The sequence below is a fragment of the Thermococcus sp. 101 C5 genome, assembly GCF_009372125.1.
Lineage (GTDB): Archaea > Methanobacteriota_B > Thermococci > Thermococcales > Thermococcaceae > Thermococcus_A > Thermococcus_A bergensis.
In genome coordinates this window covers 1-55912 of record NZ_WHIZ01000001.1, presented here as the reverse complement: position 1 = coordinate 55912, position 55912 = coordinate 1, and the positions used below count along the sequence as shown (strand labels likewise).

The 55912-nt window shown below is 43.6% G+C and carries 59 protein-coding genes, 4 tRNA genes and 1 pseudogene (1 of these 64 cut by a window edge); 23 read left to right on the top strand and 41 right to left on the bottom strand.

Annotated elements, in window-relative coordinates; translation table 11 throughout:
* Positions 1–1054, bottom strand: partial view of a 23S rRNA (uracil(1939)-C(5))-methyltransferase RlmD gene (gene rlmD / locus GBV73_RS00320; RefSeq protein ID WP_152878674.1) — the 5' portion only. Its footprint begins 206 nt before the window's first position; 1054 of the gene's 1260 nt are visible here — the first part of the coding sequence; it begins with the start codon at positions 1052–1054; the stop codon falls past the left edge of the window.
* Between the two features lie 138 nt (positions 1055–1192).
* On the opposite strand from rlmD, the gene GBV73_RS00315 reads away from it, so the two are divergent.
* A complete protein-coding gene (locus tag GBV73_RS00315; protein WP_042697217.1) occupies positions 1193–1405 on the top strand; it encodes an Rrf2 family transcriptional regulator in 213 nt (70 codons plus the stop codon).
* On the opposite strand, the gene pyrE is transcribed toward GBV73_RS00315, so the two are convergent.
* The gene (gene pyrE, locus GBV73_RS00310) at positions 1402–1968 is read right to left on the bottom strand and encodes an orotate phosphoribosyltransferase (protein ID WP_052315863.1); all 567 of its coding nucleotides are present in this window, start codon (positions 1966–1968) and stop codon (positions 1402–1404) included. The two genes, GBV73_RS00315 and pyrE, sit on opposite strands and share 4 nt — an antisense overlap.
* A 78-nt stretch (positions 1969–2046) precedes the next feature.
* Between pyrE and pyrB the strand changes: the two genes are divergently transcribed.
* From pyrB to pyrF, 6 genes are read left to right on the top strand one after another with little or no spacing between them, the layout of a single operon-like run.
* Entirely contained in the window at positions 2047–2967 is a 921-nt protein-coding gene (gene pyrB / locus GBV73_RS00305; RefSeq protein ID WP_042697218.1) for an aspartate carbamoyltransferase, read from the top strand.
* Positions 2964–3416, top strand: a complete 453-nt coding sequence (pyrI, locus tag GBV73_RS00300; RefSeq protein WP_042697220.1) for an aspartate carbamoyltransferase regulatory subunit — start codon at positions 2964–2966, stop codon at positions 3414–3416. The genes pyrB and pyrI overlap by 4 nt, the downstream gene beginning before the upstream one ends.
* A gap of 8 nt (positions 3417–3424) precedes the next feature.
* Positions 3425–4681 carry a dihydroorotase gene (locus tag GBV73_RS00295; protein WP_152878673.1) on the top strand — a complete coding sequence of 419 codons (1257 nt, stop codon included), beginning with the start codon at positions 3425–3427 and terminating at the stop codon, positions 4679–4681.
* Entirely contained in the window at positions 4678–5379 is a 702-nt protein-coding gene (locus GBV73_RS00290; RefSeq protein ID WP_152878672.1) for a dihydroorotate dehydrogenase, read from the top strand. Before GBV73_RS00295 ends, GBV73_RS00290 begins: the two co-directional genes overlap by 4 nt.
* A complete protein-coding gene (locus GBV73_RS00285) occupies positions 5364–6284 on the top strand; it encodes a dihydroorotate dehydrogenase (protein WP_042697228.1) in 921 nt (306 codons plus the stop codon). The genes GBV73_RS00290 and GBV73_RS00285 overlap by 16 nt, the downstream gene beginning before the upstream one ends.
* Complete coding sequence (pyrF, locus tag GBV73_RS00280; protein WP_152878671.1) at positions 6284–7033, top strand: orotidine-5'-phosphate decarboxylase; 750 nt, start codon at positions 6284–6286, stop codon at positions 7031–7033. Before GBV73_RS00285 ends, pyrF begins: the two co-directional genes overlap by 1 nt.
* Here the strand turns inward: pyrF and GBV73_RS00275 are convergent.
* The 12 genes from GBV73_RS00275 to hxlAB form a co-directional block, all read right to left on the bottom strand.
* Positions 7030–7728: a phosphoglycolate phosphatase gene (locus GBV73_RS00275; RefSeq protein ID WP_042697234.1), complete on the bottom strand. Its 699-nt coding sequence runs from the start codon at positions 7726–7728 to the stop codon at positions 7030–7032. The genes pyrF and GBV73_RS00275 overlap by 4 nt on opposite strands.
* Positions 7729–7738: 10 nt before the next feature.
* Positions 7739–9007, bottom strand: coding sequence for a tRNA pseudouridine(13) synthase TruD (gene truD, locus GBV73_RS00270; RefSeq protein WP_042697236.1), 1269 nt, complete (start codon positions 9005–9007; stop codon positions 7739–7741).
* A 9-nt stretch (positions 9008–9016) separates the two neighbouring features.
* Positions 9017–9373 carry a peptidyl-tRNA hydrolase Pth2 gene (gene pth2 / locus GBV73_RS00265; RefSeq protein WP_042697238.1) on the bottom strand — a complete coding sequence of 119 codons (357 nt, stop codon included), beginning with the start codon at positions 9371–9373 and terminating at the stop codon, positions 9017–9019.
* A 60-nt stretch (positions 9374–9433) separates the two neighbouring features.
* The gene (locus GBV73_RS00260) at positions 9434–11485 is read right to left on the bottom strand and encodes a DNA cytosine methyltransferase (RefSeq protein ID WP_152878670.1); all 2052 of its coding nucleotides are present in this window, start codon (positions 11483–11485) and stop codon (positions 9434–9436) included.
* Positions 11486–11546: 61 nt separating this feature from the next.
* Positions 11547–12863: an aspartate--tRNA(Asn) ligase gene (gene aspS / locus GBV73_RS00255; protein WP_152878669.1), complete on the bottom strand. Its 1317-nt coding sequence runs from the start codon at positions 12861–12863 to the stop codon at positions 11547–11549.
* Between the two features lie 25 nt (positions 12864–12888).
* Entirely contained in the window at positions 12889–13398 is a 510-nt protein-coding gene (locus tag GBV73_RS00250) for a KH domain-containing protein (RefSeq protein ID WP_042697243.1), read from the bottom strand.
* 128 nt (positions 13399–13526) lie between these two features.
* Positions 13527–14141 carry an HD domain-containing protein gene (locus GBV73_RS00245; protein ID WP_152878668.1) on the bottom strand — a complete coding sequence of 205 codons (615 nt, stop codon included), beginning with the start codon at positions 14139–14141 and terminating at the stop codon, positions 13527–13529.
* Positions 14142–14146: 5 nt separating this feature from the next.
* Positions 14147–14962, bottom strand: a complete 816-nt coding sequence (locus GBV73_RS00240; RefSeq protein ID WP_042697249.1) for a DUF4392 domain-containing protein — start codon at positions 14960–14962, stop codon at positions 14147–14149.
* 3 nt (positions 14963–14965) lie between these two features.
* The gene (locus GBV73_RS00235; RefSeq protein ID WP_042697252.1) at positions 14966–15145 is read right to left on the bottom strand and encodes a hypothetical protein; all 180 of its coding nucleotides are present in this window, start codon (positions 15143–15145) and stop codon (positions 14966–14968) included.
* Positions 15142–15786 (bottom strand): TIGR02253 family HAD-type hydrolase, encoded by a 645-nt coding sequence (locus tag GBV73_RS00230; RefSeq protein WP_152878667.1) that lies wholly within the window; start codon positions 15784–15786, stop codon positions 15142–15144. The genes GBV73_RS00235 and GBV73_RS00230 overlap by 4 nt, the downstream gene beginning before the upstream one ends.
* A 1-nt stretch (position 15787) precedes the next feature.
* Positions 15788–16543: a hypothetical protein gene (locus tag GBV73_RS00225; RefSeq protein WP_152878666.1), complete on the bottom strand. Its 756-nt coding sequence runs from the start codon at positions 16541–16543 to the stop codon at positions 15788–15790.
* 5 nt (positions 16544–16548) lie between these two features.
* Positions 16549–17769, bottom strand: coding sequence for a bifunctional 3-hexulose-6-phosphate synthase/6-phospho-3-hexuloisomerase (gene hxlAB, locus GBV73_RS00220; RefSeq protein ID WP_042697259.1), 1221 nt, complete (start codon positions 17767–17769; stop codon positions 16549–16551).
* Between the two features lie 114 nt (positions 17770–17883).
* Here hxlAB and GBV73_RS00215 point away from each other — a divergent pair, with 114 nt between their 5' ends.
* From GBV73_RS00215 to GBV73_RS00205, 3 genes are read left to right on the top strand one after another with little or no spacing between them, the layout of a single operon-like run.
* Positions 17884–18612, top strand: coding sequence for an arginase family protein (locus GBV73_RS00215; protein WP_042697261.1), 729 nt, complete (start codon positions 17884–17886; stop codon positions 18610–18612).
* 1 nt (position 18613) lies between these two features.
* The gene (locus GBV73_RS00210) at positions 18614–18934 is read left to right on the top strand and encodes an Sjogren's syndrome/scleroderma autoantigen 1 family protein (protein ID WP_042697263.1); all 321 of its coding nucleotides are present in this window, start codon (positions 18614–18616) and stop codon (positions 18932–18934) included.
* Positions 18931–19140: a winged helix-turn-helix transcriptional regulator gene (locus GBV73_RS00205; RefSeq protein ID WP_152878665.1), complete on the top strand. Its 210-nt coding sequence runs from the start codon at positions 18931–18933 to the stop codon at positions 19138–19140. Before GBV73_RS00210 ends, GBV73_RS00205 begins: the two co-directional genes overlap by 4 nt.
* A gap of 7 nt (positions 19141–19147) precedes the next feature.
* Here the strand turns inward: GBV73_RS00205 and trmBL2 are convergent, their stop codons facing one another.
* On the bottom strand, positions 19148–19942 hold the full coding sequence (gene trmBL2 / locus GBV73_RS00200; RefSeq protein ID WP_152878664.1) for an HTH-type transcriptional regulator TrmBL2: 795 nt from the start codon (positions 19940–19942) through the stop codon (positions 19148–19150).
* 281 nt (positions 19943–20223) lie between these two features.
* On the opposite strand from trmBL2, the pseudogene GBV73_RS00195 reads away from it, so the two are divergent.
* Both GBV73_RS00195 and dnaG read left to right on the top strand, forming a co-directional pair.
* A pseudogene (locus GBV73_RS00195) lies at positions 20224–20620 on the top strand (toprim domain-containing protein); the annotation flags it as partial.
* Between the two features lie 6 nt (positions 20621–20626).
* Positions 20627–22039, top strand: coding sequence for a DNA primase DnaG (dnaG, locus tag GBV73_RS00190; RefSeq protein WP_152878662.1), 1413 nt, complete (start codon positions 20627–20629; stop codon positions 22037–22039).
* Between the two features lie 76 nt (positions 22040–22115).
* Here the strand turns inward: dnaG and GBV73_RS00185 are convergent, their stop codons facing one another.
* The 5 genes from GBV73_RS00185 to glmS all read right to left on the bottom strand — a co-directional run bounded on the left by GBV73_RS00185 (position 22116) and on the right by glmS (position 27825).
* Positions 22116–22316 carry a 50S ribosomal protein L24e gene (locus tag GBV73_RS00185; protein ID WP_042697281.1) on the bottom strand — a complete coding sequence of 67 codons (201 nt, stop codon included), beginning with the start codon at positions 22314–22316 and terminating at the stop codon, positions 22116–22118.
* A gap of 5 nt (positions 22317–22321) precedes the next feature.
* Entirely contained in the window at positions 22322–22534 is a 213-nt protein-coding gene (locus GBV73_RS00180) for a 30S ribosomal protein S28e (protein WP_042697284.1), read from the bottom strand.
* A gap of 69 nt (positions 22535–22603) precedes the next feature.
* Positions 22604–22975, bottom strand: a complete 372-nt coding sequence (rpl7ae, locus tag GBV73_RS00175) for a 50S ribosomal protein L7Ae (protein ID WP_042697287.1) — start codon at positions 22973–22975, stop codon at positions 22604–22606.
* A 109-nt stretch (positions 22976–23084) separates the two neighbouring features.
* Complete coding sequence (locus GBV73_RS00170) at positions 23085–26009, bottom strand: glycosyltransferase family 39 protein (protein ID WP_152878661.1); 2925 nt, start codon at positions 26007–26009, stop codon at positions 23085–23087.
* 10 nt (positions 26010–26019) lie between these two features.
* Positions 26020–27825: a glutamine--fructose-6-phosphate transaminase (isomerizing) gene (gene glmS / locus GBV73_RS00165; RefSeq protein WP_152878660.1), complete on the bottom strand. Its 1806-nt coding sequence runs from the start codon at positions 27823–27825 to the stop codon at positions 26020–26022.
* 254 nt (positions 27826–28079) lie between these two features.
* Here glmS and GBV73_RS00160 point away from each other — a divergent pair, with 254 nt between their 5' ends.
* Positions 28080–28283, top strand: coding sequence for a PCNA-inhibitor (locus GBV73_RS00160; protein ID WP_042701648.1), 204 nt, complete (start codon positions 28080–28082; stop codon positions 28281–28283).
* On the opposite strand, the gene GBV73_RS00155 is transcribed toward GBV73_RS00160, so the two are convergent.
* Positions 28280–29416: a methyltransferase domain-containing protein gene (locus GBV73_RS00155; RefSeq protein ID WP_152878680.1), complete on the bottom strand. Its 1137-nt coding sequence runs from the start codon at positions 29414–29416 to the stop codon at positions 28280–28282. The genes GBV73_RS00160 and GBV73_RS00155 overlap by 4 nt on opposite strands.
* 98 nt (positions 29417–29514) lie before the next feature.
* On the opposite strand from GBV73_RS00155, the gene GBV73_RS00150 reads away from it, so the two are divergent.
* On the top strand, positions 29515–31062 hold the full coding sequence (locus GBV73_RS00150; protein ID WP_152878659.1) for a dolichyl-phosphate-mannose--protein mannosyltransferase: 1548 nt from the start codon (positions 29515–29517) through the stop codon (positions 31060–31062).
* Here GBV73_RS00150 and rnhB read toward each other — a convergent pair.
* From rnhB to ftsY, 5 genes are read right to left on the bottom strand one after another with little or no spacing between them, the layout of a single operon-like run.
* Positions 31034–31708: a ribonuclease HII gene (gene rnhB, locus GBV73_RS00145; RefSeq protein ID WP_042701645.1), complete on the bottom strand. Its 675-nt coding sequence runs from the start codon at positions 31706–31708 to the stop codon at positions 31034–31036. The genes GBV73_RS00150 and rnhB overlap by 29 nt on opposite strands.
* 5 nt (positions 31709–31713) lie before the next feature.
* A complete protein-coding gene (locus GBV73_RS00140; RefSeq protein WP_152878658.1) occupies positions 31714–32535 on the bottom strand; it encodes a metal ABC transporter permease in 822 nt (273 codons plus the stop codon).
* Positions 32532–33314, bottom strand: a complete 783-nt coding sequence (locus GBV73_RS00135; protein WP_152878657.1) for a metal ABC transporter ATP-binding protein — start codon at positions 33312–33314, stop codon at positions 32532–32534. The genes GBV73_RS00140 and GBV73_RS00135 overlap by 4 nt, the downstream gene beginning before the upstream one ends.
* A gap of 48 nt (positions 33315–33362) precedes the next feature.
* A complete protein-coding gene (locus GBV73_RS00130; protein ID WP_152878656.1) occupies positions 33363–33995 on the bottom strand; it encodes a MarC family protein in 633 nt (210 codons plus the stop codon).
* Between the two features lie 2 nt (positions 33996–33997).
* Positions 33998–34900, bottom strand: coding sequence for a signal recognition particle-docking protein FtsY (gene ftsY, locus GBV73_RS00125; protein ID WP_152878655.1), 903 nt, complete (start codon positions 34898–34900; stop codon positions 33998–34000).
* A 187-nt stretch (positions 34901–35087) separates the two neighbouring features.
* Here ftsY and GBV73_RS00120 point away from each other — a divergent pair, with 187 nt between their 5' ends.
* Positions 35088–36614, top strand: coding sequence for an amidohydrolase (locus GBV73_RS00120; RefSeq protein WP_371716951.1), 1527 nt, complete (start codon positions 35088–35090; stop codon positions 36612–36614).
* On the opposite strand, the gene GBV73_RS00115 is transcribed toward GBV73_RS00120, so the two are convergent.
* On the bottom strand, positions 36600–37664 hold the full coding sequence (locus tag GBV73_RS00115) for a Xaa-Pro peptidase family protein (RefSeq protein ID WP_225806925.1): 1065 nt from the start codon (positions 37662–37664) through the stop codon (positions 36600–36602). The two genes, GBV73_RS00120 and GBV73_RS00115, sit on opposite strands and share 15 nt — an antisense overlap.
* Positions 37665–37738: 74 nt before the next feature.
* Here GBV73_RS00115 and GBV73_RS00110 point away from each other — a divergent pair.
* A tRNA-Arg gene (locus GBV73_RS00110) sits at positions 37739–37816 on the top strand.
* Positions 37817–38117: 301 nt separating this feature from the next.
* A complete protein-coding gene (locus GBV73_RS00105) occupies positions 38118–38873 on the top strand; it encodes a metallophosphatase family protein (protein ID WP_004068052.1) in 756 nt (251 codons plus the stop codon).
* On the opposite strand, the gene GBV73_RS00100 is transcribed toward GBV73_RS00105, so the two are convergent.
* Together GBV73_RS00100 and GBV73_RS00095 are read right to left on the bottom strand one after the other, a co-directional pair.
* Entirely contained in the window at positions 38845–40167 is a 1323-nt protein-coding gene (locus GBV73_RS00100) for a lipopolysaccharide biosynthesis protein (RefSeq protein WP_152878652.1), read from the bottom strand. The genes GBV73_RS00105 and GBV73_RS00100 overlap by 29 nt on opposite strands.
* A 24-nt stretch (positions 40168–40191) precedes the next feature.
* Entirely contained in the window at positions 40192–40491 is a 300-nt protein-coding gene (locus GBV73_RS00095; protein WP_004068054.1) for an FUN14 domain-containing protein, read from the bottom strand.
* A 152-nt stretch (positions 40492–40643) separates the two neighbouring features.
* On the opposite strand from GBV73_RS00095, the gene GBV73_RS00090 reads away from it, so the two are divergent.
* On the top strand, positions 40644–40967 hold the full coding sequence (locus tag GBV73_RS00090; RefSeq protein ID WP_042701619.1) for a PadR family transcriptional regulator: 324 nt from the start codon (positions 40644–40646) through the stop codon (positions 40965–40967).
* A 2-nt stretch (positions 40968–40969) separates the two neighbouring features.
* On the opposite strand, the gene GBV73_RS00085 is transcribed toward GBV73_RS00090, so the two are convergent.
* Positions 40970–41128, bottom strand: a complete 159-nt coding sequence (locus tag GBV73_RS00085) for a 50S ribosomal protein L40e (RefSeq protein ID WP_042701616.1) — start codon at positions 41126–41128, stop codon at positions 40970–40972.
* A 111-nt stretch (positions 41129–41239) separates the two neighbouring features.
* Here GBV73_RS00085 and GBV73_RS00080 point away from each other — a divergent pair.
* Positions 41240–41327: transfer RNA gene (locus tag GBV73_RS00080), tRNA-Leu, on the top strand.
* Positions 41328–41403: 76 nt separating this feature from the next.
* On the opposite strand, the gene udp is transcribed toward GBV73_RS00080, so the two are convergent.
* Positions 41404–42237 (bottom strand): uridine phosphorylase, encoded by an 834-nt coding sequence (gene udp, locus GBV73_RS00075; RefSeq protein WP_152878651.1) that lies wholly within the window; start codon positions 42235–42237, stop codon positions 41404–41406.
* A 69-nt stretch (positions 42238–42306) separates the two neighbouring features.
* On the opposite strand from udp, the gene GBV73_RS00070 reads away from it, so the two are divergent.
* The gene (locus GBV73_RS00070) at positions 42307–43353 is read left to right on the top strand and encodes a pyridoxal-phosphate dependent enzyme (protein ID WP_152878650.1); all 1047 of its coding nucleotides are present in this window, start codon (positions 42307–42309) and stop codon (positions 43351–43353) included.
* Here GBV73_RS00070 and GBV73_RS00065 read toward each other — a convergent pair.
* Both GBV73_RS00065 and GBV73_RS00060 read right to left on the bottom strand, forming a co-directional pair.
* Positions 43354–43428 (bottom strand) — tRNA-Cys (locus GBV73_RS00065). It abuts the gene before it with no gap.
* Between the two features lie 23 nt (positions 43429–43451).
* Positions 43452–43538 (bottom strand) — tRNA-Ser (locus GBV73_RS00060).
* Between the two features lie 104 nt (positions 43539–43642).
* On the opposite strand from GBV73_RS00060, the gene GBV73_RS00055 reads away from it, so the two are divergent.
* A complete protein-coding gene (locus GBV73_RS00055) occupies positions 43643–44881 on the top strand; it encodes an Nre family DNA repair protein (RefSeq protein ID WP_042702284.1) in 1239 nt (412 codons plus the stop codon).
* Between the two features lie 53 nt (positions 44882–44934).
* Positions 44935–46056, top strand: a complete 1122-nt coding sequence (locus tag GBV73_RS00050; RefSeq protein ID WP_042701609.1) for an alkaline phosphatase family protein — start codon at positions 44935–44937, stop codon at positions 46054–46056.
* A gap of 51 nt (positions 46057–46107) precedes the next feature.
* On the opposite strand, the gene rpsG is transcribed toward GBV73_RS00050, so the two are convergent.
* The 8 genes from rpsG to GBV73_RS00010 are packed head-to-tail and all read right to left on the bottom strand — an operon-like array spanning position 46108 to position 55510.
* Entirely contained in the window at positions 46108–46755 is a 648-nt protein-coding gene (rpsG, locus tag GBV73_RS00045) for a 30S ribosomal protein S7 (protein WP_152878649.1), read from the bottom strand.
* Positions 46756–46760: 5 nt separating this feature from the next.
* Complete coding sequence (locus GBV73_RS00040) at positions 46761–47204, bottom strand: 30S ribosomal protein S12 (RefSeq protein WP_042701606.1); 444 nt, start codon at positions 47202–47204, stop codon at positions 46761–46763.
* A 10-nt stretch (positions 47205–47214) separates the two neighbouring features.
* On the bottom strand, positions 47215–47652 hold the full coding sequence (locus tag GBV73_RS00035; RefSeq protein ID WP_152878648.1) for a NusA-like transcription termination signal-binding factor: 438 nt from the start codon (positions 47650–47652) through the stop codon (positions 47215–47217).
* A gap of 2 nt (positions 47653–47654) precedes the next feature.
* Positions 47655–47957 carry a 50S ribosomal protein L30e gene (locus GBV73_RS00030; RefSeq protein ID WP_042701600.1) on the bottom strand — a complete coding sequence of 101 codons (303 nt, stop codon included), beginning with the start codon at positions 47955–47957 and terminating at the stop codon, positions 47655–47657.
* 13 nt (positions 47958–47970) lie between these two features.
* Positions 47971–49158: a DNA-directed RNA polymerase subunit A'' gene (rpoA2, locus tag GBV73_RS00025; RefSeq protein ID WP_152878647.1), complete on the bottom strand. Its 1188-nt coding sequence runs from the start codon at positions 49156–49158 to the stop codon at positions 47971–47973.
* A gap of 6 nt (positions 49159–49164) precedes the next feature.
* Positions 49165–51882 carry a DNA-directed RNA polymerase subunit A' gene (locus GBV73_RS00020; protein WP_152878646.1) on the bottom strand — a complete coding sequence of 906 codons (2718 nt, stop codon included), beginning with the start codon at positions 51880–51882 and terminating at the stop codon, positions 49165–49167.
* Positions 51883–51886: 4 nt separating this feature from the next.
* On the bottom strand, positions 51887–55243 hold the full coding sequence (locus GBV73_RS00015; protein ID WP_152878645.1) for a DNA-directed RNA polymerase subunit B: 3357 nt from the start codon (positions 55241–55243) through the stop codon (positions 51887–51889).
* Between the two features lie 18 nt (positions 55244–55261).
* Positions 55262–55510, bottom strand: coding sequence for a DNA-directed RNA polymerase subunit H (locus GBV73_RS00010; protein WP_042701589.1), 249 nt, complete (start codon positions 55508–55510; stop codon positions 55262–55264).
* Between the two features lie 94 nt (positions 55511–55604).
* Here GBV73_RS00010 and GBV73_RS00005 point away from each other — a divergent pair.
* Positions 55605–55912 (top strand): hypothetical protein (locus GBV73_RS00005; RefSeq protein ID WP_152878644.1); only part of this gene is annotated, 308 nt, incomplete at its 3' end.

The following is a 55912-nucleotide window of genomic DNA, read 5'->3' as shown; positions in this document are numbered from 1 at the left end:
CTGCCCTCGGAGGATCTACTATAACGGTGTCGTAAATGCCAAGGTTTTCAACATCTTTATCTGCACCAACTCTAAATTCAGCCTCAACATTGTTTATTTCAGCATTTTTCTTTGCCATACCAACTGCGAAGGGGTTTATCTCAACGCCCTCTACTTTGAACCCTCTCTTGGCAAGGTATATTCCAAAGGTCCCCACACCAGAATATAGGTCGAGAACTTTTTCACCCTCAACGAATTCAGCTGCATTTTTTAGAAGGTTGACAGCTTGATATGAGTTTGTCTGGAAAAATGAGTTCGGGTGAATCAGGTAAACAACATCGTCAAGCTTTTCTCTGATGAACTCATTTCCCCAATTTTTCTTGGGCTCTCCGTAGGACACATCACTCTTACTATCGTTAATACTCCAGTAAAGGGAATCAGCAAAATCAAAATACTGACTTATTTCTTCGGGCAACTCTCCAGAAGAAGTTACTAAGTTCACCATTAGCTCTCCTGTAAATTTTCCCTCCCTGAGCACAATATATCTTAAAAATCCCTCACTCTTTTTCAAATCCCAAAGCTGAATTCCAAAATCCTCCACAAACTCCCTCAGAGCACTCAGGGCAGTCCTGCTCTTTCCCCCAAACACTTTGCATTCTTCAATTTCAACAACATCCCACCAGCTCCCCCTCCTTCTAAACCCTATTCCATTCGTCGTCGTTGCAACGTCAATTCTGTTTCTATGCCCGTAGATTTTTGGAGAGGGAAGCACTTCAACCTCAACCTTGAGAAGACGGGCAAGTTTCTCTTCTTTAAACTGGATCTGTTCCCCATAGGGGACGTGTTGAAGCAAACAGCCCCCGCATTGCCCGAAATGTGGGCAAACCGGCTCTACCCTATTTGGAGAAAGTTCAACTATCTCGTAGTCATGGGCAACGAGCTTTTTCTTCTCCCTGTGCCATCCTTTAATTTCAACAACATCACCTGGAGAAGTGAACGGGACAAGTATATTCTTTTTCCCGACCTTTACTTCCCCAAATCCTTCCTCACTTAGCCTTTCTATCTTCGCTCTCATGGTTCAATGTTTTTGGGATGTATATAAAAAGATGCCGCTCAAGGTTAGAAGAATTTCTAAAATATCTTGTCACCGTGCCAACCGGTATGGGACAACCCTTATTAGGGATGAGAGAGTAATATTAATGGTGTTTTCGTGATGGTTGTCAGAAAGGATGTTGTATATAAACTTCTTGCAACCAAGAAAAAAGCCATTTCTCTGCAGAAGTTGAGCGAAGAGCTCGAAACCCCCACTTCTTACCTTTTGAACACCTTAAAACATCTAGAGTCCGAAGGGCTTGTTGAAATATCCTTCGGGGAGAAAAAAGCTACAATAATGGTAAAAGCAAAAACTATCGAAGATTATTTTTAATCCCTTCCCTGCTTTTCTTTATATTTGAGCAGCTCTCCTACTGTCACAAGAGGTATCAGCTGGTAACCTTCTTTTAATAGGGCTTCCTTTGCACCTTCCTCCCTATCGACCACCACCATAATTGCAATCACTTCAGCCCCTTCTTTCTCTAAGACTTTTGCAGCTCTTAAAACGCTATTTCCCGTCGTTGTAACGTCTTCAACTAAGAGAACCCTGTCTCCAGATTCCACTACCCCCTCAATCTGCCTCCCTGTCCCGTAGCTTTTTTTCTCTTTACGCACTATTAAGAGGGGCTTTTCTGTCTCCAATGCCAACGAAACGGCTATAGGGACAGCTCCAAGTTCCGGCCCGGCTATTTTGGCATACTCAATGCCCAGCTCTTCCGCCTTAGACTTCATAAGGGAAGCAATAAGCTTCAAAGCTTTTGGGTTGGTTATCAGCTTTTTGATGTTTATGTAATAGTTACTTTCTTTTCCAGAGCTCAGAATGAAGTGGCCGAACTCTATGGCTTTCTCTTTGAATATCATCTCAATTAGTTGGCCTTTTTCCTTTAACATCTCCATGTAAATCACCTTCTCTTACCCTAGACATATTAAACAAAAAATTTATAAATCTTTGCAGAGTTAATTTGGTCGGGCTTTATGCGGTTTCAAGATGTGATTAGCATAGATGATTTTAGAAAAGAAGACATAGACTATGTTTTGAAGGTTGCAGAAAGACTCGAAGAGGAGCTCAAGAGAGAAGGAACCCTTAAATACGCAAAGGGAAAAATTCTGGCAACTCTTTTCTTTGAGCCGTCAACAAGGACAAGGCTGAGCTTTGAAAGCGCAATGCACAGACTTGGCGGAGCAGTTATAGGGTTTGCTGAGGCATCAAGCACAAGCGTCAAAAAGGGAGAAAGTCTAATTGACACAATAAGGACCGTAGAAAACTATGCAGACGTAATAGTCATAAGGCATCCGCGAGAAGGGGCAGCAAGGTTGGCCGCTGAGGTTGCGGAAGTGCCGGTGATAAACGCCGGAGATGGGGCAAATCAGCACCCCACGCAAACCCTGCTTGACCTCTACACAATCAAAAGAGAATTCGGAAAAATAGACGGGCTCAACATTGCTCTTCTTGGAGATCTCAAGTATGGAAGAACCGTGCATAGCCTGGCAAAAGCTCTCTCCTACTACAACGTCAGGCTTTACTTTGTAGCGCCTAAGGGCTTGGAGATGCCAAGGCACATAGTTGAAGAAATATCAAACAAAGTTGAAATAGTGGAAACCAGCGATCTGGGGGCTGTAATCCCTGAAGTTGATGTGCTATACGCAACGAGAATTCAGAAAGAGAGGTTCCCGGATCCAGAGGAGTACAACAAAATAAAGGGCTCGTACAGAGTAGATTTGAAAGTTCTTGAGATGGCCAAAGATACGCTAAAGGTAATGCACCCATTGCCGAGGGTTGACGAGATATCCTATGAAGTGGACAACACAAAGCATTCCGCGTACTTCAGGCAGGTATGGAGCGGGGTTCCGGTGAGAATGGCTCTTCTCGGCATCGTCCTGGGGGTGGTAGAATGAAGGAGCTGAAGGTCTCAGCGATCAACAAAGGGACCGTTATAGACCATATTCCGGCCGGCAGAGGTCTGAAGGTTCTTGAAATCCTAAACTTGCCAGAAGACAGCACAATACTCGTAGCAATAAACGTGAGAAGCGAAAAACTTGGGAAGAAAGACATCATAAAAGTTGAAGGAAAAATACTGAGCGAGGAAGAGGTCAACAAAATAGCCCTCATAGCCCCGAGTGCCACCGTGAACATAATAGATAACTGGGAAGTCGTAGAGAAGAGAAATGTTGAAGTGCCGGATGAGATAGTTGGAATAATCAACTGTGCAAACCCCAACTGCATAACACACTACGAAGAGGTAAAGCCAAAGTTCAAAGTAATCTCAAAGAGGCCGCTCAAGCTGAAATGCTACTACTGTGAGAGGACAATGGAAGAGGACACTGTGCTTAAAAATCTGCTGTGATGGTCAAAATGATTATCAAAGGAGAAATACTCTCAAAGAGCTTCAAGGGAAAAGGCTACATAGTAGTCAAGGACGGGCTAATCAGAAGCGTTCAGCGGGAGAAACCGGGAGAGGTAGACATCGATGCAGAAGACAAACTTATTATCCCCGGACTAATAGACATGCACGCACATTTTCGAGAGCCGGGATATGAGCACAGAGAAACAATAGAGAGCGGGTCAAGAGCGGCAGTTCACGGAGGTGTTACTACTGTTGCCCTCATGCCAAACACAAATCCTTCCATGGACAGTGTTGAAGTAATAGAATACGTAAAAGAAAAGGCGAAGAAAATAGGACTCATTGATACACTTCCCGTAGGGGCAATCACAAAAGGCAGAAATGGAAGAGAGCTCACGGACTTTGAGAAACTTGCCGAACATGTTGTGGGCTTTAGCGACGATGGGACAACACCTCAAAGCTTTAAGGTATTCTTGAACGCTGCAAAACGTGCAAAAAAAGTAAACCGGCCAATTTTAGACCACGCGGAGATAACAGAGCTCTCAGGAGGCAGCATGAGAGAGGGGAAATTTTCAAGGCTTTACAGCATAAGCGGGATTCCTGACATAGCAGAATCAATCGCCGTTGCGAGAGATGTAGAGGTAGCGAGGTACACAGGGGCTCATATCCACATACAGCACCTCTCGACAAAAGCTTCCGTAGAGATAGTCAGAGAAGGAAAGAGACAGGGGATTCCAGTGACTGCTGAAGTTACCCACCACCATCTCCTTTTTAAGGACGAAGACCTGAAAGACCGCTCCCCGTTCAAAAAAGTCAACCCACCCCTGCCAAGAGAAGAGGATCAGGAAGAACTTATAAGAGGGCTCCTTGATGGTACAATCGATATAATAGTCACCGATCACGCTCCTTATTCTCCTGAAGAAAAGAGCGTGGACATTGAAAAAGCTCCCTTCGGAATAAGCGGCATTGAGACCCTGCTCTCGTCTTTGTTGCTGATAGCAGAAAAACATGAAATAAGCTTTGAGATCCTTCTGGAAAAAGTCACCTACAGCCCTGCAAATCTCTTTAACATCCCCCTAAAAGGAGATATAAGAGAAGGCTACATGGCGGACTTAGTTATCCTAGAGCCGGACAAAGAGTGGAGAGTCACAGAAAAAAGTTTGTTCTCAAAAGGTAAGAATACTCCATTCCTCAGGAGAAAGCTCCCGGGAGTAGTTGAGATGACAATTAAGGAAGGCAAAATCGTCTATCGGAGGGATAACGTTTGATTGAAGCTGAGCTTATAGAAAAGAGAACAGCAAAAGATTATGGGCTCTTTAAGTTTAAGCTGAAAGAGAAGCTAAAAGACCCAGATGCCGGGCAGTTTGTAATGCTGAAATCCCCCGATGAGCCAATCCTTGCAAAACCTTTCTCTATATACTCCTACAAAAACAGAAAACTCACACTGTTCATAAAGCGCGTTGGACGGCTGACTGGAAAGATATTCTCCAGCCCCATAGGGGAGGTATTTTACGTAAGGGGGCCCTATGGGATACCTTACATCAAGAAAATCGATAGAGACAAAAAGTACATCCTGATTGGGGGCGGAAGTGGGGTAGCCCCTCTAAACTTCTTTTCAGAGCTTTATCCAGAGCTCGTTTATAAAAAGCTCTACGGGTTCAAGGGAAGATACATAAGGGAGCTCTTTGAAGAGCAGTCATCCCTTGTAATAGAAGAAGAAAGTGGAAAAACCGTCGTTGATGTGCTGAGGGAAGTTTATTCAGAAGGGTTAGGAGTCCTGGCCTGTGGCCCAATCCCTATGCTGAAGACCCTCCCGCCCGGTTCGTACGTCTCCCTTGAGAGCGTAATGGGGTGTGGAATCGGAACATGCAAAAGCTGCGCCGTAAAAACAAAAGAGGGCATTAAGATGGTATGCAAGGACGGGCCACTCTTTAGAAAGGAGGAGATACAATGGGAGTGGATTTGAGCGTCGAGGTACTAGGGTTAAAGTTCAAAAATCCACTTGTGCTTGCTTCTGGGCCGGCAGGGTTTGGCTTTGAGCTCCAGCAGTATTTGGATATCTCGAAAGTAGGTGCAATAACACTGAAGACTGTCACTCTCAACCCAAGAGAGGGAAACGCCCCTCCAAGGCTTGTCGATACCCACGGCGGGATAATAAATTCCATAGGCCTGCAAAATCCCGGCATCGAGGAGTTTGTAAACATCATCGCTCCCAAACTTAAGGAGATTAGAACAATAAAAATCGGAAGCATCGCCGGGTTCACCATAGAGGAATGGAAAATCCTGGGAGAGAAAATGGACAAAATTAAGGATATCAAGGCCATCGAGCTGGACCTCTCATGCCCCAACGTGGAAGGAAAGAAAATCTGGGCCAAAGATGAGGAACTTACTCAGGAAGCGATAAAGGCCGTAAGAGAATCGACGGATAAGCCAATAATAGCCAAGCTAGCCCCCGACGTTACGGATATAGTGAAGGTAGCAAAGAAAGCAGTAAATGCTGGTGCCGATGCTCTGAGCCTCGGGAACACCATAGAAGCTATGAGGATAAACATTGAAACCGGACTACCTGTCCTCAAACTCAAAACTGGTGGCTTAAGCGGTCCTTCGATAAAGCCTATTACTCTTGCGAGAGTCTTCAGAGTGGCTGAAGCCTTAGAGATTCCGATCATAGGGATCGGTGGAGTCATGAACTGGCAGGACGCTTTGGAATATGCAATGGCCGGCGCATCTCTTGTAGGAATAGGGACGGCCATTATGGTAAATCCCCAAGCCCCACTTGAAATTTTGCAGGGCATTGAAAGCTTTCTGAGGCAAAAAGGAGTTGAGAAGTTTGAAGACATCATCGGAATAGCCCACAGGGGTGGATTCTGATGTTTATTAAGAAGTATAGAAAAGCGAGGGACAAGAACTCGTCAATTTTGGTAGTTGGTCTTGACAGCGACCCCGGAAAAATCAAGGGGTCTAAAAGTGTGGTGGAGTTCAACGAACACATTATAAAAGAAACGGCTGACTTGGTATGCGGGTACAAGATAAACATTGCATTCTACGAAAAGCTCGGATGGGGGGGATACATGGCACTTGAAGAGACAATAGAGCTCATAAAAAACGAGACAAACCTGCCAGTAATACTGGACGCCAAAAGAGGCGATATCGGGAACACTGCAAGGGCTTATGCTAAAGCCTATTTCGATAGACTGGGTGTTGATTCAGTAACCGTCAATCCATACATGGGGAGAGACGCCATAATACCGTTTTTGGAGAAGGGACATGCTTTTATTCTGCTCTTGACTAGCAACGAATCGATAGGGGATGTAGAGCTCCACGTCTATCCAAGAGTTCTCGAACTTGCAAAAGAGCTTGAAAAAAGCTATCCAGAAAGGGTTGGCATAGTGGTGGGTGCAACAAGAAAAGACCATATAAGCAAAATTTCTAATGCGAGTGGAGATCTTTCATGGCTGATTCCCGGTATTGGAGCACAGGGAGGAGATCCAGAAGTTCTCAAAGAACTGAAGAGAAGAGATGTCGTGGTTAACGTTTCAAGAGCCATCATATTTGCAGAGAACGTGAGAAAGAAAGCAGCGGAGTTCAGAGAGCTGCTGGCAAGGCAGTATTTCGATTAGAGATACCCCAATTTCCCCAAAATATGCAAAATTCCCTCAGCAGCACCTTCCCCATATGGCTTGCTTGTTACATAATCCGCTTCTTTTTTAACACTCTCTGGAGCTTGAGCCACGGCAATTCTGTAACCCACTACCCTAAAGGCATCGAGATCGTTTTCACCGTCTCCAATGTGGGCCACTTCTTTCGGACTTATGCCTAAAAGCTCACAGGCTTTTTTTATCCCTTCGCCTTTGTTTACGTGAGGCTGCTTTATGTGTATGGCATATCCACTGTCCACCGCTACAAGGTTCAAGCCGAGTTCCTTTATAATCTCCCTAACCGCCTCAACTGGAACCGTTCTTTTTATCACAAGTCCTGCCCTTCTTTCACCAAATCTCATTGTATCGCTCATCTCCGCTTGAGGATAGCGTTTTTTGAGCTCGCTCCAGAGAATCATAGAATCTCCCATATCTCCAAGAAAAATCCTGTTGTTTTGCTTATCCCCAATAACTCCTCCATCCTCCGCAATAAACGGACCGCTTGTCCCTATTAAGATGCTTGCCGCGTAGGCAAAGCACGCACTGTTTCCAGTAACAAGCATAACAGGCACCCCAAGCCTTTCCGCGAGCCTAATGGCTTCCAATGCCTTCTCGTGGAGCCTCCTATCGGGGTAAGTTATAGTCCCATCAATATCCACCGATATTGCCCTTATCATCTTCATCCCCTCAATGATCCTTCATAATTTCTCTCATCACGCTCGTAGCGTAAACGCCCTTGGGCAGGAAGAATCGGAATATAAGCCCCTCCTCAAACGTTCTGTACCTGAACATCTTGGGTTTTATTAAAAGCTCCCTCCTTCCTCCGGGCTCTGCCAATATCTTAAGGTGTTTCATCTTGAACTCTTCTAAGGTTATTCCTTCTTCCTCCAGAACTTCTCGTTCGATTCTGCCCATCTCTCCATCGGCAAGCCTTGAGGCAAATCCAAAAACAGGCCCTGTGACCATTGCTTCTCCTTGTTTTATCTTTTCATTTACAAAGCGAATGGTTCTCTCGGTAACTTTGAACGTTTTGCTTCTCAAGGGGAGCCCCCTCTTTACCTGACAGACAATATCACCGGGAAGTGCTTCATTAAGGGGCAATCCTTCCTCGATTCTTCTTGAAAGAACTTTGTTGAAGAGATAGGACTGGTAGGAGTGGATAAATATCCTCACTATTGGCCTTGGAAGAACTGCAAAGGCTTTTTTCCAGCTTTTTGTTTCCTTATACCTGTAGAGCATAGCCCTCTCATACCTCAAAAAGTTGGGAAACTCTTCTAATGCCTTTTCAACATCCCCGCTTTCCAAAAAGTTCTTCCTAGCTTCATCTCCCATCATATCTCCTGTATACTCCCCTAAAAACTTAAACGCTGCCTCTTCAAACTGTCCCTTTAAAAGAAGCTTCCCCACTTCGTGGTTTATTACCCTTCTCTCACCAAAACGCTGGTATCCAAAGTAGTTTGGGAAGCCGCCTTTGGACTTGAGCTCTGCTAAAATTTCCTTCGTTCGTTCCAAAGCTTTTTCTGGATCTCCAACATCTCTCACGGTTATTTTAAAGTGGTTCCCAACAAGCATGCCAAGCTTCAGGGGCTTTCCATACCCTACAAGTCTTAGGGAGATGTCCTGAATATTTAAGGATTCAGCTCGTTCCTTAACTTCCTCCAGATTGTCAGAGCATATGCTGATGTACTGGTAAGTTACCGCATGCCTATCCTTAGTGCCGGCAAACCCAATCTGCTTATAGTCGATACCAATCCTCTTTGCTATCTCCTTCACGGCAGCCATTGTTTCCCAGTTCCGTTTTTTGAGAAGGTATATCAAGCACTCTCTCCCTTTGAAAATGCTCTTTGGGACTTTTTCTTTCACTATAAAATCCTCTGGATAAGTTTTAATTTTCCCCCCTATCCCGGGAGATGAACTCAAATACTTGAACTGAGCAAAAAATTCCTTATAGTCCATTTTCATCACTCACATAAGTTTTAAGTTTCCGGTAACTTTATCAACCATCTCTTCAGGTGCTGGACCAATTGCCAGGCACGTTATCGTTCCCGGGGGAATTTCTGTTAAGCCCGCATCCCTTATCAATGCCGTCGGAAGACCAAGCTTCTCTGATTGGGCCTTTAGCTCAAAAAGCTCTTTTTCGCTTTCCACTTTTACGACGACTTTTTTCTGCCCCTCGTTGAACCAAGCTTTAAACCACTCCGGTTTTTCTTTGTAAGCCTTAAAAGCAGCTGTAACAGCTCCGTGTGCTACTTGCACCGCTAGTTTTCCTTTGCTGAGCTTTAAATCCGATCTGACTACCATAACCTGTTTATACTTGAACATTTCCCACCCCAAGAACAACAAATAAAAAAGGGTATATAAAGGTTAAGAAAAGACCAAACTTTATGCTTCTTCAGCAGCTTTTTCTTCGGATTTCAATGCTTCCTCTTTCTTTGGAAGTCCTCCAGGCCTTTTCTTTCTCCTTCCAAGCTCTTTAAGTACTTTCTCGTACTTTGATTTGAGGTCGATGTAGTTGTAGGCCAGAACTGCTGAGACTATAACAAACAGAATTGTTAAAATTGACCACCAGTTGACACCCTTTTCTGGCGGTATGTAAGGGGCTGTTATGTTATAGAGCTTTTCAGCGAGTAGCACTCTTGTCTCGTCATCTAATTTTACTAACATTGAGTTTACGTATTGTGGGAGCTCTTCAGGAGATAAATCGACCTTGACTTCCTTTATTGCAGGTGGAAGTGAGTTCACTACTACAAGGTTTCCAAAGTTCTCCTCATGCCAATTGCCGAGTGGGTCTTGGTAAACCAGCACTGCACTTATTATCGCATTGTCTGGCCTTAAAAGTGCATATTCACTCTCTAATGTTTTGGTTTCCCCTGCCTTAAGGTCTCCGACAAAGAGCTCTGTTTCACCGTCAATGCTATCTGGAAGGAGCAGTTTAATTGTAGCGTTTTTTATAAATTCGTATTCTGCATCGTTACCTTCGGCAGATACTGTAAACTTAAGCTTGGCAGTCTTTTCTTGCGTATGGACATAAGTGCTCCATGTTCCGTTGAACGCTTCTCCACTCAAAGAGAGCTCTGGTAAGCCATAAACAACAATCTGGCTGATAGTATTTGATTTTACGATCTTCTTTTCTCCTGCTTCATTGTAATACTGAACGTTTACTGTATCAAGCTTATAGCTTCCTACCTGGGTGGGTTTCAAAGTGTATACTAAAACGGGCATTTTTGTGAAGGCATCTAGCATTTTTAGGTTCCAAGTACCAATGCCACTTCTGAGCTCAAAACCATCTGGTATGGGAGCAACAACATTAACATCAAATGCTTTGCCCTTTCCTTGATTTTCAACGTTGATAAAGACTATAAGTTCATCACCATCAAGTAGAATCTTGGTTGTACTAACACTCAATTCAACCTTTATGTCTGCATCCCTAATTATTGGTTGAACCTCAGAACCTTGAGGAGCATACAACCTGACTTTTGTACGGTTGTAGCTTAACTCCACACTGTTGGGAGGTATTTCTACTCTGATAGGCACTTGGGATAATTGATATCCCGAACCTTCCTTCACATTAAACGTCTTTATTGGTTTGTTATCCTTATCAAAGACACTGAAGCTTGAGTAGTATCCAACAGAATTTAGTCTCAACTTGTAGGTAGTTTGATTGATGTTAAAGGTCAATATTTCGCCAACATAGAGGATATCGTTATAGATGAGCTCTGTCGGTTCAAGAGTTGTTTGTTGCGATGGTTCCTGGCTAACCTGTGCTTTCTTTACCTGAAGGGAAGTTGCTGCGTATTCTGGGATATATATGTCAAAACTAACCTCTCCATCCTTTGTAGAACTCTGGAGATATATGTAGACATAGGGATAGTAAGATATTGTTTTTCCCGAAATCTCGGTGATTTTGTAAGGAACACCGTAGCCTCCACCTTCACTGATAGTCTGGGTAATGGTCTCATAAGGGAGGATTATCTCAAACTTTGCACTATCATCGTATGCCTCCACTACTTTTATTTTAATCTCTGGCAACCAAGAAGGCAGTTGATAAGTCCCTCCTTCATTTATAGTCTTGCTTTCCAATTTTTTCAGCGGAGATTCAATTCTGAGGTAAATGGTTTTTTCATATGATTTTATCCAAGCGATTTTGACATAAAATAGCGGATTGTTCTCAGTAGGGAATGGATAACTCTCTCCAACCCCGAGTACAGGAGTGGCACTTGGTGTAGTTTTGCCCTTTTCATAGATGTGTATGTTTACTTTAGTCCAAGAAGGATTAACATCCGCAAACTTGATTTCATAGTTGCCAAAAATCACTGAATCTCCAAGGCCAAGCTCTATTAGGGTTACTTGGGCAGTTGAAGGCACCGCTGATTTTACAAGGGGTACAACGGACAAAATTAACAATCCAACAATGAGTATAGCGACTTTTCTCATCATTTCCTCCTCCAGCAAATTGTTTCCTAAAATCATAAAAAGATAAAATGATATAAAGCTCTTATGGTTCTAACCTTCTTCTATCCCTTGGGAATAGTATAACTTCTCTAATATTGTTCAAGTTAAGCATCTGCTTGAGCAGTCTCTCAGCTCCAAGACCAAAGCCTCCGTGAGGTGGCATGCCATAGCGGAATGCCTTAAGGTAGAACTCAAAGCTTTCTACTTTCAGACCCTTTTCTGCAATCTGCTCTTTTAATTTTTCATAGCGGTGTTCTCTCTGACCTCCGGAAGTTATCTCCACGCCCCTGTACTCAAGGTCAAATGCCCTCGATATTTCGGGCTTGTCGTCGTACCTCATTATGTAGAAGGGTTTTGCTTCACTTGGGTACTGATAGATAAAGTAGAGATCCTCATCGTAGGTCTCTTTGATGTATTGCCCCAGCATTTTCTCTCCTTCTGTGTCAATGTCCTCTCCCCAGGGAATTTCTTTTCCAAGGTCTTTAAGTATTTCAAGAGCTTGAGTGTATGTAATCCTCCTGAATGGAAGCTTTGGTTCCTCAAGCTCAAGATCTAAAATCTTGAGCTCCTTCTCGTTGTATTCTCTAACGTAGTTAATCGCATGTGCAACAAGCCTCTCAAGGAGTCCCATAACTTCATCTTCGCTCTCTATGAAGGCCATTTCAGCATCAATACTCCAAGCTTCGTTTAAGTGCCTTGTTGTGTTGTGCTCCTCCGCTCTGAAGATGGGAGCTATCTCAAATACTCTGTCCAGTCCAGATGCCATCATGATTTGCTTGTAAAGCTGGGGAGATTGAGCCAAAAACGCATCTCTTTCAAAATACTTCATGGGAAAGAGTTCCGTACCTCCTTCCGTGGCAGTGGCTATTATTTTCGGTGTGTGAATCTCAATGAACCCTTCTTGATAGAAGAAGTCCCTCACTGCCTTAAAAACACTTGAGCGTATTTTGAATATCGCCATAACTTCGGGCCTTCTTAGATCCATAAACCTGTTGTCAAGCCTAGTGTCAAGCTCGGCCTTAACCTTGCCCGTAGGGTCTAAAGGAAGCGGAGAGTCTGCTCTTGAAAGGATCTCAATCTTTTCTGGGATTATTTCAAACCCAAGCTTGGCTTTAGGGGTGAAGTTAACCACGCCTTCAACTGCAATCACATCTTCGCTGTTGAGCTTTGGAATGAGAGCAAAAACCTCTTCATTGACCTTCTTTTTTGGGGCTGTAATTTGAACTATGCCCTCTCTGTCCCTCAGCCAGAGAAACTTTATTCCTCCAAGGTCCTTGACCTCATAAACCCATCCCGCAACTTTTACTTTTTTTCCATTTAACTCTTCAGTTATCTGGCTCGAATAATGAGTTCGGTACATATTCAATCCCCCAAAAAATTAGAAATCAGATAAAGGATATCTTAACCTCAACCCCGGCTATCTTTGAAAGTATGTCCTCCAAAATCTCCTGCCTCTCAGGAAGCTTCTGCCTGTCTCTTCTTATTACGAGCACTTTGTAATACTGTCCATGCGGAGCATAGACAACGTTAACGCCAAAGACTCCCGCAGGGTATAGAAGGTCGGTTGCAAGTTTCTTGAGGTCATCGGTGTCTTTGATTTCTCTGCCTTCAATAACTCTAACTCTCTTTCCAAGTTCTCTCATGAGAAGCTTGATGTTTTTACCACCTTTTCCTATGACAAGAGGGACGTTCCCTTCTCCAACCATTATTACTACCAAATCCCCAGCCTCAACGGCTTTTTTAAACTCAACGTCAGCGTCGCCCAAGAGTTTGTAGAGCATTCTCGAAATCTTGACATCAAGCTCAGAAATCAATCCCTCTTGAAGTTTCTTTTCATCTGCCGGGCACAAAATGTCCTCCGTTTTCAGACACACCTCACAGATTGGCGCTTTCATTAGCTCACCTCCCAGTTATTTGCAAAAAATGAACATAAGCTAACACTCCTTTGCAGACGTTATTTAAAAACCTTATCCCATTCAAAAATATTGAAATATTGAGAAAATTTAGCGCAAATACCGACAATCTAAAGTTCTCCTTCAATCTCCTTAAGGAGCCTTTCAATAAACTCCTCAACAAACCTATGCCTTTCCTCTGCTAGTCTTTTTGCAGTTTTTGTGTACATTAAATCCTTAAGCTTTAGTATTTTCTCTTCAAAGTGCTTTATGGAAGCCTCAATATCCCGTCCATGTTCCCCTGAATACATAAAGACCCTCGCAACTCCTATAGCCCCTATTGCATCAAGCTTATCAGCATCACTGAGGATTTTTGCTTCAAGCGTTTGAGGTTCTGGCGGCCTTGAGAACCGATGGGCCTCAATTGCGTGAACAACGTCCTCAACTTTCTGATAGTTAAGGGAAGTCAGGAACCTGCGAGCAATTTTTGCGCTTTCCTTAGCGTGGTCTTCAACAAGTCCTTTATCCTCCAGAGGCCTGGCAATATCATGAAGCAGAGCAGCTAAAGCCAAAACGTCCAAATCCGCTCCCTCTACCTTACCAATATGTAAGCATAGATTGAAGACCCTTTTAACGTGAGAAAACCCATGAGTCCCCTCCCGCTCAAAGAAGTCTCTGGCAAATTCTTCGACCTTTTTGATTAGCTCTATGCTTTTTTTATCTTTTATGTACTCTTCAACCCTCATTCTCTTCACCTGATTTTATTCTCAACAATGGAACTAAGCAACCTTAAAAATCTTTTATGTACTTCAATAGGTACACCATCAACACTGAGCTCGGGTTTTTTGATAACCCCATCTATAACTCCTGAAGATACCAAAGCCTTCAAAATCTTTTCTTCCTCATTCTCCCAGCCGGCTAGCATGTTTTTCCCCAGCTCAAGAGACGCCTGGGCAATTAACCCATAAGCCCCCCAGTTAGACACCGCAGAGAGAACTAAAGAATCAACTTCGATGACACTCCCTATTTTCTCTCCAAACTTTATGTACTTGCAGACTAACTCCCTTATGTTTCCCATCCCTATTTCGTTTCCTCCATCCCCGATACCAATTGTGGGAATGCCGAGCTCTCTAGCTTTTAAGAACAGCTCATCAAAAGGAGGCACCTCTATTTCCAGAGCGCTCATTGAGTAGTACTTCCCATCTTTGGCCCTTCCCGGTGTTTCAACACTTATTAAGAGAGAATAGTCCTCAATAGAGGGGTTCTGAGCAAAATTTACTTTAAATTCCTTAAGAGCATCTTGAATCTTTTTGCACGTCAGTATCTCGGCTTTTCCTCCCAGCTTTTCAACAGCTCTGTAGATGGCTAAAGCCCCAGGTGGACCATCGGTTTCGGCTATCTGCATCGGCGGAATTGGAAAACATGAAACAATCAAAACTCTGTCGAGATTTTTTAAAAATAAGGAAGTAGCTTCTCTCAAAAAATCAAAGTTATCTCTGCGATATTCAATATAAAGCCTTAAGACGTTCCTTCCATAGATGTCGGTGTTTATTAGATGCCCTATCATTTTTCATTCCTCGATTTCATATGCTATAATTTTGACTTTTTTGCCCTTTATTGCCTCTTTAAGGAGCCACCACAGTTCTGTTGGAGATTCTCTCCTGTGGGTTAACTTATCCCCATTCTCAAGCTCTATAACTTTCTCCTCGTATTTTACAAAGACCCCTTCCTTATTGAATATCTCCCTCATCTTAGACCCCCCAAGATTGTTCTCAGTTGGTGGAGGCTTCTGATTTCAAAATCCGCGAAGTTGTAATCCTCAACGCCTTCCCTATTAATCCATACTGCAAGCATTCCAACGTTTTTTGCTCCATAGACATCTTGGTGCAAATTATCCCCAATCATTATGGATTCCTCAGGCTCCACATTTAATTTTTCGCAGGCATATAAAAATATTTTAGGGTCGGGTTTTACGGTTTTTACGTCTTCCCTAATCACGATTACATCAAAGTACTTATCAAGCTTTGTTATTCTTAGCTTTAACTTCTGGTACTCTGGACCGCTTGTTATCACGCCGAGCTTATACCCCTCTTCTCTCAGCCACTCCAAAGTTGGCTTCACATCAGGGAAAACGTGAATCTTGTGAGGATACTGCCTCAAGAGCTCCTCGTATCTAAAGTCCAGCCCAAAGATTTCAAAAAAGAAGTTCCAGTCGTGCCATTCGTAAGTATCCTTTTTCTCAGAAATCTCTCTAAGGAATTTTAATCTGGCATCTCCTCTCGAAATCCCCAACTTCTTTGAAAGCATATCATAGACCTGGGGGAGAAAGAGCATTATAAGCGGTTTTTCACTTAAAAGGGTCTCATCTATGTCAAAGAACACCGCTTCCATCCTACCACCCCTTAACCAAAAGGGAGAGGATTTCAACCTGATCCTTTAAGCCCTCTTCCATCTTTACCCCCCATATTATGTCTTTCTCTTTTAAGAGGCTTTGAAACATGCTGAGTATTTTGTGAGCATAATTCAGCGGGACTTTCTCACCCACTAAAATGTTTACCAAGCCCCTGTCCCATATTCCCCAGTGCCAGTCAAAATCAACCTTCCTTAAAAGACGTAATATGCCCACGTTGTTTCCCTTTACCATGCTAAAGAAGTCAGCGTAATCAACATTTACCAGCATTTGGTTTTCTAGGTAATAGTAGAGTCTCGTGAACATCAGGCCAATATTTTTTGCTGCCATTTGGAATGCAGACTCAAGGGACGAAGAGGTGTATTCGTCAAGAAATTCCCACAAGGAGTCATAAAATACGGTGTCAAAGTTCTCCGCCCATTGAGGCTTTTCTTCGTTAATAAGCTCCCTTTGGGGGGTAAGGAGGTAAGCCAGTTTAAGGGGCTTTCGCGGCACATATTCCAGAATAATTTGCATTATTTCAACATTTACTGGCTTATTTTCAAGGATAAACCATAAAATTGCATCATCCGGAATGTTCCAGAACACCTCCTTAAGGTTTTGACGGAAAGAAGACCTTCCAAGCAGATAATATGTTGGATTTATCACGATCTTTGGGGTTCTTTTTATATCAATATTTTGAACAACTTTGCCCCCATTATTCCCAATTCCAACGAAAATATGGGAAAAAGAAACCATATGGATCACTCTAAGGTTGCGTGTTTTTTCTTCATCTCTTGTTCGGTCTTCTGGAACGTTGCCATTAGAAGTGCTATGATACCGTCCAAGAACAGCATAGTTGAGTCTTCAAACAGCGTACCCATTGGAGCAATCCACTTGTATTGGGTGAGCATTTGCCTTGCAATATAATCGGTTGGAATGTCTGATTTTGTCCTTCCCGGAATCTCTACCACAACATCGGCAAGCTTTCCAAGAGTGGAGTCTTTATATGACGTTATCGCAACAATTTTTCCGCTCTGCTTCTTCGCAATTTCAGCCGCATCTACTATCGTTCTTGTTTCACCACTACCACTGATTGCAATTAAGAGGTCTCCTTCTTCAAAGGCTGGGGTAATCGTTTCACCAACAACATAGACGTTAAAGTCAAGGTGCATCAAGCGCATTGCGAAAGCCTTGCCAACAAGGCCGCTTCTTCCGGCACCGTAAATGAAGATTTTATTTGCCCCTATCATGGCATCTACCATTCCTCTGACCTGCTCAAGCTTTAGAGAATCCGCAACCATGTTTATATGTTCGGTTATATCTTTGATCGCTTTTCTTATGGTAGCCATGTATTCACCCCAGAATAGGTCAATTATTTTTCTTGTGACTTCTTCGGGATCTTTCGCCTTTGTTATTGCGCCTCCAACAATGATAATAGTTGCCCCTGCTTCAATAACTTTGGGAATCGTTTCTAAGTTTAAGCCACCTGCAACAGCGACTGGGACTTTTACTGCTTTTACAACTTTCTCTAAATCTTCTAATGGGTTCTTTCCTTGGGCCTGCTCGTCTATTCCCGTGTGAACTAAAATGTAATGAACACCCATTTGCTCAAGTTCTTTAGCCCTTTTTACCTTATCCTTAACTCCTATTAGATCAACCATTACCTTTATTCCATACCTTCTTGCAACTGCCACAGCGTCTTTTATCGTCTTGTCATCTGCAACTCCAAGTATTGAGACAACATCAGCACCGTGTCTCGCTGCCATCTCAACTTCAAGGGCCCCAGTATCCATTGTTTTTAAATCTGCTACAATTTTTCTATCGGGGAATCTTCTTTTCATTAGTTCTACAGCTCTCATGCCTTCCTTTTTTATTAGGGGAGTCCCCACTTCAAGCCAATGGGCTCCACCGCGAGCGGCTTTCTCTGCTATAGACATTGCTTGCTCTATATCAGTCAGATCAAGCGCTACCTGCAGGATCATCTTAACGTACCTCCTAATAATCCTCAAGTTAACATCAAAACTGGCGCTTTTAACTTTAACTCTTCCACATATAAATTTAAAAGGGATAGCTCGAAATAGCTTTGGGGGGATAAAATGGTTACATTTATCCCTTTCGGGGAGAAGCCCAATAAAGAAGGAGTTATGTACACCATAGAATTGTTAAAAAAGAACAAACTAATCGAGGATTTTATGATTGTCGAATCGAATAATGTAGAACTCCTTGCAGACAGAGTACCTTTAGATAAGTGCTATATCATTGGAGAGCATTTAGCAACGTATGGAATAATCAAAAGGGTAAAACCACAGTCTATAATAAGTATCGATGCTCATACTGACCTCATGCACGATTACCTTGATCACGGTTCATGGCTCGCCTATGCTCTGGAGGAGAAAGCAGTGAACAGAGCTGCGGTAGTTGGACCAGTATTGATGGTACCCACCACCGAAGGTACAAGTTTATGGGTAAGAAGAGTTAAAATCTTCCCTGCACTCCCAAGAACCAGAAAAGTAAGAGGAAAATGGAAAGCATACAAAAGCCTAAAAACTTCCCCAATAGACGAAATAATTGCAGAAATGCGAAGATACCTTGGAAAAGAAGTCTACCTGACAGTTGACATGGACGTTCTAAAGCCCGAATATAAGATTGCCAGATTTCAGCATGGAGAGCTCACCTTGGAAGAGCTGTTAGAACTTATAAGCGAAATTAAGAAAAACTTCAAGATAGTAGCATGTGATATAGCGGAAATTTCAGACAAAATAAAAAGATCAAAACTTGGAAAGAAAGCTTTGATTGAAGTTTACAGGGCACTTATAGGTGAGTAAAATGGTACTAAGCGACAGAGAAATTAGAGAGATAATCACCCCTCTCCTTCTGTCCGGCGCAAAGATGCTCGATAAACACTGTCCGAAATGCGGCTCCCCACTTTTTGAACTAAATGGAAAGGTTTTTTGCCCAATTTGTGAACACAGAAAAAGAGAGGAAAAGGTTGAGCTAAAAAGTGTTGAAGAAAGCCTTCTAGAAAAATTAAGGTTATTGGCAAACCAGCTTCCTGACGACATTGAGGAGTTAAAAAGATATTTGGAAGTTATGAAGATGATAGTAGAACTGCTGGAGAAGTATAAGAAAATGGAGGGAGTAGAATGAAGCACCTGAAGATTTTGAATATACTCACAAAAGAAATGACAACAGAAGAAATTGCAAAAGAAAGTGGCTTGAGCTTAGCCGAGACAAGAAGATTTTTGCTCAGACTTCTGGATCAAGGCAAGATTGAGAGCGTTGAAAGAGATGGAAAAATCTTTTGGAAATTGAAAGAAAAAAGCAGGGAAGAGGAAGAGTTTAAGTACCTTTAAGTTCCCTTTAAACTTTCTCCGCTTTTTCCCAGTATTCATTGAACTTTCCTTTAAAGAGCTCAACTACTCTAAAGTCCTTTATCCAGACCTGGGTCTCGTAGTTAAAGTATCTCGCTGCCAAGTCCTCTAAAGCAAAGAACACCTCTTCGTCACAAATTAGCATGGGGAGCTCTATTTTGTCAAGTACTTTAAGCTCAAGCTTTCCTTCTTTGTAGTAGTCCATTATCTTTGATGTCTCAATTCTTGGGAGAACTTGTTTGGATACTATTATTTTTGCATTAACTCCCCTATCAACGGCTTTTGTTAGCTCCTCATCGAGGTTCGCCGCGATGTAGCCGTTATCTGCCAGCAGTATTTCCTTTTCAACCTCTTCAAGCATCTCCTGAGTCTTGAGAGTTGAGTTTCTAATACCCCTAACTACCCAAACTCTCTCCACTCCATATTTGGGAACCTCTGTTTCTATTAACGGAGTCATGAGTTCTAAGAGTTCCTCCTTAGCCTTCTTCTTGGCTTCAAGTTCCTCTTTTACTCTAACCTGCCAGTCCTCAATGAACTTCTCAAGAACGTTTTTGGGGTGCACTGGCCTGTATTTGTTGGCTTTTCCTGGTTGACTCAATGCAAATCCTTTCTTTTCTAAACTTCTTAAGACATCGTAAGTTCTTGGAGCTGGTACTTCGGAAACACTTGCAAGCTCTGCGGGTGTAAGAACCCCGAAGCCAACTAGTGCAACATACGCCCTAGCCTCGTACAAGTTCAGTTCAAAGTGCTCCTGTAAAAGTTCTACCATTCTTTCTTTCACCATTTTTAATCACCTCTTCTATTTGTAAAATAGCCAAAGACCTATATAAATTTTTTCTTATCGAGCTTAGTTGTCCTTTTTCTAATTGTAATTTTATTTTGACTGCATAAATATGCAGTTCTGTTACTATTAAAATGGTTAAAAATACACAACAAAACATGTAACATACATTTACACATAACCCTGTTACAGAGCAGTGAATTTAAACAAAGTGAACACTTTGTTGAATTTTCACTTCCCAAAACTTTATAATACTATCGAGCTCTCATCATCATGACGGCAATATGTACGCCGAAAATTATAAAAGATTCGAACAAATTATAGACAAATTGCGAGAGTTTGAAGGTGTTATCCTCGTAGAGGGGATGCGAGACGAGGTGGCCTTACGAAAATTGGGGGTCGAAACGGAGATAATTAGGCTTTCCCGCTTACCACTGGCGGAGATTGCTCTAATAGCCTCTCACTATCATGATGTCATGATATTAACAGATTTCGACAGAAAGGGTGAAGAACTTGCAAAAAAACTAACCCGATATTTAGAAGGGTATAAGTGCAGAGTAGACACAGAAACACGAAGAGAGCTCAAGAAAATAGCAAAAAAAGACATCAAGGGCATTGAGGACCTTTACTCTCTCTACATCCGGGTTAAGGATCTCCGTTTCTGACCCCCACAAGGAGGGGTATGGATTGAAGAGAAGAAATACTACAATCCAGCAAATTTTGATTGAAAAGCAAAGAATGTTAAAAAAGAAAGAAGCAGAAGAAGGTGATAACATGGCTGCAAAGGATGATTTTGGAACAACAAAATATGTAATCCACGCAGAGTTTGAAGCAAACGGAATTGTTGAAAGGCCTGATGTTGTGGGTGCTATTTTTGGACAGACTGAAGGTTTGCTTGGAGATGATTTGGATTTAAGAGAACTTCAAAAAACTGGAAGAATTGGAAGGATTAAGGTTGATGTTCACACAAGAGCTGGAAAAAGTTATGGAACAATAACAATACCCTCCAGCCTGGATAGAGTAGAAACAGCAATACTGGCAGCTGCTCTAGAAACAATAGACCGTATAGGACCTTCTGAGGCCAGGATTAGGGTAATAAGAATCGAGGATGTCAGGGCAACAAAGAGAAAATACATCATAGAGAGAGCCAAAGAGATACTTGAGACTCTTATGGAAGAAGAGATCCCAGAAACACAGGAGATTACCGAGGAAGTTAAGAAAGAAGTGAGGGCTAAAGAGCTCATTGAATACGGTCCAGAGAAGCTCCCAGCTGGCCCACACGTGCCGTTCTCGGATTCAATTATTGTGGTCGAGGGAAGAGCAGATGTGCTTAACCTTCTAAAACATGGAATTAAGAACGCCATAGCCGTGGAAGGAACTTCAGTTCCAGAGACAATAATCAAACTCAGCAAAGAGAGAATAGTAACCGCATTTACCGATGGAGACAGAGGTGGAGAACTCATACTTAAGGAACTCCTCCAAGTTGCCGACATTGACTACGTTGCCAGAGCTCCAGAAGGAAAAGAGGTAGAAGAGCTTACAAAGAAAGAGATAATTAAAGCCCTAAGAAGCAAAGTTCCAGCTGAGCAGGTTATAAATGAGCTCTTTGCTAAAGGGAAGAGCTTCTACGAGATTGTTAAGGAGAGAGAACAACAAAAGGCCAGCCACCCACAGCCCATAGAACCAAAGATAGAAGAGCCCAAGAGAGAGAAAGTCGCTGAGTCCCAAAAAGAAGCCACAAGCGGACCAAAAGTCGAAGTAAAGCCCCCAACAAGAGAAGAAAAGTTCGTAAAGCCAATACAACCCCCCAAAGCTCCAGAACTTGATGAATTCAAAGATTTGATCGAAAAAGTGAAAAAGGACTCCACAGCCATTCTCTTAGATGAAAATAAGAACATAATCGCAGAGATACCAGTGAGAGACCTGCTTACCTCCATAAACGACAAAGAAAACGTATACGCGATAATATTCAATGGAATCATAACCCAGAGACTGATAGACATAGTGAGCGAGAAGGGAATCAAGTACCTAATAGGCGCAAGAAAGAGCAATGTGGTTAGAAGACCTGTTGATCTCAAAATAATAACCTTCGCAGAATGAAAACTTCTTTTCTCTTTTTAATATTTGAAAACTTTCAATCAAAAAACTTCTGATTGGTATTAAAAAAATAAAAAAGTCACTTCTTAGCTCTCTGGAGCTTTGCTTCTTCAAAAGCCTTTGTCCATTTGAGCTTTCTTGGGTTTCTACCCATAAAGAAGTACTTTTCGCATTTCCTTGAGCAGAAGAAATAAACTCTTCCATCGTTTCTGACGTACATCTTTCCCGTTCCTGGCTCGAATTCCTTTCCGCAGTATGAGCAGACATTCCACCTTGCCATTCACATCACCTTCTTGCTTTGATCTCTCTTGCTTCTCTTTCTGTCTCTCTGAGGATAACTATGTCGCCAATTCTAACTGGCCCCTTAACGTTTCTTCTAATTACTCTACCCTTGTCCATTCCTTCAAGAACGCGAACCTTTACTTGAGTGACCTCACCGGTAACTCCGGTTCTTCCTACAATTTCGATGACCTCTGCAGGGTATCCATCATCTGCCATGTCTCACACCTCTAGTTCAATTATAATAATGAAAGCTCGCACATCCTAATGAAAGTGAGGAAAGGGAGCTCACTTGGCGAGCTCCCTTACTTTCATGGCGATTTCCTCAACGAGTTCGCGAGCCTTACCAGGCTCGATTATAGCAACGCTTGCAGCTGGAACTTCAATACCAGCAGCAGCACCAAGTTCTTTTTTGCTTGGAACATAAATGTATGGGATTTCTTTCTCCTCACAGAGGGGTGGCAAGTGAGCAACGATTTCCTCTGGGTCGACGTCCTCTGCGATTACAACGAGCTTTGCCTGGCCCCTCTCAACAGCTTTTGTTGTCTCGTTTGTACCCTTTCTAATTTTTCCGGTGTCTCTTGCAATCTCAACTGCTTCAAGAGCTTTCTCGGCGAGTTCCTTTGGAACCTCAAACTTTACGTAACTTGGCTTTGCCATTTCACATCCCTCCACAATTCATCGTTCATCGAGTCATCAAGTTAGGGAAGGACGCTTGCTTTTTAAATCTTTCCTTCCAAAATAGCAAAAATGAGAAAAGTAGCAAAAATCACCCCTCGTATATTATGTATTCTTTGTCTGTTATAAACACCGGTTCGACTCTTATTCCCCTTATTTCCACCTTATTTCCATATTCATTCTTGAGCTTCTCTATATAAGGCTGGATAACTTCTGGAAAACTTGCCTGACCTTTGAAATAAAGTTCTCTGTTGGATGTGCTTAAGCCACTGGCAATTTTTTCATAATGGATTATATCCATGTGAGGCTCAAACGCAGCTTTTGGGTCGTCTCTGCTTTCTCCCTCTGTTCTGACCAGATATATAACTGTAGCCCTAAGGTAAAGCTCTAAGTTGGAGTAGTCTTTTCTGAACCCAGCTCTTAACTCAAGTTCTCCGCTTTGACCATCGCTTAATACTCTTATTGGACTAACCACCTTGCCATTTAGTTTTGGAGCATCTATAAGAGCCCCAACGGGGCCTTTCTGCACAAGGACAAGCTGGTATCTTGTAGCGTTTGGAACATTAAGCTCAACTTCTATTGGTGCTTCGTTTAGGTGGTCTATGTTAACGTTCTGCGCTATAACCTGCTCGCTCACGAGTTTATCTCCATCATAAGCCCTAAACTTTATGATAGCATCTTTAACGTCTCTTCCAAATGCAGATATGTAGAGCTTAGCCTTGTATTCCCCAGGAATAAGCTTTGACACTGGTGTCCATGTCTCATTCTTGTAAACTTCAATTCTATACACTCCAAATGGAACGAATTCATAAATGGTCAAAGTATCAGTATATGGGCTAACCACTACAGAGGGCGATTTTGCAATTCTAAAGTTTGAATACAGTTCTTGGGCAAAATTATCCTCCAAAGAAATCGGTACTCTAAAAGAAAGTTTTAGGAAATTGCTGGTAGCAACTTTGTAGTATACCATAATGCCTCTAACAGGCAACACCTGTCTAAAGGAATAGGAGTACATATATAACGGATAGTTGATTCCTATGTAAACCACATAGGGAAAGTCACCCCTTCCGGGTATTACTACCCCATTTTGAACATCTATCGTTTGTATCGGTTCTCCCTGTTGATTGCCAGCTATTATTATCGCCTTTATCTGGCCGTTTTGTTTAGTTATCTGTAATTGAATACCAGTATCAGGATTAATGTATACACTTTCACTTGCATTGGTCAATAATAATATCATTCCGGATCTGTCTCTTTCAGTTCTTGTTATTGCCCCTCCAAGATAGCTTATAGCATTGAATTTTATCCAGTCGGCACTCCAAGCAATAAAATAGTTAAGCTGCCAGCTCTCGAAGTCAACTTCACTTTTGCTGCCATCGTTTGCCAAAAAGCGGGCAATTATATAGTCCCTGTCCCTCGCATGACCTCCATCCGCACTTGCCCTCCTGTTTCCAAGGAGAGAGCTTTCAATCCAATAACCGTAGTCCCACCAAGAAGTTGCCGTATCGTATTCGTTTGTGTTCTCTCTAAGCCACTTAAGGGTTTCTTCCCAGCTCGGGCTTACAGCTTCACCGCTAACCTTTGCCGAGTTGTAAGTTGTGTTTGCTCCCACTATTGGAATCGGAATAAAGAGGAGGACCAACAAGAAAGCATAGAGAGCTTTTGTTGAAACCTTTTCCTGCATATTCTCCACTATTCTAAAGAGCTCTCCCACGAGAATTCCAAAGGTTAGCAAAACTGCCCCCGAGGCAAGGAATAAAAACCTCACCGCTGTCCACATGAGGTATAGCGAAAGTCCATAGAACACAATGAGGAACAAGGCCTTAGCATCAACGTTGTTCTGAGTTAGAGACCTCAAAAGTCTAAAAGCAACTATCGCAATCCCTATAAGCGAGAGTAAAAATAATAGTCCATCTGTTCCCTTTACTGAGTAATATCTCTGCACATCCTCCCACTCTGTCTTTGCAAGCTCCTGAACGGTTTCGTAAACTTGGGTTGATTGGTAAGCTCCGCTCATAAGGGAAAATAGCTTTGGACCAACGTAAAGATAAGCCCCAGTAAAGCCCAATAGCACTACAACTGCAACAACCCCAAATCTGTGTTTCTTGTCGGAGTAGTTCAGGTATTTGCCTCCATAGAGCATTATTCCCGTAAGCAGAGCCAGTCCAAGGAAAACTTCAAAGGCGAACCTTATGTGCCCTCCAACTTTCACGATTCCACTTGGAGTTAATGCGTAGCCAATGAGCAATACTGCAACATAAACTGGGTAAAATTCCATGGCAAACTTCTTGACGTCTTCAACTTTTCCAAAAATAAATGATACAATCACGTACAGGCTTGCAAAGCCCAAGAGAACCATAAGACCAAATGGGGAGCCGTTCCATACTGAGAGCATCAAAACTCCAAAGAGCACAAATAGAGCGCCAAAAAGTGATTTTCTCTTGATCTCTTTGGTTTCAAGGTAGTAGAACATGAACAGAACTGCGTAGATGAAGAACATCAAAAACGGCCCATCTCCCCTGGCGTTTCCCGAGAAGGTTCTCGTCCAGTGGGCTATGGAGAACATCATGGCTAATGCTGCCCAGAGCCCTGCCCATTCAGAGTGAAGCTTTCGTCCAAGGAGGTAGATGCCTATTATACTGAAAAACCCAACAAGCGGAGGCCACATTTTGAAAACTCTAATTGCTTCAAGTCCGAAAGCAGATAAGATCTTGTAAAGCACCGCAGGAATGATGTAAAGTCCCAGAGGCTCTCCAATAAGGGAACCGAAGGGAGCATCAGCCAAGGGGTAGTATTTGGGAATCCACTCCTTTATCGCGAGCTTGTATATTTCAAAATGATAGAACGTATCTGGATCGATAAAGTACTTCGTTTGCCCAGTTGCCGCTCTAATCTTGTAGCCAATAAAAGCAATAATCACTACCAATATTGGAAAAAGGTAAAGCCTGATTTTTGAAAAGTCTAAAGAGGATGGTTTTTCACTCTTAGTTTTTTCCCCAACTTTTGTTCCAACCATTTCCACCACCTCACTCTACAGTTACAGATTTTGCCAGATTTCTTGGCTTGTCGGGATCGTTACCCCTTAACACAGCCAAATAATAGGCGAGCAGTTGAAGCGGTACTGTATACACAATTGGACTTAAAAGCTCATCTATCTTGGGCATCTTCAAAAAGACGTTGCTGACTTTTTCCAGCTCCTCGTTATCCCCAAGAGCAATTACAAATCCCTTTCTTGCGTTCACTTCCTGTATGTTGGAAACCATTTTGTCAAACGTCTTTCCGCTGGGCGCAATTGCAACAACTGGAACACCTTCTTCAATCAGAGCTAGAGGGCCGTGCTTCAGCTCTCCAGCAGAAAGACCCTCCGCATGGATGTAGCTGATTTCCTTAAGCTTTAGAGCACCCTCAAGAGCTGTTGCAACGCTTATCCCCCTTCCTATGTAGAAGAAATCTCTCCTATCTACCAACTCCTCAGCAAGTGATTTTATCTTGTTCTCATATCCAAGCACAGCCTCAATGTACCTTGGGAGTTCCAAAAGTTCGGCTTCTAGCTTCTTAAGATAATCCTCATCAACTGTGTTGAGTATCTTGGCTAGGGCTATTGCAAGCATAGTCAAAACGGTAAGCTGTGTTGTGTACGTCTTTGTTGCTGCCACCCCTATTTCCGGACCTGCATGGGTGTAGATTACAAGGTCGCTCAGCCGGGTGGCCATGCTACCAACGACGTTAACGATGCTTAGAACTTTCGCACCCTTCTCTTTAGCCAGTTTTATTGCCGCCAGAGTGTCGGCAGTTTCTCCACTTTGAGTAATGGCGATTACAAGGGAATCCTCGTCAACTATGTTCTCGAACTCATACCTGAACTCACTCGCATCCTCCACAAAGATGGGTTTGTTTGCCAGCCTCTGGAAGAGATACTTCGCAACAATTCCTGCATGATAAGAAGTCCCCATAGCCACAACAAATATTTTCTCATATTTGGCGATTTCTCTAGCTATCTGCTCTATTGTCTCCAAGTTGCCGTAAATTGCTTCCTTTACAGCCTTTGGCTGTTCGTGGATTTCCTTAAGCATGAAGTGGGGATAGCCCTGCTTTTCAGCCATCTCAAGAGTCCAGTTAATCTCGTGAATTTCCTTTTTCTTTTCTTTTCCTGTCTTAAGGTCTTTCACTGTAAATGCATCTTTGCTAACCACTGCATACTCCCCATCATCCAGAAACACAACTTTATTTGTGTAAGGTAAAAACGCTGGAATATCAGATGCTGCAAACATCTCCCCGTTTCCAATTCCAAGGACGAGAGGACTTTCATTTCTAACGAAGTAGAGGTGTTCCTTATCTTCTGCATACATTATTCCGAGGGCAAATGAGCCCCTAAGCTTCAACAACGCCTTGCGGAGGGCATCTTCGAATGTAGATGAATCCTTTAGGGCCTCCTCAATTAGGTGAGCTATCACTTCTGTATCAGTGTCACTCTTGAACTTGTGGCCTTTTTTCTCAAGCTCACTTCTAAGCTCAAGATAGTTTTCAATTATCCCGTTGTGAACAACCGCTATTTTTCCAGTGCAATCCGTATGAGGATGAGCATTAATGTCATTGGGAATTCCGTGTGTTGCCCATCTTGTGTGACCAATTCCCCTGTGGCCGGGCATTTCGTAGAGTTTGAGTTTTTCTTTAAGTTCATCTATTCTCCCGGCACCCTTTTTTATAAAAAGCTCTCCATGTTCTGTTACAATCCCAGCTGAGTCGTATCCTCGGTACTCCAATCTTTTAAGCCCCTCTACCAAGATTTCAGCAGCTTCTCTCTCTCCGATGTAGCCTATTATACCGCACATTGCGCTGCCTCCGCTCTTTGTACTGTAAATCGTAATGGTCTAAACAAATTAAAAAAGATTTCCATAAAACTGTTACTGCAATCATTGTGTTCCTACTTCATTTTGACGTTTCCCTTAAAATATAGTTCAAAACGATTTCTTTTGATTTTTGAGCTATGCACTGATAACCCAATACCAGAAGACTCAAAACAGCACAAGAGAGACTTCCAAAAAACCTATATATCCCAAGCAACCTTAGTATCTTGGGTGGGTCAATGGAGAAAAAACTTGATGAATTCATAAACGGTTCAATTAAGCTGGGAAGTGGAAATGAAAACACAAGACACAAGAAAAAGAGGCTCAAATCAACCAAGCTGGACTTGTTTCTACCCGATGAACACATAAACTATTTTAAGGCCCTCCGAATTGGCTCAAAAAGGATACAAAGAGCAAAAATAGTCGAAATTCAGAAAGATTAATCGAGGGGCTCGGCTATTATTGCTTTGTCTTTGAATTTAAATAGGTAAGCCCTCTTTTCTCCTTTCAGACCTTGCTCAACTCTTCTCCTGAATCGCCAGTAATCTTTATCGGGAATCGAGATTTTTAATGTAACCCTACCATACCCGTCCTTCTTTAGAAAGTCGTTTATCCTTACCGGATGGAAGTCGAGAACCTTTCTTACGATGTAGCGTCTCTTGAAGTAATCACTCTCAATTTCTTCATCGCTCGTCGCAACTGCTCTGCGTTTTTCCCGAATGAGCATCTGTAAGTTGCCTTTTACCGCATGGAAAAGTTCATTTATCAAGTCAGCATAGTCAATGCTCTGTGGGATTTCGTACAAATACTCTTTTACTTCTTTGCTCCACTCGACAATGTTTTCAAGGTTGGGGTTGCTTTCGATTCTAGCCCCCTTGGGGAGCATAACCGCAGAGCGCTCTGCCTTAGCCAATGGCTCAAAGTAGAAAGTCAGTCTGTTGAGTGCCCCGTATAAATCAATGTACTCAAATTCGCCTCTCCACGGGACTTTTTCTCTCCTTATCTGGGGGGGAAGGTCGAAGATAAAAGCATCGGTCTTGTGCTTGTAGGCCTCATAAACTTCAAGAGGGCTCGGAAGAAGATCCTCAAGCCTCCTTTCAGGCATCTCGGGTGGTCTCGCAGGGTCAGAGAATATCATATCCGTATCTACCTGCTCGACAACTTCTTTACTTAAGCTGTCCCCGTGGATGAAGGTTATCTTATCTTTAACGCCATATTTCTCGGCATTTTTCATTGCATAGAAAAGCTTTTTCTCATCGATGTCTATAGCATAGGCTTTTTCGGCATACTTCGCGAAGAATATCAGCTGGATTCCAACTCCACAGCTCACATCAGCTATGCTTTTTGGTTTAACTCTCTTTGCCCTATATTCAGCCACAATCTCGTGAGTGGCATACCTAAGGCCTTCTAAGTCCATCCATAGGTCAGTCCTTGAGAACTTATCCTTCGCTTTTATCCTCGCCCTCGCTATCTCGATTATCTCATCAGCCTTCTCTTTCGGAAGTCTCGCCCGTATTTTCTTCTCATCTAGGCCTCGCTTTATCATATCAACAGTTTGCTCAATAAGCGCTTCCATTTCTTCCATTTTCTCACCCTTGTTCCATTTTCATTCAATTTTTAAAGGTTTATGGGAAATAATTTAAAGATGGCAGGTGAAATTTGGTGGGGGAAAGCATGAACCTTAGAAAAAAGCTTTATTTTGTAGCAGTGGCCGCGATAATAATCGGAACCTTCTGGTACTCATATGAGAAAGCCTCAAGTGCTGAGCTGTACGACTACATTGGAGACGAAGTTTGGTACGTCCCCGCGGCAAGAAACGTCCTCCATAAGCTTGGAGTTGAACTCCATTATGTGAACGAGACAGCGAATTCGGAAGGGGTAAATATAATCGCAAGCGGAGAGATGATTAAGGGCTATGTAAAAGTTTCTGCTCTCGGGCTCGAATTTACACGACCTTATACAAGAAACGTAAACCTCCAAACTCCCGCAATTCTCTCAAAACTGGGGATAAGAGTTGAATTTATACCCATAAACCAGACCCAGCCCTCCGATTTTGACGAAATTAAGTATAAAATCGAGATAATAGCCAAAAAGTACAACTACACCTACTACAAGCCCTATCACAATTTTGATGGCATTTACTATGAAATCCCTCGCGAAAACCTTGAAAAATTCGTAGAAGAAGTTAAAAGCCTGGAAGGCGTTGAAATTGTAAAGGGATTCCGCTATCCTGATAAAGAGAACATCCAAAACTATCTGAACACGGAGCACCCATTTTTAGCGAAGGATATAATAATGCTTGGAATGCTGATAGAGGACAAGCCTGTCTTCTGGCGTTTGCCAGGCCTTATAGAGCATGCGATAATAAACGTTCTCGTATTTCTCGCTGCATACAAAATCTCAAAGAGCTATCTCGCTGCTTTTATAGCGCTTGTGTTTTCAGCTTTTGATCCCCTCCTGTATGCAACGTCCCTTGCTGCGATGCTTGATATACACGTGGCATTCTTCACGGCGGTTTTCATGTACTTCCTGATTTCTGAGAAATACAATTCAAGCGGTCTTTCCATAGGTCTCGCCGCAGCCGCAAAACTAAACGGTGCTTTTCCATACCCAATACTGCTCATAAAAACCCTAAGGGGCAAAATCAAAGTTAAAGAGATACTCCTCTCGACACTCATTTTACCTGCCTTCGGATTTTTGCTCCCGCAGATTACGATAATGAAGGCAATAGGCTTCTTCCCATGGCTTTCCGAGTTCATCGGAAGCTTTGGATGGCATCTCAGCTACAAAGGAGACCACCCCGCAACCTCACCTTTCTGGGAGTGGTTCATAAGCCTTAAACCATTTCCCTTCCACTACAACCCCGATATCTTCGCGGCAACAGACCCAATTTTGATGCTTTCTATGGTGGTGTTTATATTCGCAATTCCCTATGCTGCGACAAAAAGAAGAAAGCTTTTGGTGCCTTTTGGAATATTCTGGAGCACAATAGCTTTTTATGCTCTCCAGTGGATTTTGGGTGGAAAAACCCAGTTCAGCTTTTATGCCACCCCATTAGTTCCCGCGGGAGCGGTAACACTCGGAGTAATGGCATACGACATAATAAAGTGGGAGTATTTCGAGAGATCACTGGAAATGTACTGGAAGTGGGTGAAGAGCATTTTAATAAGAATAAAGAAAATCTTCGAAAGGATTAAGGCTTTTTTAAGAAGTCCAAAATAGTGGGCTGAGCTTTTTTGGTTTTCAGTTTTTCCTCTATCTTTTTGAGAGTTTTCCAGCTTTTTCTGACTATTGGAGGGAACTCTCCATGTTTCTTGTAGTATTCCTCCAAGAATTTCCTTGTAACGGGGTCGCTTGGATAGCCCGAACCTATTTCCCCATAGATTTCCTTAAGCCCCTCTATAGCCCTATCGCGGGTGACCTTAGCCAGTATTGACGCAGCCGCAACTGGAATGTACTTGGCATCGGCTTTATGCTCTGCAACTATTTTCGGAGAGAAGGAAAGCTTTTCCCCTATGATATCGCCAAAGCGCTCCTCTTTGACATCTGCAGCATCTATGTAGAGGATATCCGGCTTAACTTTAAGGGAGTTTAACACTCTGGCAAAGCTTTCGATTTCAAGTTCGTTCATTGTGCCTTCCCTACTATCTATCTCTTCTGGAGATAGTTTGAGAATAAAATAGTCATCCACTATGCTAACGATCTTTTCAAAAAGCTCCTCTCTTTTTTTGGGTGTTAGCTTTTTTGAATCCTTAACTCCCAGAGATTCAAGCTCCCCTATACGAGATTCATCAACAACTACTGCTGCAATTACAAGAGGCCCTATAACAGGTCCTCTGCCGGCTTCGTCTATTCCTCCCATCTTCATTTCCCTTACCTCCTTAGAACCAAGAGTCCGTAGACAAGTCCCAGCACTATTGTGGCTATTCCGCTTGGAGGGATGTCTGTTAAGTAAGCCAGCACTATAGAGAGTACTTGCACTGAGAGGGTTAAACCCAAACTTATCCCGAGAATCTTTCTCAAATCATTGCTGAGCATCACGGCTATTGTCCCAGGCAGAACTGCCACAACTTGCAGGGTTATCAGCCCGACAGTTCTGACTATCAACGCACCAGTGGCTCCTACAAGGACATAGAGCAGAGTAAGGTAGAGCCTCGCATTGCCAGAATAAGCCTCAACTCCCTCAGCATCAAAGCTGACGTACAGGAAATCACGGTAAAATGCGAGCATGACAAAGAATATTACGGCACCCCCCAAGACCAAAAACATCAAGTCGTTGAGGGTTATCAGAAAAAGCTCCCCGGTTAAATATGAAACCACACTCTGGGAGAGGGCAAAATAGGGCCTGCTTGCCATAACCTTGTACAGAACTCCAAATGCCAATACTGTCGAGCCAGCTATAAAACTCGCTATTACTCCTATTGCAGTGTCACTGCTGAATCCCCTGTCTTCAAGGAGAGCAATCAAGACAACAACAAAAATCGTAACTATTAGCGCCATCCACAGAATAAGGGAGAAATTTTCAAGTATCAGCCCGAGTATCATACCCAAAACTGCCCCAAAGAGCAGAGTATGGAAAGTGGCGTGAGTAAGGAAAGCCAAGCCTTTCATGTTTATTAGAGGACTTAACATACCCAGCAAAACACTCACCATTATACCTGCTAAAAGAGCCCTGAGCAGGTACTCGGGGATCATTTTCTCTCCCTCCCGTGAATGTGGACATCCCCTATAAAGCAGTACATTCTTTCTCCCACTTTAACAGCTTTAGCTAAAGACCCATAAACCTTGGTAATTATTTCATCCCTTAGAACTTCTTCCGGCGTTCCAAAGGCCACAAGTCTTTTATTGACAAGCATTACCTTGTCCCCTATTTCAGTTAATGGATTTGGGTCGTGAGTTGTTATTATCATCGTGATTCCCATTTCTCGCTTTATCTTTGCAAGTACTGAAACGACTTCCACTCTTGCACTGGGGTCAAGGGCCGATAAAGGCTCATCCAAAAGGAGAAGTTTAGGCTTTGAAACGAGTGCCCTCGCTAATAAAACCCTCTGCTTCTGCCCCCCGCTGAGTTCCGCAAACCTTTTGTTTTTAATATCACCTAATCCCACAAATTCTAAAGCCTCTTCCGCTTCTTTTAAGACGGATTTCGGGATATTAAAATGGATGAAGCCTCTTTTGTAAAGGGCACCCATTGCAACAACTTCAATGGCCTTTAGAGGTACACGTTCGTTGAGAGAGTGGCTCTGAGGAACGTAAGAAATTAAATCCTTTACTTCAGCAGGAGGCTTCCCAAAAACAAGAAGCTTGCCCGTATATGACTTATGAAGGCCCGCAATTGTTCTAAGAAGACTCGTTTTTCCTGCACCGTTTGGACCCAGCAGAAGAAGGGTCTCTCCACTACTCAGCCTAAAGGTTATATCTTCAACCGCCCTGTAGCCATCATAATAAATTGTCAGATTTTCAGCTATTATCAATATCTCACCCACAGTTAGGGTTACCTAAAAAATTTAAAAATGTTACCCTTAAAGTCCAAAAGCCCCCTTAATTCCATTAATCACGAGTTGAACCGCCATTGAAGCCAGTATAAGCCCCATCATTCTTGTAATAAGCCTTATTCCAACTTTACCAAGTTTCCGCTGGACTTTTTCTGCAGACATGAGCACTATGTAAACTGAAAGGCTAGCCACAACAATCGCAAGGAGTACAGCCACTTTCCCCAGATAGCTGGTATTCTTTGCCATATATATCATTACAGTTGTTATTGAGCCAGGCCCCGATATCAACGGAATTGCAAGTGGAATTATAGCAATCTCGCTTAGGGTTACTGCCTCTTCCTCCTCTTCGCGGGTTATTTTTATGGTCGAAAGGTGACCACTCAGCATTTCCAAGGCCATTCTGAAGAGCAGAATGCCCCCTGCAATTGCAAAGGCATCTATTGTAGCGCCAAAAAACTTGAATATCCACTCTCCCACGAGTGCAAAGGTCATCAGGGTCATGAAAACAGCCACAGAAGTTCTCTTTGCCAGGCTTATCCTCCCTTCGTATGACTTACATTGCTGGACAATGGAAAGATACACTGGGACAGCTCCTATTGGGTTCATCACCGCAAAGAGGGCCGCAAACACATAAAGGAAAGTTTTAAAAAATAGCAGCATTTTCACTCACCAAAAATCTTTTCCAGCATCCATTTTTCGTCAAAGGGCATTAAATCCCCATACCCCTGGCCAACCCCAACAAAGAGTATTGGAGCCCCGATGGCATGAGCTATGCTCAATGCAGCACCTCCCCTCGCATCTGCGTCAAGCTTCGTTAGGATAACCCCATCAATCTTAACCGCCTCATTGAACTGTCTCGCCTGTTCTATTATTGCATTTCCTGCAAGGGCATCTCCAACAAATATAACAAGGTCTGGCTTCGCAACTTTGACTATCTTCTTCATTTCATCCATTAGATTTCTGTTCAGCTCGTTTCTTCCGGCGGTATCTACTAAAACCACGTCAATTCCCCTTGCTTTTGCGTGCTCTATAGCATCGTAAGCCACAGCCGCCGGATCAGACTTATAGCCGTGCTTAATGAGCTTAACACCCACCCTCTTTGCGTGTTCCTCTACCTGCTCTATAGCTCCCGCCCTAAAGGTATCGCTGGCAGCAATAACGACGCTAAAACCATTTTTCTTAAGCCAGCTGGCAAGTTTAGCTATTGTGGTGGTCTTCCCGCTACCGTTGAACCCAACAAAAACTATCACGAACGGCTTTTCCTGTTTTGATTTTATCATCTCTAACAAATCTATGCGCCTTTCAGGCGTTAAGACTTCAAGTACTGCTTCTTTAACCGCTTTCTCAACAATCTCCTTTTTGTTTGTACCTATCTTAACCTTCTGTCCAACAAGTTTCTGTTTTATTTTTTCTTTAAGCTCCTCAACAACTTCCAAGGCTACATCAGCCTCTAAAAGCTCCAGCTCAAGATCCCAGAGTGCGTTTTCAACGTCTTTTTCGCTTATTTCAGTTTGAGCCACCTTATCCACGAATGAGCTTAATTTTTCCTTTAGTTTTCCAAACATTCGCCCTCACCGGGTTGTGATCACCAGATGAACTTATAAATATGAGCCTCAGCGATAGCTGGTTACATCACATCTCAGCTCCGAAACCGCTCTTCATCGGCTGTTGAGAAATTAGACCTTCCAGTTTAAGGACTTTTTGATAGCCAACCAAAGGGGATATAAAAGAGTATCGACAGACTAAGAAAGGGTGGATAACTTGATACGGGCTTTTGTAAACGGAAAAATATACGTCTCTTTTAAACCACTGAGAACTGCAGAAGCTATTGTAATAGCCAATGAAAAGGTTATTTACGAGGGAAAAAGTGAAAAGGCCCAAAAAATTGCCGAAGAGCTCGGAGGAGAAGTAGTAGATCTGGGCGGAAAAACTGTTCTGCCGGGCTTTATTGATTCACATATGCATCTAAACTCCCTCGGACAGTCTTTGAAAATGCTCAATTTAAAGGGGACAAAAAGCATAGAGGAACTAAAGAGGAAGCTCGAAGAATACGCAGAAAAAACAAGCACGAGCTGGATTCTTGGCTTTGGATGGGACCAGGAGGAACTTGGAAGGTATCCCACGAGAAAAGATTTGGACGAGGTCGTCGATAACAAGCCCGTGCTTCTGTATAGAACCTGCTTCCACGCGGCTGTACTGAACACGAAAGCTATAGAAATCGTAGGTTTGGACGAAGATGAAGACGCAGACCCTGAAACCGGAATAGTAAAAGAAAACGCCCTAGAAAAGGTGAGAGATGTTATCAATGAAACTTTAACGCTCGAAGACTACAAACACTTCATCGAAGAGGGGGCAAAGTTCGTTCTTTCTCAGGGCGTCACAGCGGTTGGCTTTGTGAGTGTAAATGAGAAAAGCCTTAGGGCCCTCTTGGAGTTAGATAACAAAGAAAGGCTCCCCATTAGAGTTTTTGTGTATCTGAACCCTTCCCTTCTTAAAGAACTAAAAGGCCTGGGGCTCACCAAAGAGGTTGGAAGTAGTAGAGTAAAGATCATGGGGATAAAAGTCCTTGCGGATGGAAGCCTTGGAGCCAGAACAGCGTGGCTTTCTAAGCCCTATGCAGACGCCCCAACAACCGGACATCCCAACATAAGCAAGGAGGAACTCGAAGAGATAGTGAGAGAAGCCCGCCAGCTGGACCTCCAGATGGCTGTCCATGCAATAGGTGATAAAACAACCGATATGATCCTAGACGTCTACGAAAAGTTCAGGGGAGAGAGAAACCGTATAGAACACGCATCAATTTTGAGGGAAGACCAAATAAAAAGGATGAAAGAGCTTGGAGTTGTTGCCTCGGTTCAGCCGAGGTTTGTAATAAGCGACTGGTGGGCGGTACGGAGAGTTGGGGAAGAGAGGGCAAAGTGGATTTACCCCTTCAAGAGCATGCTGAAGCAAATCGTGATAGGCTTCGGAACTGACTCTCCCATAGAACCCGTAAATCCGTGGGAAACAATCTACGCAGCAGTTACCAGAGGAAAATTTGAGAATGTTGAGACCTACCTGCACACAAAAGACGAATGTCTATCCCTAGAAGAAAGCCTTTACAGTTACACATACGGCTCTGCATATATAATGCACGCCGAAGATGACCTCGGAACCCTCGAAGAGGGTAAATTCGGAGACTTCGTTGTGGTGGACAAGGATCCGTTTGAAGTTGAAGAGAAAGAACTGAAAAACATAAAAGTTCTAGATGTCTACGTAGGAGGTTCAAAGTATTACTAGCTCCCTTTCGGCGTTTGTGAGCCTCTTTCCCTTTTTTTCCACAGCTACGTCGTCTTCTATTCTCACTCCTCCAAGATTGGGAATGTAAATGCCCGGCTCAATGGTAAACGTCATACCTTTTTCAAGAATTCTCTCATTCGTTTGACTTATATAGGGCTCTTCATGCACTTCAAGCCCAAGTCCATGCCCCGTTCTGTGGATGAAGTAGTTACCATAACCTCTCTCGGATATATAATCCCTTGCTGCCCTGTCAACATCCTTAGCCTTTATTCCTTCGCGGACACTCTGAAAAGCACTCTCTTGGGCTTCTTTGACAACCTCATAGATTTCTTTGAGCTTTTCATTCGGGTGCCCTATGGCTATGGTTCTCGTGATATCGGAGCAGTAACCTTCATACTTTGCCCCAAAGTCAAGTATCACGAAGTCTCCGGGCCTTATTTTTCTTTCACTCGGTGTATGGTGAGGATTTGCAGCATTTTTCCCAGAAGCCACTATAGGCGAGAAAGACACTCCGTCCGCAAGCTCCCTGATGAGAAACTCAATTTCCAGCGCAATTTGCTTTTCACTCTTTCCCACCAAATCCCTGCTTATTATTTCATAGAAAACCTTGTCTGCAATTTCAGCGGCCTTTTTCATCAGGCTTAGCTCCTTTTCATCTTTGCGCATTCTCATCTCTCTTGTAATGACGCTCAGCGGATAGAGAGTGCAGTCCTCCAAAAGTCGCTCAATGTGGATTAGAAAGCTCGCCCTCATCGTATCTTCCACCAGGATCTTACCGCCCTTCAAATTCAGAGAAGCTAACACCCTTTCAAGGATTTCATAGGGGTTCTCTTCATCGCTCCAGAATACTGAATTTTCCCATTCAACCTCGTTTTCGTAGAGCTTGGGCGCTATTAGAACGCTTTCTCCCTCTCTGTTGACCAAAAGGAGAAAAAGTCTCTCCTCGGTCGCCTGAGGGGCCATACCGGTTAGGTAATATAGGTTGCTGCCGGGGGTTATCAGCGCACCATCATAATTACCTTCCCGAAGAAACTCCAAGAATTTCTTCATCCTGTCCACATATACCACCATGAAGAAACTCGCGGGCAAAATTTATAAGGCCTCTCCCAAAGTTTTCTTGGGTTGCCCCGGTGGCCTAGTCTGGATAGGGCGCGAGGCTGCGGACCTCGAGGTCCGGGGTTCAAATCCCCGCCGGGGCGCCACATCTTATTCTCATATTCCACAATAATAAAAACGACCAAAAATTTTTAAATAACGCCTAGTAATTAAAATACAGAGCGTTTCTCATACGCCGCATTTCCCCACTCCGAAACAAAGTAGTATTCTGGAGGTGGTAGAGATGATAGAGGACGCGTTGATGCTCTATCTGCTCAGCAATGCAGGAACCAACCAAAAGAAGAAAAAGAAAAGAAAGCTCCTGGTTCTTTGATCCTTCCGAATTTCGAAAAGCTTAAATACTCCTTTTTAGTAAAATAAAGTTAGAAAAATTGGGGGGTGGTAGGAATGGCATACGTGGCAGTACTGGCGAACATCAACGGAAACTTCCCAGCCCTCATGAAAGCCCTCGGAAAAATTGAGGAACTCAAAGAAGAAGGCTACGAGATTGAAAAATATTACATCCTCGGAAACATAATTGGATTGTTCCCCTATCCAAAGGAAGTTCTTGATGCTCTTGATGACCTGATAAAGACCAACAATGTAAAGATAATCAGGGGAGAATTTGACCAGATAATAGCCATGAGTGATCCCCATGCCGAAGGGCCGGATTATATCGATGAACTTGCAATCGAGCCGTATGTAAAGAAGGCATTAAAATACACCTGGGAAAAGCTTGGCCATGAAGGAAGGGAGTTCATAAGAGATTTGCCTATATACCTAGTTGATAAAATAGGCAAGAACGACATTTTCGGGGTCTACGGAAGCCCATTAAACCCCTTCGAGGGCAAGGTTCTTCCAGAGCAGCCTACCTCATACTATGAAGCCGTCATGAGACCGGTAAAGGACTACGAACTTCTATTAGTAGCATCACCAAAACTCCCGGTCAATGCCATGACAAGGTACGGAAGGGTAGTATGTCCCGGCAGCATTGGATTCCCACCGGGAAAAGAGCACAAAGCAACTTTTGCCATCATAAACGCTGATAACCTGCACACAAAATTCGTAGAAGTTGAATATGACAAGAAGATCATAGAGGACAAAATAAGAGCAGAAGGATTACCAGAGGAGCTCATTAAAATCCTCTATCACGGAAAGGTTTAAACAGCTCGAACACCCTTTTTATTTCTTTTCTGAATATTCCAACGTATGCCACAAAAGCCAATAACAGGAGAGTTTTTGAGAGAAATACAGTGAACTGCAGTAGAAGAGCCACAGCAAATTGAGTATAAGAAGTAAGCGAAACTCCCAGCTTCTTGTTTGCCACAACTAATGTGCCAGTTAGTATCGTTAGATATCCCAGAAAGAGCCCGAAAACAGCCCCATATTCTCCAAAAGGGCTTATCGAGAATATCCAAGCAGCGAGAGAAACCACAGCGCCCAGGAGTGAAATTATGGTCCCTTCTTTTACATATTTTGTCGAGTTCAGCGCCACTATGCTGGGGTTGTACGCTATATACGTTTCTACCGCCATGAGAGTTAGGTAGAACTCTCTACCCAGATTAAACCCAAAGAGTAGCGATAAAATTTCTCTTCCGACAAGCATAAGGATAAAAACCGCCAAAGCCACTATAAAGGACAGCAGCTTCGTGGAGTCTTCAGCAAGTCTCTTCACGTATTCCATCTCATTTTTCCCATATTTGTAAGAGTATAAGGGCATTATCGCAGATTGAAGCACCTGAGGCAGGTAAGTCAACAAAAATGCCGCCGAAAGAGAAGCCGAAACAATGCCTGCAGCTTCAGGAGAAGCAAGCTTCTCGGTTAGGAAGTATGGGGCTTGAATAAGAAAAACCCCCGAAACTGTCCCAAGAAATGCAAAGCTGGAATACCTCAAAAGAGGTTTAAGGGTCTCCAAGGAGGGTTTTCCAAACAGCCTCTCCCTAAAAAGGTACAAAAATCCAAAAATGGCCACGCCAGAAAGAAGGCCAATGTAGGGGAGGTAGTAATTTTCCGACAAAAATCCTCCAATAAATAGCACAAACGCTCCAATCATTGTATAAGCGTAAACCTCACCTTTGTGAAGGCCATAGATAAAGCTGCGAAACGTCAGCTGGAGAGCCCTCAAGACTGCCAGGATGGCCAGATAAAAGTTAAAAGGAACTAAAACCAAGCCAGCTAAAGGGAAAGAAAATCCCAAAGTTGCTATGGACTTTATTTTTTCCATTTCCTCTCTCCCTAGAAACTCGGAGGCATACTTCCCCAGAGCAACTGCAAAAAAGCTCAGTGGAACTGCCAGTAAAAATGCCTGCGATATAAGTGAATTTACCTTTCCCAAAACTTCGACACCAAATCTTCTTGAGATAACTATGCTGTAAATAAGCCTGCTGAGGCCAAAGAGAGCAAGGGCAACTATACTCGCTATTGAATGCCGAAGCATAACTTTTCTCTCATAACTCATAAGAGAAAATAAATAAAGCAGAATTTAACCTTTGCGGAAGCCCAAATAAAAGCCCGCAACAAATGCCCCTGTTCCGGGTAAAATCCCCACTACTTTATCAGCCAAGCTTAAGGTTGATGTAGTTGCACTTTCCGCAAAGTTAAAGAGGGCATCGGTGTTTATTGTTATAACTCCTTTTTGCTGGAGCCAGAAAAGGCTTAAAATGTATGCACCTATCAAAGTGAGTACTATTTTTATGAACTTTTTAAGCGCATAACCTGTGATAAACCCAACAGCAGCCCCTATACCCATATCACCCATTATTCCGCCAAAGTCGAAGTTCATAGTGACTCACCATTTGTCTTTAGGTTTCTGCAATTAAAACCCTTTTGCTTTTGGATTTTACAGTGGCAAAATGTTTAAATTGTATAAAAACTATCTTATATAAGCATAAATGTTTTAAGAGCAAATAATATGTGTCATTGAGGGTGATACATATGGCAACACCTATGGAAAGACTCAAAGAGAAGATGACAAAAGAAGTTATGTGGATCTACATACTGAGACTGCTAAAAGAAAGGCCTATGTACGCATATGAGCTCAAAAATGAGATAAGGGAGAGATTTGGATTTGAACCCGCCACCGTGAGCAGTTATGTAGTGCTTTACAAGCTCGAACACGAAGGCTACGTCACTTCAGAATGGCAGGAGAGCGAGACTGGAAAGCCCTCCAGAAAATACTACAAGCTTACGGAAAAGGGAGAGAAACTTCTCGAAGAAGGAATAAAATTTATAGAAGAAATGCTGAACAAGCTCAAATGACTCTAACGTCCTGCTCCTCCTCTTGGTTCTCTAGCCTTTGCTCTTAGTCCCTTGTATCCGCACTTCCTGCACTTCTCTGCTTTCCAGGGGTTAGTAGCACCACACCTCATGCATATGTACTTCCTAAATAGCCTTGCCTCAGCTTCAGGAAACCTCGCCATTTTAATCCCTCCATGATCTTGACTGTGTTCACTTACAAGCATTTCTTTTTAAGCTTTACCTTTTTGAAATACCGAAAGATTTTTATTCAGACTTTGCTCTCTCACTTATGAGCGGGGGTGCCCGAGCCTGGCCAAAGGGGACGGACTTAAGATCCGTTGCCGTAGGGCTGCGCGGGTTCGAATCCCGTCCCCCGCACCACTTTTGTAAAATCATACTCCCTTCTGAGAAACTTGTCTTGAAAAATAGATTCTTCCAACAAAAATTAAATAAGAAATCAAAGCTTCCTCAAACTTGGAAACCAGTATTTTTTACCCTTCTTCTCTTTTTCTTCGTCCCATTCGTGTAAGATTTTGACAGCTTCACTAGCAACCAATGCTGCTTCTTTTTCACCGGCTTTTCCAAACTCATTGGTTATTCTGTTCGCAAAAACCGCACAAACACAGCCTGCCTTAAGACCATAAATGTTTGCAAGGGTGTAGAGTGTAGCCGCTTCCATCTCAAAGTTCGTGACCTTGGCTTGTCTCAGGTCATCTATGAGGTGCTTTGCAAAGCTCGGGAAGTAGCCGTTCAATCCAGGCCTTGCCTGACCTACATAAAAGCTGTCAGTAGAAGCGGTAATTCCAACGTGGTACCTAACCCCCAATGTTTCCGCAGCTTCGATCAGAGCTAAAGTGACCTCAACATCGGCACTTGCCGGATATTCTACTCTCACATACTGCTTTGATGTTCCCTCAAGTCTAACGGCAGCTTTTGCTATTATCAAATCCCCAATCTCTATTCCGGGCTGAATTGCCCCTGTTGAGCCGACCCTAATGAAAGTGTCAGCACCTATTGCCGCTAATTCTTCTATCGCTATTGCCGTTGAAGGTCCTCCTATTCCCGTTGAGGTAACGCTTATAGGAGCACCCTTGTACCTTCCAGTGTGTGTTCTGTACTCCCTATGGAACGCTATTTCCCTCGCTTCATCCCAGAGAGAGCTTATCTTGGGAACCCTCTCAGGATCGCCGGGGAGCAGAACATATCTAGCAACATCACCGGGCTTGCAGGCTATATGGTACTGGTATCCTTCTTCCGTTTGAGGCCTATCCGCAGGCATGAATTTTTTCATTTCTCTCACCTCCACATGAATTTTGGAAAGGGATATATAAATGAAATCCCTACCCCAAATGGTGAGACAATGCTGAGATGTCTGAAATGCGGAAGAACTTACGAGGACTTTAAAATTATGTGCAAATGCGGTGGAGCCCTTGAATACATTGGAGAAAAGAGGGGGAATTTTGAAAGCTTGTTGAGAAAAGAATTCTTAGATATAAGGAGATACCTCAGTTTCTTGCCCCTAAAAGAGGAGTTTTTGCCGAGGCTTACGACTCCAATAACCCCGATAGTGGAGAGAAAAATTGAAGGGGTTAACGTTTTCTTCAAGCTCGAGTACTTAATGCCAAGCGGGTCCTTCAAAGACAGGGGCACCTATGTAACCATCGCAAAGCTGAAGGAAGAAGGCATAAGCGAGGTAACGCTCGACTCTTCAGGAAACGCAGCGTTAAGTTTAGCCCTCTTTGCAAAAAGCGAGGGGATAAAAGCCCACATCTTCATTCCAAAACATACAAGCGAAGGAAAAAAGAGACTTCTCAGGCTGCTGGGAGTAGAGGTTCATGAAGTTGAAGGGTCACGAATGGAAGTGCATGAAAAGGCAAGAAGCTTTCTGGAGGGAATTTACATATCTCACTGGTACAACCCGTATTTCCTTGAGGGAACAAAAACGGTAGCTTACGAGGTTTATGAGCAGATAGGGAGTGTAGATTATGCATTAGCGCCCACCGGAAGTGGAACCCTGTTTTTAGGCCTCTACAAGGGGTTTAAAGAATTGGAGACACTTGAAGGGACAAAAACTCCCAGAATGATCGCTGTCCAGGGAAAAGGGTATGAAAGCCTGTGCAAGATGAGTGAAGAAAAAAGCAGGCTTGCAGAGGGGATAGCAATTCCCGAACCTCCCAGAAGAGAGCAGATGCGTAAAGCCCTAGAAGAAAGCAATGGAATCTGTATTTCCGTAGGAGATAAAGAAATCACAGATGCCATAGAAGACCTCATCTCCATGGGTTTCTTAGTTGAGCCAACAGCAGCAACAGCATATGCTGCATTTAAGCTGCTCTTAGAAGAAGGCTATTTTGAAAAAGGCGCAAAAGTGCTTATCACCCTCACCGGTTCTGGACTGAAAAACATTTAATGGAGCCGGGAGGGGGATTTGAACCCCCGTAAAGCGGATCTGCAGTCCGCCGCCTCACCTCTAGGCTATCCCGGCATTTTTTCCCGAAGAATATATTTTGGCGCCGCGGCGGGGATTTGAACCCCGGAGGGACTGCGCCCACCGGCTTAGCAGGCCGGCGCCATACCAGGCTAGGCTACCGCGGCACGTCCTACATTAACCAACATTAAGGAGTTTGGGAGGGTATTTAAAGTTTTCGCAAACGGCAACATTGAAGATAGGTATAAATACCCCCTCGGTACATTTAAAGCTGATGGAGCTCTTTAACTCAAAGCTGTGTGCTCTGTGCAAAGGAAGGAAACTCCTCTGTGGAAGGCCTACTTGCCCGATTCTCGAACGCTTTAGGGTAGTGAGGACTGTTGAGCAAAAGATAAACCGCAGAGAGATTTTTGGTTCCTCCCCTCCAAGCATATTCGTTGGTGAATACGGCTATCCAAAAGTCCGCATCGGGCCCCTCGTTCCCCCGATAGAGGGGAACACCTCCCATCTCGACAGTCCCCTAAAGTGGGAGAACAAAACAATAAGGGATATCCTTTACTACCGCTCCCTTCTGGTTATGGGGGAAATGCAGGCCGATATTAACGTGAGAAAGAGCGGAAGAATTCTTGAAGAAGTTCAGGAGCTGGCAATGTCGATAAAGCCTGTGGACAGCGAAATCCTTCTCAAGAGAAAGCCGATTTTAAAAGTCCTTCCAAGTGAATTTGCCCCGCCCATAGGGCCAAAGGCAGAACTTCTCGACTTCGAGCTCACAGAGAATCCAAAAATACCGAGGAAAACCGATTACGTTGTGGGGGATGAGCTGAAAGCCGAGCAAGCAATAATGAGACTCTACAACTGGGGCTTTGATGAGTACTACATAATAAGACTCCTCTCTGCAGGACTTTTGGGCATTAACAGAAAGCTCGTTCCAACAAGATGGAGCATCACAGCTGTGCAGGATACAATAGGGAAAAAGCTGAGAAAAGAAATCCTGCATTATGAGCCTATAAACGAATTTGAGCTCTACTTTTACGAATTCCTCGGCAACAGATATGCCGTGCTTTTGATGCCCGAAACTTACGCATTTGAACTTTTGGAGGTCTGGCTCAAAGGCTCTTTGTTTGGAAGTGACGAGCCTGAAGTAATCCACGACTATGAGGACTTTCACGGGATTAAGGGGTACGCTGAAGAGACCACGGGGGCGTATTATGCCGCCCGTTTGAGCGTTCTTGAAAGCCTCAGGAGAAGAAGGAGGCAGGCAAGAATAATAGTGTTCAGAGAAGTAACTCCAAAGTACTACGCTCCCGTAGGTGTGTGGCAGATAAGGGTGGGGGTAAAGAAAGCCATGGAGAATCAGGTAGGAAAATTTAACACACTCCAAGAAGCCTTCAATGAACTCAGAAAACTCCTTGAGCTAAAGCTTGAGAAATATCTAGAAAAAAGCTGGATTCTGAGGATGAGAAAGCAGAGAACACTCGACTATTACCTCAACTATCAAAGGACATTTTAATATCAAAACTTCCGAAGCTTAAACTTTTTAACCAGCTTTTCTTAGGATAATTTATGAGAAAAAAACTCGCCCTCATAAGCCTCGACGGTAGCGGAGTTTACAATTTAGAGCACATGCCCTTCTTAAGTGAGCTAGCGGAAGGAGGGTTCTCCATAACGGTCGACTCAATATTTCCCACACTCACGGATTTAGTCCACACAAGCGTTATGACGGGGGTTCCGCCAAGGGTTCACGGAGTTGTGGAAAACGGTTACTACGATAGAATAGCCGATAGAAAGGTGAATTTTTACGAGTATGAAGTCGCTTTTAACCCCCATAAAGTCATAAAGGCAAAAACGATAGTCGACATCCTTCGGGAGAAGGGAATAAGGAGTGCCTCTGTTAGCGGCTATACAATGCCTCCCTTCAGCGGTACCCACGTTAGAATATTTCCCCCGTTTTTCAGCGACGATAACCTCTATAGGGAACACGGAAGAGACTGGAGAAAAGATAAATGGGTTTTAAATTCTGCCCTTTACCTCTATGAAGAGTGCAAACCGGATTTGCTCTTGGTTCACTTCTGCTCGATTGATGGTATGCAACACGATTACGGGCCCCTAAGCGATGAAGCCATGAAAGCCGTAGAAACCGTGGATACAGCATTAAACGTTTTGTGGGAGAGGCTCAGGGATGAATACGCATTTATAATCTTTGCAGACCATGGACAGGAAAAAGTCCACACGTGGGTAAACCTGAGGAATTACCTTAAAAAACACGGCATTGAAACGCTGAGGGTCTCATCCGGAGGGGGAGTGCACGTTTATCTAAAAGACCCAAAAGAAGCAGAGGAGGCGTATCCGCTGTTAAAACGAGCCCCGGGAGTTAAATACGTCTTTTCCAGGGATGATCTGCCCCATCTGAACACCCCCAACAGCGGGGAGCTCATAGTCTCCGCCAAGGAAGGGTACTGGTTCTGCTCTCACAGGCTTTGCAATGGAATTAAGGGAACGAGCTACTGGACAAGGGGTATGCACGGCTCGATGAACGAGCCAGTAATGAAAGTTCCGCTGATTTTGTGGGGGTTTGAAAATGTAAATACTGAAAACGCTAGCCTTTACGATATAGCCCCCACCATATTGAAGTTCTTTGGGATAGAAAAACCCGAAGACATGGTGGGAAAAAGCCTAATTCGATAACCAGCTGTTAGAATTAATGATAAACCGAAAGTGGAAAAGAAATAAAAGAGCTCACCTTGAGGACTGTGCAATCCTCTCGATTTCTTCCTTCTTGCTGTATGCGAAGCTCTTTGTATCCTTGTTTGCTGCTGCGATAATTTCTTCAGCCAAAGCTTCGGCATAGCTTGTCTTGTTGCGGTAGCACTTTGCTGATGCACCAAGGGCAATGTTTCTCAAAGCAACGTCAAGTCTTCTCAGTGGGGAGATATCAACTGCGATGTGGTACCTAACTCCACCGAACATGACGTTTGTGGTGTCTTCCCTTGGGGCGGAGTTCTCAATTGCCTTAACAAGAACCTGGATTGGGTTCTGCTTTGTCCTCTGCTCAATGATCTTAAAGGCCTCTTTTACAACCTCATAAGCTTTAACTTTCTTGCTCATTAATGAGCGGTGTTCTCTCCTCATGAAGTGGCCGCCTACTTTGTAGCTTGAAGCACCGCTTCTCATGACTTTGTTTATAAGTCTCTCAACCACATGGACATTGGCCTTACCGAACTGCTTCTTAGCGTGCCTTCCGTGGTTGTGTGGGAGAATTCTTGGTTCAAGGTTAATGTAAGGTCTGAGTGATGGGTCCTCAACTACTACATCCTCAACGCTCCATCTCCCGAAAACCTTGAGATCCTTTGGGATAAAAAATCTCTCTTCCAATGGTTTGGCCATGAGCATCACCTTCTTGGCTTTTCTTTTCTACCCTTAACTATTTCTTTGAGGGATGTTCTGTTAACCATGACAACCTTGTATCTAATTCCTGGAATGTCACCTACAGCTCCACCCTTTGGACCACCAATTCCCTCTATGATAACTTCATCGTGCTCGTCAATGTGCTTGATAGCACCGTCACCTGGTGTGAACGCTGTAACTACCTTACCGTTCTTGATGAGCTGAACTCTAACAGCTTTTCTCATACCTGAGTTTGGCTGCTTAGCCTCAACTGCAATCTTTTCAAGGACAATTCCTCTCGCCTGTGGTGCACCTTCAAGCGGGTCGCTCTTTTCCTTGAGCCTGAGTACTCTTCTTTTGTAAGTTATGTCGCTCCACCTAAACTTCTTTCTCTTAAGCTTGAGCTTTCTTCCAGCAAATTCTCCGTAAGGAGCTTTCTTTCCAGCCATGATCATCACCTCAAATTACCACGACTTCCTCAATCCCGTGGTGCCTCTCCATTAATTCTTTGACGAGATTTATGTTTTGCCCCCCTCTACCTATCGCCTTGGGCTTATCTCTTTGAGTCACATCAAGGAGGGCAACTTTTTTCCCATCTTTCTTTTCAGTTATGTGAACTTTTTTAATCCTTACGCCCATTGTTTTATAAATGTTCTTGAGGAATTCTTCCGGATCCTCTGAATGTTCTATGAGCTCAATGTCCTTCCCCAACATTCCCTGTATTCTCTTAACGTTGCTGCCCCTCTTGCCTAATGCCAAACCCATTTCTCCCTTCTTGATGACAAATATTAAGCGATTCCTTGCTGAGTCAATTAAGCAGTCGAGCACTGTTGCTCCTGTAAAGCTCTCAAAGAGTGCAATGTACTTTATCTGGTCTGTGTTTAGCTTGAGTGGCATGCTCACTTACCTCCAGCAAGTGCAAGTATTTTGCTCTCTCCAGGCTCTACTATTGCCAAGGATGCAATCACGAAGGGCTTACCGAGCATTGTACCCAGCTCAACGCTTGTCCCCTCGAACTCATAAACTGGAATGTTGCTGAGCTTTGCGTAGTAGTTAATATCATCCTTGATTTCCTTTGGTGCGTTTTTAGCAACAATGATGAGCTTTGCACCACCAGTCTTGGCAAGCCTAACTGTTTCATTTGAACCGATGACAACTTTTCCTGTCTCAAAGGCTTTTCTAAGCTCAAATGCCAAATCCATTACCTACACCTCCTTACTCTTCTTCTATGGGTTTTTTAATCGGTAACTTCATTGCCAGTTTAACGATTCCCGTTCCAACCGGAACGGGTTGGCCAATTAACACGTTTTCAACCACACCGTTGAGGGGGTCAACTTCTCCCCTTTCGGCAGCTTGAAGTAAGTGTTGAACGGTAATCTCGAATGCAGCTCTAGCGAGCACACTTGCCTTTGTACCAACCACACCATGTCTTCCAATGGGTCTCACAATACCATCGAGGGTCATCATATCGGCGACGAGCATGATGTGTCTAACATCAACCTCAAGACCCTGCTCTTGCATCGTTCTTGTTATTTCTTCGATAATGGCATTTCTTGCCGCTTCAATGCCAAGTACTTCTGCTATTTCGTGGATGTTGTTTGTCCTTGTCCTCGTCGGGTCAACGCCAGGAACTTTGAGTACCTGTTTGAAGTTTGAGCCCTCTGTATAGATGACGTATTCATCGCCCTCTTTTCTGATAATTGTTTTTCCTACGCCTGAGAGTCCTTTCAAGCGATGCTTTTTAACTTTATCGGCGAGCCTTCTTAATGTTGAAACACCCTTAGCCTTTTTCATTCTGATTATCAATGTGTTCCCATCAATTTCGATTTCTGCGGCCTTGAATGAGCGTTCAAGCTTTGCTTGGATCTTCTCCATTGTTAAACCGCTTTTCTCAAGGCGTTCTGGGTCAACATCAACCACGAATTCCATGTTGAGTATATCAAGCGTCATACTTCTGGCAAGGCTTTCGAGAGTTGTTCCCTCAATTCTCCTCGCAACCTCACGAGCCTTTTCTGAGTCGTATCTATGCTCCTCGTCGAGATAAACTGTCATAATTGGAGTTGATGGGTTCTTTCTTGCATCAACAATTTCAATGATTCTTGGGAGACCAAGGGTAACGTTAATTTCAGCAACACCCGCATAGTGGAAGGTGTTAAGGGTCATCTGTGTAGATGGCTCTCCAATTGACTGTGCGGTAACTGTTCCAACAGCCTCTCCAGGTTCTATTAGGGCTTTTTCGTATTCCTTAACGACCTCATCAATTATTGCCTCCACTTCTGCCTTCTGCAACTTGTACTTTTCGTTGTAAGCGAGGAGCTTCTCCAAAAGCTCCTCTCTAACTCTCTCTGGCAACTGGGAGGCTTTGCTCTCTACAAGCTTTTTAATAGTTGAGCTTGAGACCATAACATCTCACCCCTTTTCCCTGAGCTTTATTAAAGTCCTCATTATCACTCTATCAACGTCTACTGTTTTTCCGCCCCAGCTCTTCATTGGGTCTACTCCATCTTCACCGTAGCGGAACTGCACTATAATTCCAGTTGGATCCCTTACCGTTCCATCGTAGTCTACCTTGAGGTCTTGGAGTGCGTTGATCAATCTACGTTGCATGTAACCGCTCTGGGCTGTTCTAACGGCTGTATCGACAAGACCTTCTCTACCACCCATTGCGTGGAAGAAGTACTCCTGCGGAGTCAATCCACTCTTGTAGGAGTTGACGACAAAACCTCTTGCCCTCGCTCCAAGATCTCCAGGTTTAAAGTGACTCAACACCCTGTTTCTGTAACCTCTGTAGAGTCTCTTACCTCTAATCGACTGCTGTCCAAGCATAGCGGCCATCTGAGTGATGTTGAGAATCTTACCTCTTGCTCCAGTTTTGGCCATTATAACGGTATGGTTGTTCATACCCAGATACTTCTCAGCAACTTTACCCGCGTTATCTCTGGCCTCTGACAACACGGCCATTATCTTGCTCTCAAGGGTCTCTTCGAGGGTTTTACCGGGCAATGGTTCAAGTTCACCGTTCTTGTATGCCTCTATTAGCCTTTGAACCTTGTCCTCTGCCTCCATTATTATCTCTCTAATCCTTGCCTTCGCCTCATCGGGAAGGTCTTCGTCATCTATTCCGGTTGTGAACCCTTTGTGAGTAATGACCCATATCGCAAGCTTTGTAACCTGATCCAAGAACTGCCTAGCCCTCTCAACACCGTACTCTCTGACTATAATGTCAAGGATTCTTCCGTCCTCTCTACCGTAGGCCTTTTTGTCTATTGCACCACTCAACAGTTTTCCATTGCGGATGTAAACAAAGCCATCTGTGGCAACCTCTCTAATCTCTTCTTCACTGGGCACCAGCTTCTCTTCAATGAGCTTTTCAATGGGTTCACATTGAGATGGATCGTCACAAAGCTTGTTGCGGTACCAGATTGTTAGGTCATCCGGCAATAAGAGGGAGAATATAGTCTTTCCACTCCAGTACTCAACGCCGTTTTCTACCTTATCTGGTTTTGGAAGCTCCTTCACATCAACACCTGCAAACATCAACATCTGCTCAACTTCGTATTTCGTGAAATATGCTCCTTCCCTTGTCAGCAGATAGCCACCGGATATGTGATCTTGAATTCCACCTATTATTGGTCCTCCGTATCTTGGGGAGAGAATATGATTTTGTACTTCCATAAGGATCTTAGCCTCAGCCTGTGCCTCTTCCGTTTGTGGGACGTGGAGGTTCATCTCGTCTCCATCGAAATCAGCGTTATAGGGAGGACAGACTGCCAAGTTAAGCCTAAATGTCTTGTAGGGCATAACCCTAACCCTGTGGGCCATAATGCTCATTCTGTGAAGGGAGGGCTGTCTGTTGAAGAGAACTATGTCTCCATCGAGAAGGTGCCTCTCAACTGTCCATCCAATATCAAGCATCTTGGCTATTGTTTCTCTGTTGCTTTCCATGAGACGGATTCTTCTTCCCTGCGGGTCTAGCACATAGTTGGCTCCCGGATACTTCTCCGGACCATTGAGGATCATCTTTCTAAGCTTTTCAATGTTGAACTCGGTTACCTTTTCTGGGACGGTGAGCTCCATCGCAACGACCATTGGCACGCCAACTTCGTTTATACTTATCATTGGGTCTGGGCTGATAACAGTTCTTGCAGAGAAGTTAACACGCTTACCGCTAAGGTTCTTCCTGAATCTTCCCTCTTTACCCTTAAGTCTTTGAGCGAGCGTCTTGAGTGGTCTTCCGCTCTTGTGCTTTGCAGGCGGAATGCCAGAGGTCTCGTTGTCAAAGTATGTGGTCACGTGATATTGAAGGAGATCCCACAGGTCTTCGATAATGAGCTGCGGAGCTCCAGCTTCTATGTTTTGTTTCAAACGAGCGTTAATTCTTATTATGTCAACAAGCTTGTGAGTTAAGTCGTCTTCAGCCCTTATACCGCTTTCAAGGGTAATTGACGGCCTCACATTAACTGGAGGAACTGGCAAAACTGTCAAGACCATCCATTCCGGTCTTGATTTCTCGGGATCAAGACCAAGAAGAGGTAAATCCTTATCCGGAATCTTTTCCAGTCTGTCTCTAATTTCACTTGGCATCATTCTATGCCTATACTCATTTCCTTCCTCGTCTCTTCTTATCTCCCAGTATATTGTGGGTCTTTCGAACTTTATTTGATATTGGGGAGCACCGCAGTGTGGACAGACCATTCTTTCTCTTGCCTTCTTGTATATCTCAGTCACCAGGGCATCTATCTCGCTCTTCCTAGCTTCATTTACATTGAACTTTGTCATATATTCCTCTATTTCTTCATCGGTTAATCTAATTCTTCCGCATTCCCTACAAGTACTTTCAAGGATTCTGTATATCGTCTTTGCAAACCCTACGTGAATGACGGGCCTCGCGAGTTCTATATGTCCAAAATGTCCAGGACATTCTTTGTAATTTGCTCCACAGGTCTCACATCTAAGGTTTGGATCTATAACACCAAGCCTTCTATCCATTAATCCACCGTCAATTGGATAACCGTCCTCTGAGTATGTATCTGGCACAGTTATCTCAGCAGCGCTCATCTTCCTAATCTCTTGAGGAGACAATATACCAAATTCAATGCTTCCGATAACCTTTTTCATTGAGTGCATAGCTCTACACCCTCTCCTTGAGTTTTAATGATGGTCTAATAACCATGGCCTTTATCTCATCCAACAACAACTTGAATGCATAGCTTATCTCTACCTTGCTTATCTTCTCCTCTTCTCCACAGACTGGACAGTAAACCTTATCCCTACGCTTGTCCTCGACTGCCAAATGTCCACAGCTCTCACATACCCAGACCTCTGTTTTATCGCTCTCCTCCAGTAATCTCTCCACTAGGAGCATCGATGCACCGTGTCCAATGAGAACGTCACGCTCCATTTCACCGAATCTGAGACCACCTTCTCTTGCCCTACCTTCTGTTGGCTGCTTGGTGAGAACCTGTACTGGACCTCTTGAACGTGCGTGTAGCTTATCTGCTACCATGTGGTGGAGTCTCTGGTAGTAGATAACACCGACAAATATGTCTGCCTCAAGCCTTCTTCCGGTTATTCCATCGTACATGACTTCCCTTCCGTTGTGTCTGAAGCCAAGCTCCTCAAGTTCTTTTCTAAGCTTTTCTTCCGGCTCTCCAATGAAAGCTGTTCCGTCTATTCTTCTTCCCTTAAGTGAAGCAACTTTCCCGCCTATTGCTTCGATAAGCTGTCCGATGGTCATACGGCTTGGGATACCGTGGGGGTTGACTATTAAATCTGGAACTATTCCGCTCTCTGTCCATGGCATGTCCTCTTGAGGCACTATAAGACCGATAACACCCTTCTGTCCGTGTCTTGAAGCAAATTTGTCACCAAGCTCTGGAATTCTAAGGTCTCTAACCGTTACCTTAACGAGCTTTGTTCCATCTCCTGTTTCAGTCAGTATAACCTTGTCAACTACTCCCTCTTCTCCAGGTCTCATAGTTATGCTTGTCTCTCTCCTTCCCTGAAGTATGCCAGCACCTAAGCCAGCTTGCTCTTCAAGGAACCTCGGTGGGGAAGTTCTCGCAACCAGAACGTCCTTCCCTTCCACCTTTGATTCTGGGAAAATTATACCGTCTTCATCAAGGTGTCTGTAGTATTTTTCACCAAGGAATCCTCTAACAGTTGGATCTGGAATTTCGAACTTATCTGTCTGTCCACCCAGGTATTTCTTCTCTTCAGCCTCATAAGTTCTAAGGAACGTTGATCTTGCTAATCCCCTCTCGATAGAGGCTTTGTTCATAATAACCGCATCTTCCATGTTGTATCCACCGTAACTGAGAACCGCAACTACAAAGTTTTGACCTGCTGGTCTCTGCTCGAAACCTACTGCCTCCATAATCCTTGAATTAACGAGTGGAACTTGCGGGTAGTGCATGAAGTGACCCCTTGTGTCCACCCTTATTCTAAAGTTCGCCCAGCCCAAACCAAGGCTCTGCTTGGCCATACCTGCCCCATAGGTGTTTCTTGGAGCAGCGTTGTGCTCTGGGTAGGGAACGAGTGATGCTGGCAATCCAAGTATAGCGGCAGGCAGTATCTCAAGGTGAGTGTGTTCTTCTGTAACTTCCCAAGGCCACATTGCAACATAAGCGTTCTCTTCTTCTTCAGCGTCAAGATATTCAATTATTCCCATCCTTACGAGGTCGCTCCATTTGAGAGCTCCCTTCTTTATAGCCTCGACATGCTCCCTTGTAAGCTTAGGAACACCGTTTTCAACAATGATGAGGGGTCTTCTAACTCTACCATCATCACTGTTAATGTAAACTTCCTTAACGTCTTCATAGTAAGCAACGTTTATCACATCGCTAATTCTTCCTGCCCTTCTGTCCCCTCTGATCTTGTTTACCAAGGCAATGCCATCTTTGTATGTTCCGATAAGAACACCATTCAAGTAGATTCTCCAGTCATCTGGGTCTGGTCTTTTCTCTTCAATATGCACTATACCAAGGTTTTCCAGGTACTCCAGGACTTCTTCCTCGGGGATGGCGGTTGTTATCTGAGACATAAGTGCAAGGTTCTTGACCAGACCACAGTTGGGACCTTCGGGAGTTTCTGTTGGACAGATTCTTCCCCAGTGAGTACCGTGAAGGTCTCTCGCCTCAAAGTGAGGTTGCTCTCTGTCCAGAGGAGATGTAACTCTTCTCAAGTGGGAGAGTGTTGACATGTAGTTAGTTCTGTCCAGAAGCTGGCTAACACCGGTTCTTCCTCCCGGCCATGCTCCAGTTGCCAAAGCGTGTTCAATTCTCTCTGTTAGCACGTCGGGTCTCACAGAGTTCCTCACGAACCTCTGGATGTCCTGGAAGGTGTATTTCTCACCCTTTCTCTGGTAGGTCTTGGTAAGCTGATACTGCATGTCCTTCACAAGCTGACCAAAGGCAACCCTAAAGAGATCCTTCAGTAGATCACCAGCAAGTTTGAGCCTCTTGTTTGCATAATGGTCTTTGTCATCTTCCCTTCTAAGCCCAAGTGAGAGTTCGATAACCTTAAGGGCCATCATTCCAAGGTAATAGGCTTTTCTTATTCTGTCTTCTGGAGAAACACCCATGTGTGGGAGAAGGTTGTTGTCAATTATGGACTGAGCCCTCTTTAACCTGTACTCCTTCGGCTGTCCTGGCAGGGCTTTCTTTCCTATGTAGTCCAAGGCTTCTTCTTGAGTCTGTATGTCACTTGCATCTTCCAAGTTGTCAAAGAGAACTTGTTGAATCTCAGGGTTGTTGCTCACGGCATCCACAATGTCCTTATCACTCTCAAGTCCAAGGGCCCTCATGACGTAAACGAACTTTATACCACCTGGCACGTTTGGAATAGATACATAAAGTATGCCATCTTTTCTTCTCTCAACTGTTATCAAAGCTCTATAACCGTGCCTGTAGGAGAAGCACTTTGCCACATATCTGTTCTGCCTCTCGTCAGACTCTACAAGTGTTCTGTTGGGTGCCAAATCCTCGATAGATACGATAACTCTTTCAGAACCATTGATAATGAAATATCCTCCCGGATCTTTGGGATCCTCTCCATGAGCAATCAGCTCCTCATCGCTCAAGCCGTGAAGTCTGCATATTTTTGACTTGAGCATTACGGGCAGTTCTCCAATCCTAACCTCGACAGGCTCCTGCTCAATGCCCTTGACAACAGGTATCATCTCCAAGAATATTGGTGCTGAGTAAGTGAGATTTCTAATTCTTGCGTCCATCGGGTAGAGTGGCTTCCTCTGCCCGTGGGCTTCTTGAAACTCTGGCTCACCTAGCCTTATCCTTCCGAATTTTATTTCGAAGTCTGGAATGTCTGGCTTAACTCCGCCAAATTCGTTAACTACTTCCTGCATTCCGTAATCAATGAAAGCGTTGTAAGAATCGAGATGCTGCCTTACAAGTCCTTTTTCGTCCCAGTAGCTTTTCATAACTTCCCAAAGATCATCTGAAGTAACCTCAACAACAGTAGGACCTCTCATTTTCTCACCCCAAAAACTTCAGTCTTCCACAACAATCCTATAATAGTAGTAAACCCCCGCAGTGGGACTTTTTCTCTTTATTTCTATAACATCTCCCGGCTTGGCTCCAAGAGCTTGAACTGCTGGATCGCTTGCTTTGATTTGCGGTAACTGAGAAAGCTTAATCTTGTACTTCTTAAGTAGCTCTTCCTTTTCCTCTTCGCTGAGTATTCTATGCTCGGGAACTAACACATGATCAAATATTGTAAAGGTTTTTTTCGCCGTCACAGAGAATTGCCCCCTTTAAAATTTTTAGAAGGTACACCCTCTCACTACCTCCAGCTTTCGATTGGAGTATATAAGCTTTTCGTGAGTTTAGGGCGTGTTTATAGTAACCTTTATTAGGGTTTTTGCTGAATTCTTTCAGGTGGTTGTCGTGATCCCCAGATGGGATCACAGACTCAAAGACCCTGAAAGCGTGGCATTCGCAATTCTTGACGTTTTAGCAGACTTCGAATCAGAAGGAAAGCTGAAGAACCTGCCAAAATCCAAAAAATTTCCAGTAAAAACAATACTGGCAATACTCCTCTTTAAACAATACTACAACCTACCCCTCAGAGACGCCCAGCACTACGGCAGAAAATTCTTCGGAGCAAACATTCACTACTCAACCCTCCACAACTGGGAGAA

Bases quoted from the DNA above. Each gene is read 5' to 3' on its own strand.
- GBV73_RS00315 (WP_042697217.1), top strand. From the start codon at position 1,193: ATGGTTGTCAGAAAGGATGTTGTATATAAACTTCTTGCAACCAAGAAA.
- pyrE (WP_052315863.1), bottom strand. From the start codon at position 1,968: ATGGAGATGTTAAAGGAAAAAGGCCAACTAATTGAGATGATATTCAAA.
- pyrB (WP_042697218.1), top strand. From the start codon at position 2,047: ATGCGGTTTCAAGATGTGATTAGCATAGATGATTTTAGAAAAGAAGAC.
- pyrI (WP_042697220.1), top strand. From the start codon at position 2,964: ATGAAGGAGCTGAAGGTCTCAGCGATCAACAAAGGGACCGTTATAGAC.
- GBV73_RS00295 (WP_152878673.1), top strand. From the start codon at position 3,425: ATGATTATCAAAGGAGAAATACTCTCAAAGAGCTTCAAGGGAAAAGGC.
- GBV73_RS00285 (WP_042697228.1), top strand. From the start codon at position 5,364: ATGGGAGTGGATTTGAGCGTCGAGGTACTAGGGTTAAAGTTCAAAAAT.
- pyrF (WP_152878671.1), top strand. From the start codon at position 6,284: ATGTTTATTAAGAAGTATAGAAAAGCGAGGGACAAGAACTCGTCAATT.
- GBV73_RS00275 (WP_042697234.1), bottom strand. From the start codon at position 7,728: ATGATAAGGGCAATATCGGTGGATATTGATGGGACTATAACTTACCCC.
- truD (WP_042697236.1), bottom strand. From the start codon at position 9,007: ATGGACTATAAGGAATTTTTTGCTCAGTTCAAGTATTTGAGTTCATCT.
- pth2 (WP_042697238.1), bottom strand. From the start codon at position 9,373: ATGTTCAAGTATAAACAGGTTATGGTAGTCAGATCGGATTTAAAGCTC.
- GBV73_RS00260 (WP_152878670.1), bottom strand. From the start codon at position 11,485: ATGAGAAAAGTCGCTATACTCATTGTTGGATTGTTAATTTTGTCCGTT.
- aspS (WP_152878669.1), bottom strand. From the start codon at position 12,863: ATGTACCGAACTCATTATTCGAGCCAGATAACTGAAGAGTTAAATGGA.
- GBV73_RS00250 (WP_042697243.1), bottom strand. From the start codon at position 13,398: ATGAAAGCGCCAATCTGTGAGGTGTGTCTGAAAACGGAGGACATTTTG.
- GBV73_RS00245 (WP_152878668.1), bottom strand. From the start codon at position 14,141: ATGAGGGTTGAAGAGTACATAAAAGATAAAAAAAGCATAGAGCTAATC.
- GBV73_RS00240 (WP_042697249.1), bottom strand. From the start codon at position 14,962: ATGATAGGGCATCTAATAAACACCGACATCTATGGAAGGAACGTCTTA.
- GBV73_RS00235 (WP_042697252.1), bottom strand. From the start codon at position 15,145: ATGAGGGAGATATTCAATAAGGAAGGGGTCTTTGTAAAATACGAGGAG.
- GBV73_RS00230 (WP_152878667.1), bottom strand. From the start codon at position 15,786: ATGGAAGCGGTGTTCTTTGACATAGATGAGACCCTTTTAAGTGAAAAA.
- GBV73_RS00225 (WP_152878666.1), bottom strand. From the start codon at position 16,543: ATGGTTTCTTTTTCCCATATTTTCGTTGGAATTGGGAATAATGGGGGC.
- hxlAB (WP_042697259.1), bottom strand. From the start codon at position 17,769: ATGATCCTGCAGGTAGCGCTTGATCTGACTGATATAGAGCAAGCAATG.
- GBV73_RS00215 (WP_042697261.1), top strand. From the start codon at position 17,884: ATGGTTACATTTATCCCTTTCGGGGAGAAGCCCAATAAAGAAGGAGTT.
- GBV73_RS00210 (WP_042697263.1), top strand. From the start codon at position 18,614: ATGGTACTAAGCGACAGAGAAATTAGAGAGATAATCACCCCTCTCCTT.
- GBV73_RS00205 (WP_152878665.1), top strand. From the start codon at position 18,931: ATGAAGCACCTGAAGATTTTGAATATACTCACAAAAGAAATGACAACA.
- trmBL2 (WP_152878664.1), bottom strand. From the start codon at position 19,942: ATGGTGAAAGAAAGAATGGTAGAACTTTTACAGGAGCACTTTGAACTG.
- GBV73_RS00185 (WP_042697281.1), bottom strand. From the start codon at position 22,316: ATGGCAAGGTGGAATGTCTGCTCATACTGCGGAAAGGAATTCGAGCCA.
- GBV73_RS00180 (WP_042697284.1), bottom strand. From the start codon at position 22,534: ATGGCAGATGATGGATACCCTGCAGAGGTCATCGAAATTGTAGGAAGA.
- rpl7ae (WP_042697287.1), bottom strand. From the start codon at position 22,975: ATGGCAAAGCCAAGTTACGTAAAGTTTGAGGTTCCAAAGGAACTCGCC.
- GBV73_RS00170 (WP_152878661.1), bottom strand. From the start codon at position 26,009: ATGGTTGGAACAAAAGTTGGGGAAAAAACTAAGAGTGAAAAACCATCC.
- glmS (WP_152878660.1), bottom strand. From the start codon at position 27,825: ATGTGCGGTATAATAGGCTACATCGGAGAGAGAGAAGCTGCTGAAATC.
- GBV73_RS00160 (WP_042701648.1), top strand. From the start codon at position 28,080: ATGGAGAAAAAACTTGATGAATTCATAAACGGTTCAATTAAGCTGGGA.
- GBV73_RS00155 (WP_152878680.1), bottom strand. From the start codon at position 29,416: ATGGAAGCGCTTATTGAGCAAACTGTTGATATGATAAAGCGAGGCCTA.
- GBV73_RS00150 (WP_152878659.1), top strand. From the start codon at position 29,515: ATGAACCTTAGAAAAAAGCTTTATTTTGTAGCAGTGGCCGCGATAATA.
- rnhB (WP_042701645.1), bottom strand. From the start codon at position 31,708: ATGAAGATGGGAGGAATAGACGAAGCCGGCAGAGGACCTGTTATAGGG.
- GBV73_RS00140 (WP_152878658.1), bottom strand. From the start codon at position 32,535: ATGATCCCCGAGTACCTGCTCAGGGCTCTTTTAGCAGGTATAATGGTG.
- GBV73_RS00130 (WP_152878656.1), bottom strand. From the start codon at position 33,995: ATGCTGCTATTTTTTAAAACTTTCCTTTATGTGTTTGCGGCCCTCTTT.
- ftsY (WP_152878655.1), bottom strand. From the start codon at position 34,900: ATGTTTGGAAAACTAAAGGAAAAATTAAGCTCATTCGTGGATAAGGTG.
- GBV73_RS00115 (WP_225806925.1), bottom strand. From the start codon at position 37,664: ATGAAGAAATTCTTGGAGTTTCTTCGGGAAGGTAATTATGATGGTGCG.
- GBV73_RS00105 (WP_004068052.1), top strand. From the start codon at position 38,118: ATGGCATACGTGGCAGTACTGGCGAACATCAACGGAAACTTCCCAGCC.
- GBV73_RS00100 (WP_152878652.1), bottom strand. From the start codon at position 40,167: ATGAGTTATGAGAGAAAAGTTATGCTTCGGCATTCAATAGCGAGTATA.
- GBV73_RS00095 (WP_004068054.1), bottom strand. From the start codon at position 40,491: ATGAACTTCGACTTTGGCGGAATAATGGGTGATATGGGTATAGGGGCT.
- GBV73_RS00090 (WP_042701619.1), top strand. From the start codon at position 40,644: ATGGCAACACCTATGGAAAGACTCAAAGAGAAGATGACAAAAGAAGTT.
- GBV73_RS00085 (WP_042701616.1), bottom strand. From the start codon at position 41,128: ATGGCGAGGTTTCCTGAAGCTGAGGCAAGGCTATTTAGGAAGTACATA.
- udp (WP_152878651.1), bottom strand. From the start codon at position 42,237: ATGAAAAAATTCATGCCTGCGGATAGGCCTCAAACGGAAGAAGGATAC.
- GBV73_RS00070 (WP_152878650.1), top strand. From the start codon at position 42,307: ATGCTGAGATGTCTGAAATGCGGAAGAACTTACGAGGACTTTAAAATT.
- GBV73_RS00050 (WP_042701609.1), top strand. From the start codon at position 44,935: ATGAGAAAAAAACTCGCCCTCATAAGCCTCGACGGTAGCGGAGTTTAC.
- rpsG (WP_152878649.1), bottom strand. From the start codon at position 46,755: ATGGCCAAACCATTGGAAGAGAGATTTTTTATCCCAAAGGATCTCAAG.
- GBV73_RS00040 (WP_042701606.1), bottom strand. From the start codon at position 47,204: ATGGCTGGAAAGAAAGCTCCTTACGGAGAATTTGCTGGAAGAAAGCTC.
- GBV73_RS00035 (WP_152878648.1), bottom strand. From the start codon at position 47,652: ATGCCACTCAAGCTAAACACAGACCAGATAAAGTACATTGCACTCTTT.
- GBV73_RS00030 (WP_042701600.1), bottom strand. From the start codon at position 47,957: ATGGATTTGGCATTTGAGCTTAGAAAAGCCTTTGAGACAGGAAAAGTT.
- rpoA2 (WP_152878647.1), bottom strand. From the start codon at position 49,158: ATGGTCTCAAGCTCAACTATTAAAAAGCTTGTAGAGAGCAAAGCCTCC.
- GBV73_RS00020 (WP_152878646.1), bottom strand. From the start codon at position 51,882: ATGCACTCAATGAAAAAGGTTATCGGAAGCATTGAATTTGGTATATTG.
- GBV73_RS00015 (WP_152878645.1), bottom strand. From the start codon at position 55,243: ATGAGAGGTCCTACTGTTGTTGAGGTTACTTCAGATGATCTTTGGGAA.